Source organism: Microbacterium sp. Y356 (assembly GCF_059445355.1).
Genome location: NZ_JCAIUE010000003.1, coordinates 57,421 through 112,184, shown reverse-complemented (window position 1 = coordinate 112,184; position 54,764 = coordinate 57,421). Strand labels below are relative to the sequence as shown.

Sequence of the window (54,764 nt, the reverse complement as noted above, 5' to 3'; positions counted from 1 at the left end):
AGCGAGCGGATGCCAGGATGCGACGGATGCGGGAGATCAGAGCCTCCGCACCGTCCTCAAGGTCGTCGGCGCCGACGAGGATCACGCGGTACCCGGCATCCTCAAGCAACTGCACCCGCGTGAGGTCCTGCAACCATCTGCGTCGTGAAGTTCGATGCTCATCGCCCTGGTACTCGATGATCAGTCGAGCGTCGCGGTATCCAAGGTCGCCGTGCCGCATCCCCTGTGCCGTCCGGACCGCGAGCTGCACTTCTGGCTCGGGCAGGCCTCCGGCGACCAGGGCAAGCCGCAGCAGCGACTCGCGCGGAGAGTCCACGGGACTCCGCACCATTCCCAACGCCCACTGCAGCGCCGCCACACCGCGCCGTTTACCATGCCGGGCGATGGCCTCGGTCAGCTGTTCCATCGTGCACAGTGGCGGGCGGCGCCCAACGTCATCTCTCTCACCGCTGACGAGAAAGTCTCCGACGGCGACAAGCCATTCTCGAGAGATGAGCGTCGACAGCTGACACCAGACATCCGCGGGTGCGCATACATGGATGCTCCGCACGAAGTAGGTGGCTAGGTCGTTCTCCGTCCGCTCCCAGCCGACCACGCCGGGCCTGCGGATACGGCCGCGCTTCCCCAGCGCCATGACATGCAGAACGTCGTCATCATGGTCGTCATCATCCGATAGCGGCATCCGCCAGAGTTCGGCTGCCGTCCGATGGCTGAATACGTGGTGGGGCTTGAGCGTCTTACTGAGCGCCGCGCAGCGGTCCGAGAGGTTCTCGGACGTTTCAGCGGCACGCACGCCGTGAAACGGTCGCTGGAGGTCGTGTCCTCGCATCCGCTTTTCGCCCAGCCCGCGCGCGGCGCCGGACTGCACCTGAAACGCAGTGGCCTTGAGTGGACGAGGCAGTGGGATCCGAGGACGCATGTCCACGATCCTGCCGCGCACCCGGCGATTCCCGCTCGCGTTGTCCACAGCCCCGGTCGAGAACGCACAAACCGTCCTTCCCAGCGATCGGGAAGGACGGTTTGTGTGTTCTCGACGCTTGGGGAAGAACGGGAGCCAGGCTCAGCGCTTCTCGAGCTCCTCGGCCACCAGGAAGGCGAGCTCGAGGCTCTGCATGTGGTTCAGGCGCGGGTCGCACAGGGACTCGTAGCGGGTCGCGAGGGCTGCCTCGTCGATGCGCTCTGAGCCACCGAGGCACTCGGTGACGTCGTCACCGGTGAGCTCGACGTGGATGCCACCCGGGAAGGTCCCCACGGCGCGGTGTGCCTCGAAGAAGCCGCGCACCTCGTCGACCACATCATCGAAGCGACGCGTCTTGTAGCCGGTAGGCGTGGTGATGCCGTTGCCGTGCATCGGATCGGTGACCCACAGCGGGGTCGCACCCGAGTCACGCACCGCTTCCAGCAGTGGTGGCAGAGCATCACGGATCTTGCCCGCACCCATTCGTGTGATGAAGGTCAGACGGCCCGGCTCGCGGTTCGGGTCAAGCTTGTCGATCAGCGCGAGAGCAGTCTCGGGCGTCGTCGTAGGCCCGAGCTTCACACCGATGGGGTTGCGAATCTTGGAGAAGTAGTCGACGTGCGCACCGTCGAGGTCGCGCGTGCGCTCCCCGATCCACAGGAAGTGCGCCGACGTGTTGTACGGAGTGTCGGTGCGCGAGTCGATGCGCGTCATCGGGCTCTCGTAGTCCATCAGCAGGCCTTCGTGACCGGTGAAGAACTCGACGCGCTTGAGCTCGTCGAAGTCGGCTCCTGCGGCCTCCATGAACTTAATGGCGCGGTCAATCTCCACTGCCATGCGCTCATAGCGCTGGTTGGCCGGGTTCGACGCGAAGCCTTTGTTCCACGAGTGCACCTCGCGAAGGTCTGCAAAGCCGCCCTGCGTGAACGCGCGAATCAGATTCAGCGTGGATGCCGCTGTGTGGTATCCCTGCAGCAGGCGACCGGGATCGGGCTGGCGGGACCCCGCGGTGAAGTCGTAGCCGTTGACGATATCGCCACGGTAAGCGGGCAGCGTGACATCGCCACGAGTTTCGTTGTCGCTGGAGCGCGGCTTGGCGAACTGCCCCGCCATACGGCCCATCTTCACGATGGGCATCGAGGCGCCATACGTGAGCACGACAGCCATCTGGAGCACCGTCTTGATCCGGTTGCGGATCTGCTCGGCGGTCGCGCCAGCGAACGTCTCGGCACAGTCACCACCCTGCAGCAGAAACGCCTTTCCGGATGCTGCGCGAGCAAGCCGATCGCGAAGATTGTCCACTTCACCGGCGAATACCAGCGGAGGAAGCGTCGCGATCTGCGCCGACACGTCCGCAACACGGTCGGTGTCCGGCCAGGCTGGCTGCTGCTTGATGGGAAGTGTGCGCCAAGCGTCCAGGGCGTCGTGCTGCTGAGGCATTTCCCCAGCTTACTGGCCGCGGACAGCCGGTCGCGTCGTCAATTACGCCGCGGCATCCGCTCTTTCACGCTCGAGGCGTAGACGTCGTCGTATTGCTGCTCGCCCAGCCGCTGGAGGGCAACCATGATCTCGTCTGTGACCGACCGCAGGATGTATCTGTCGTTCTCCATGCCTGCGTACCGGGAGAAGTCCAGCGGCTCGCCGATCACGATTCCGACGCGCACCACACGCGGCACGCTCTGACCGATCGGCATCGCCGTATCCGTGTCGACCATGACGATCGGGATGACCGGGACCTTCGACTCGAGCGCCATCCGAGCGATGCCGGTGCGCCCGCGATAGAGCTTGCCGTCAGGGCTGCGCGTGCCCTCGGGGTAGATGCCGAGCAGGTCGCCTCTTCCGAGCACCTGCAGGCCCGTATTCAACGATGCTTCGGAGGCCTTGCCGCCGGATCGATCGATCGGGATCTGGCCGGTGGCGTTCATGAAGAACTTCGTCGCCCACCCCTTGATGCCGCGGCCGGTGAAGTAGTCACTCTTCGCGAGGAAAGACATCCGTCGATCGATCAGCAGCGGAAGAAATACCGAATCGGAAACGGAAAGGTGGTTGCTCGCCAGGATCGCCGCGCCGTGCGTGGGCACGTTGCTTCTCCCCACGATCCAAGGGCGGAAGATCGCCTTGACCACGGGGCCGACCACGACGTACTTCATCAGCCAGTAGAACATCGTCACGAAGTCTATCCCTGAGGCTCAACATCGATCATTGCGGCACCCCGATCCGGCATCCGAAATCGCGCAACTGAGTCTCAATAGTTATGCGACTGAATACCAAAGTCGCCCCGTCTCGAAGGCTGTTGTGCCCTAGACTCATCAGAACCCGTGCCCGACCGGTACCGAAGGAGTTGCCGTGGTTCAATTCGAAGTCCCCGCGATCGTCCCTGCTGATCCCGAGGCGAACATCACCGATCTTCTGGTGAAGCGCGTCGAGGCCACGCCCAATCTCGCGCTGTTCTCAGTTCCGGATGGCGAAGGATGGCGCGATATCAGCGCCGCCGACTTCCAAACCGGCGTGATCGCTCTCGCCAAAGGCTTCGTCGCGGCCGGTATCCAGCCCGGCGAAAAGGTCGGATTCCTGGCCCGCACCACCTATGAGTGGACGCTGGTCGATTTCGCACTGTTCTACGCCGGTGCTGTCATGGTGCCGATCTACGAGACCAGCTCCCCGGCACAGATCCAATGGATCATGGAAGACTCCGGCGCCATCGCCCTCATCGTCGAGTCAGCTGATCACTTCGCCAAGGTCGACGAAGTGCGTGGCGATTTGCCACTGATCCGCGAAATTTGGCAGATGCACCTCGGCACCATCGCTTCCCTCACCGCCGCTGGCAGCAGCATCGAGGATGCCGAGATCGAGCGGCGCCGTAATCTCGCTGTGGGATCTGACATGGCGACGCTGATCTACACCTCCGGTTCGACCGGACGCCCCAAGGGGTGCGTACTGACGCACAGCAACTTTGTTGAGCTGACACGCAACTCGGCGAAGGCTCTCAACAAGGTCGTATCGATGCCGGATGCCTCGACGCTGCTGTTCATCACCACGGCGCACATCTTTGCCCGGTTCATTTCGCACCTCAACATCCATGCAGGCGTGCGCACCGGGCACCAGCCCGACACGAAGCAGCTCCTGCCGGCGCTAGGGTCGTTCAAGCCGACCTTCCTTCTCGCAGTGCCGCGCGTGTTCGAGAAGGTCTACAACTCCGCTGAGCAGAAGGCAGAGGCGGGCGGCAAGGGCAAGATCTTCCGCGCCGCCGCTGCCACCGCGGTCGAGCATTCTCGACTGCTCGAAGAGGGCAAGAAGATCCCGTTCGGGATGAAGATCAAGTTCGCGCTGTTCGACAAGCTGGTCTACAGCAAGCTGCGCACCGCCATGGGCGGCAATATTGTCTATGCGGTCTCCGGCTCCGCGCCACTTGGTCCTCGCCTTGGCCATTTCTTCCACAGCCTCGGCGTCGTGATTCTCGAGGGTTACGGCCTGACCGAGACCACTGCCCCCGCGACGGTGAACCTCGCGGACAAGTCCAAGATCGGCTCCGTGGGGCCTGCGTTGCCCGGCGTCGGCGTCCGCCTCGCGGATGACGGCGAGATCGAGGTGCGCGGCATCAACGTCTTCAAGGAGTACTGGAACAACCCGCAGGCGACCGCCGAGTCCTTCCACGACGGCTGGTTCCGCACCGGTGACATCGGCAGCTTCGATTCGGAGGGCTTCCTCACGGTGACGGGCCGCAAGAAGGAGATCATCGTCACGGCGGGCGGCAAGAACGTCGCCCCCGCGGCGCTCGAGGATCCGATTCGCGCGAACCCGATCATCGGCCAGGTCGTCGTGGTTGGTGACCAGAAGCCGTTCATCTCGGCTCTGATCACACTCGACCCTGAGATGCTGCCGACGTGGCTCGGCAACAACGGCCTCTCCGCAGACATGACTCTTGCGGAGGCATCCAAGAACGAAACCGTTCGAGCCGAGGTTCAGCGTGCCGTTGACGTCGCGAACAGCAACGTCTCGCGAGCCGAGTCGATCCGGAAGTTCACGATCCTCGATTGCGAGTGGACTGAAGCGAGTGGTCACCTGACCCCGAAGATGTCGATCAAGCGCAACGTGATCATGTCGGACTTCGCCGACGAGGTCTCCGCGATCTACGACGAGCCGGTCAACACCACGAACGTGGCGATCGGCGGCTGACAGCGCCGAGCCGCTGACCGCGTCGCTGAGCGCGTCGACGCCCCGTCCTACCGCCGAGACCCGGTCCTACTGACGTCAGTAGGACCGGGTCTCGGCGTGAAAGCGGGGCCTCGGCGGACCGGTGTGGCGGATGAGGCGAAGGGTCAGAACCAGTCGCTCTCGCGCACCTCGCGCATCGCGGTCTTACGATCCTCCGGCGTGAGTCGCGTGAGGTAGAGCTTGCCATCGAGGTGGTCTGTCTCGTGCTGAAGCGCCTGCGCGAGCAGCCCCTCCCCCTCGAGGACCACAGGATTTCCATCGAGATCGACACCTTCAACGCGTGCCCATGGATGCCGCAGCGCGTCGTGCCAGAGCCCTGGCACCGACAGGCATCCCTCGCCGGTAGGCACCGCCTCGCCCCGTACCTCGGTCAGCACAGGGTTGAGCACATAGCCGATGTCACCATCGATGTTGTAGCTGAATGCACGCACGGCGAAACCGATCTGGGGCGCAGCGACGCCAGCGCGGCCTGGGAGCTCGACCGTGTCGACGAGGTCTGCGACCAGTGATCGCACGCCCTCATCGACCTCTTCTATCGGCGCACACACCGTACGAAGCACCGGGTCTCCGAAGACCCGGATCTCACGAACAGACATCAGGCCGCACTCGTGCGCAGGCCCTCGACCAGGAGCGCTGCCAGTTCGCGAGCCGCCTGGCGAGTCTCGGGCTGCAGATTGGAGAAGACGATCGTGCCGCCGCCGGCGATCTGAGTGTCATACGGCATGCGCACAACGCTTCGCGCACGCGTGCCGAAGTGCGACTCCAACTCGTTCAGACGCACGAGCGGGCTGCCAGGAGTCGACTGGTTGAGCACGATGATCGCGTTTCGCGCCTGATCCTCGTACCCGTTGGTCTCGAGCCAGGTCAGTGTCTCGGATGCCAGGCGCGCCTCGTCGACGCTGAGCCCCGAGACGACGATGAGCTGATCAGCCAGATCCAACGTCGCGCCCATGACCGAGTGCACGATACCGGTTCCGGTGTCGGTGAGCACGAGCGAGTAGTAGTGTGCAGCGACGTTTGCGACGTCACGGTAGTCGTCATCGTTGAACGCCTCGGCGATGCGCGGGTCAGTGTCGGATGCGAGCACGTCGAGTCGCGTGGTGTCACGCGCGACGATCGCAGAGATGTCGTGGTAGCCCTTGACCTCTTCGTGGATGCGAACGAGGTCACGCACCGATTTTCCGTTCGTACGCACGATGCGGTCGGCCAACGTCCCGCGGTCGGGGTTGGCGTCTACTGCGATGACACGGTCATCACGGGCGTCCGCCAAAGCCATACCGAGAAGTGCCGTGATCGTGGTCTTGCCCACGCCACCCTTGCGAGACAGCACCGGCACGAATCGGGCACCGCCGGTGAGCGGAGCGGCGATTCGCGCGCTCAGAGCCTTACGAGCGCGGGCCCGCTTACCGTCGCCGATGTTGATGCGCCGTCCGGAGATCGCGTACAGGAAGTGGCTCCACGCACCTTCCGGTTCTGGCTTGGTCAGCTGGTGCGGGTCGAGCAGACGATCGGCGGTCAGTAGATCGGCGGATTCGCGATTCGATTGGCCAAGCTGGTCTCCTAGACGCTTGGATGTCAGCGCGACCTCGGGTCGGCTGACGGCCGGTCGCTGCGCGATCGCCGTCTCGGTGGGCTTCGGGTCTTCCTGGGAAGTGGTCACGGTCTCGCTCTTCGTCTTCTCCACGGACAGGGTCTCTGTCGACGCGTTCTTCGGCGACACGGATGCCGCAGGTGTCGGCTCCGGCATTGTGGATGTCGTCGCATCCAACTTCATCGCCGCGGCGATCCACGCTGATGTGGCGCTTTCGCTGCGAGGTGCGGCGGCTGGCACAGTCTCTGCCACCGGGTGCGCTGCAACCTTGGCAGGCTCAGCCTTCGTCGCGGCCAGCTTTTCGACAGGCGTCGGCTCGGCTAGCGTCGGCTCGGCCGGCTTCTCCGCTGGCGTCGGCACTGCCTGCGTCGGCTCAACAAGCTTCTCCGCCTGCTTCGGCTCGGCAGACTTCGTCTCCGCAGGCTTCGTTTCAGCCGGCGTGGTCTCCGCAGGATTCGACTCCGCCACCGACTTCGACTTGGCCTTCGCCGAGCCCTTCTTCGCCTTCGACTCCACCGGGGCGGGCGCAGCTGCAACCTCAACAACTGGTTCCACAATGACCTCGGCTGTCACCGCATCATCAGGCGCTGCATCAGGCGCTGCGTTGGCCGTGGCATCCGCGCCCTTCGGCGCATCCGACTCTGGATCGACGATCGCCTCGACGACCTCGACCGGCTCCTCGACCTCCACCGGCGCCTCGAGGGGAAGTTCGATGACGATGCCGGTGCGATCCTCTTGGATGCGCCCTACCTGCACATCGTCCCTCTCCGCTGCCACGTTCCCGACCGGCGTCTCGTTCTTCTCGAGTTCCTCGTCTACGACGAGCTCCGAAAGGATCTCGCCGTCGAGTACGGAGTCGTCGACGAGGTCATCGTCTTCGTCACGCGGAAGCGCGACGTTGACCTGCGCGGTCAGCCCGATGATTCCCAGGGCGGTCGTGTCCAACGAGGCTGCCTCGTCGAGAACGCCGTGGGAATCATTCTCCGGAGAGTCGGGTGTGTTCTTCGGTGTCACTGTGTCACTCCAAGCTTGTGCGAGCGTGTCGCCCGCACAAGATTACTTGGCTGGACTGATTACAACCAAAAGGTCACCTGCGTCAACCTGTTGGGTGGCGCCAATTGCGAGCCGCTCAATCACGCCGTCGACGGGTGCGGTGATGGCCGCTTCCATCTTCATCGCCTCGATGGATGCGACCGGTTCGCCTGCGCGAACGGAGGCTCCGACCTCGACCTTCAGCGAGACCACACCGGAGAACGGCGCTGCCACCTGACCGGGTTTGGACGTGTCTGCCTTCTCGACCTCGTGTGCATCGACGGCAACTGAGCGATCCCTTACGAACACTGGGCGCAGCTGACCGTTCAGCGTGGTCATGACGGTGCGCATTCCGCGATCATCTGCCTCGCCGATCGCCTCAAGGCCGACGTAGAGCTGCACACCACGGTCGATTTCCACCAGGTGTTCCTGACCCTGCACGAGCCCGTACAGGTAGTCGCTGGTGTCGAGCACTGACAGGTCGCCGAACAGTTCGCGCTGCTGGGCGAATTCGCGCGTCGGAGCCGGGAAAAGCAATGTGTTCAGACGCTCGCGACGCTCCTGGCTGGTACCGGCCAGCGCCTTCTCGTCTTCTGCCGAGATCTCCGTCTCGCCAAGACGCACCTCGCGGCCTGCGAGAACCTTGGTGCGGAAGGGCTCGGGCCAGCCACCTGGCAGATCACCCAACTCGCCAGCCATGAACCTGACGACGGAGTCCGGCACATCGTACTTCTCGGGGTTGGCCTCGAAGTCTGCAGGATCAGCGCGCACGGCCGCAAGGTGCAAGGCAAGGTCGCCGACCACCTTCGACGAAGGCGTCACCTTCGGCACACGCCCGAGAATCCGATCGGCTGCGGCATACATGTCCTCGATGAGCTCGAAGTCATCCGCAAGTCCCAGCGCCTTGGCCTGTTGTCGCAGGTTCGACAGCTGACCACCGGGGATCTCGTGGTGATAGACGCGTCCGGTGGGTCCGGGCAGCCCCGATTCGAACGGCGCGTACAGGTTGCGAACGGCCTCCCAGTAGGGCTCGAGATCTGAGACGCCATCCAGGTCGATGCCGCTGTCGCGGTCAGTATGGGCGAGGGAGGCCACAAGCGATGAGAGCGACGGCTGGCTGGTGGTGCCTGACAGCGGAGCGGATGCCGCATCCACCGCGTCAACGCCGGCATTGCTCGCTGCCAGCAGGGTCGCGAGCTGCCCACCAGGGGTGTCGTGGGTGTGCAGGTGCACTGGCAGGTCAAAGCGCTCACGCAGCGCGGTGACGAGCTTCGCAGCCGCGGCAGGGCGCAGGAGCCCCGCCATGTCCTTGATGGCGAGGATATGCGCCCCGGCATCCACGATCTGCTCGGCAAGGCCGAGGTAATAGTCGAGCGTGTACAGGTCCTCGGCAGGGTTCAGTAGATCACCTGTGTAGCAAAGAGCCACCTCGGCGATCGACGTGCCGGTGGCGCGCACCGCGTCGATGGCCGGGCGCATCTGGGAGACGTCGTTGAGAGCGTCAAAGATGCGGAAGATGTCAACGCCGCTGGCGGATGCCTCGGCCACGAATGCTTCGGTCACGGCCGTCGGGTAGGGCGTGTAGCCGACGGTGTTGCGGCCGCGCAGCAGCATCTGGATGTTGATGTTCGGCAGCGCGGTGCGCAGCTTGTCCAGACGTTCCCACGGGTCCTCGCTCAGGAAACGGAGAGCGACATCGTAGGTCGCGCCTCCCCAGGCTTCGACCGAGAGCAGCTCAGGTGTGAGACGGGCGAGATACGGCGCCGCGGCGACGAGGTCTTTGGTGCGCACGCGAGTGGCGAGCAACGACTGGTGGGCATCGCGGAATGTCGTGTCTGTGATCGCCAGGGCGGTCTGTGCACGCAGACTCTGCGCGAATCCCTCCGGGCCAAGCTCCAGAAGACGCTGGCGTGAACCGGGCACCGGCTCCGTGGTGAGGTCGACTTTCGGTAGCTTCGACACCGGGTCTGCCGCGCCGGGGTGCGCACCGTTGGGCTTGTTGACGGTGACATCGACGAGCCAGTTCAGCACTTTGGTGCCGCGGTCCTTCGAGACGCGGCCCTGGAGCAGGTCAGGGCGCTCGTCGATGAACGACGTGCTGACGTCGCCGGCGACGAATGCGTCATCAGCGAGCAGTGCCTGCAGGAACGGGATGTTCGTGGAAACTCCACGGATACGGAACTCCGCCAGCGCGCGACGGGCGCGTCCGACGGCGGCTTCAAAGTCACGACCGCGACAGGTGAGCTTGGAGAGCATCGAGTCGAAGTGCGGGCTGATCTGCGCGCCCTGATGCACTGTGCCGCCATCGAGACGGATGCCTGCACCGCCGGGAGAGCGGTAGGTCGTGATCTTGCCCGTGTCTGGGCGGAAACCTTGCGTGGGGTCTTCAGTGGTGATGCGGCATTGCAGTGCCGCGCCACGCAGATGAATGTCGCCCTGCTGTAGGCCGAGTTCAGCAAGTGTGGCACCTGCCGCGATGCGCATCTGCGTCTGCACGAGATCGACGTCGGTGACTTCCTCGGTGACGGTGTGCTCGACCTGGATACGCGGGTTCATCTCGATGAAGACGACCTCACCGGTGCGCTCCCCCGCCGTCTCCAGCAGGAACTCGACGGTGCCGGCGTTCTCGTAGCCGATCGAGCGCGCGAAAGCGATGGCGTAGGCATGCAGGGATGTGCGGATGCTGTCATCCAGGTTCGGTGCCGGAGCGATCTCGACAACCTTCTGGTGGCGGCGCTGCACCGAGCAGTCACGCTCGAACAGATGCACGGTCTCACCAGTCTTGTCGGCGACGATCTGCACTTCGATGTGACGAGGCCGCAGAACCGCCTGCTCCAGGAACATCCGCGCGTCACCGAAGGCGCTCTCTGCCTCGCGCATCGCCTCGGCAAGCGCTGGTGCGAGCTCGCCCATGCTCGCAACGCGGCGCATGCCGCGGCCGCCACCACCTGCCACGGCCTTAGCGAACAGCGGGAATCCGATCCCATCGGCCTGCGCAACGAGCTCATCCACATCGGAGGATGCTTCTGTGGAGCGGAGTACGGGAACACCAGCCTCGATCGCGTGGCGTTTCGCCTCGACCTTGTTGCCCGCCATCTCGAGCACCTTCGAGGGCGGCCCGATGAAGACGATGCCGTTCGCGGCTGCCTTCTCGGCGAGCTCGGGGTTCTCAGAGAGGAATCCGTAGCCGGGGTAGATCGCGTCAGCACCCGATTCGAGGGCAACGCGGATGATCTCGTCGACATCGAGATAGGCGCGCACTGGATGCCCGCGCTCTCCGATCCCGTAGGCCTCATCAGCCTTCAGCCTGTGCTGGGAACCGCGGTCCTCATAAGGGAAGACCGCGACAGTGCGCGCTCCCACTTCGAAGGCTGCTCGGAAAGCACGGATGGCGATCTCGCCACGGTTGGCCACAAGAATCTTCTGGAACATGCACACCTCTGATGGCTCGACGTGCGGCATATTCGTCGCACACGGGGCGGGGCTGAGTGTCGTCTCAGCCTAGGGGAAGGTAACGTGGTCATTGTGCACGTACTCAGCGTCAGCTCTCTCAAGGGAGGCGTCGGCAAGACGACCGTGACTCTCGGGTTGGCCTCAGCGGCCTTCGCCCGAGGCGTCCGGACCCTCGTCGTCGACCTCGATCCGCAGTCCGATGTGTCTACCGGAATGGATATCCAGGTCGCCGGCAGACTCAACATCGCCGATGTTCTGGCGAACCCGAAGGAAAAGGTCGTCCGGCAGGCGATCACCTCCAGCGGCTGGGCGAAGGTGCACCCTGGCACGATCGATGTGCTCATCGGCAGCCCGTCCGCCATCAACTTCGATGGACCGCACCCAAGCGTGCGCGACGTGTGGAAGCTGGAAGAGGCCCTGGCCTCCGTCGAAAGCGACTACGACCTCGTCCTCGTTGACTGCGCTCCCTCGCTGAATGCGCTCACCCGCACTGCCTGGGCCGCGAGCGACCGCGTGATGGTTGTCACTGAGCCCGGTCTGTTCTCCGTGGCAGCGGCCGACCGAGCGCTCCGCGCCATTGAAGAGATCCGTCGTGGTCTCTCTCCCCGCCTTCAGCCGCTCGGCATCGTCGTGAACCGCGTGCGGCCACAGTCGATCGAGCACCAGTTCCGCATCAAGGAACTGCGCGATATGTTCGGCCCGCTCGTACTCTCGCCCCAGCTGCCGGAGCGCACGTCACTGCAGCAGGCGCAGGGTGCGGCGAAGCCGCTGCACATCTGGCCCGGCGACTCCGCTCAGGAGCTCGCAGCCGACTTCGACCTGCTGTTGGACCGCATCGTCCGCACCGGCCGCGTTCCGGTTCCGGAATCGGGCCCGCAGGCCTGATCCCCACGCTCACTGCATACGAAAAACGCGCCCAGCATCTCGCCGGGCGCGTTTTAGTGTCTTAGGTCAGGCGCTGTGTCTTAGGTCAGGCGCTGTGTCTTAGCTCAGGCGCTGCGCTTGGCGCGACGTGCGGTGAGCTCGTCAACCTGGTCGGAAGCCGGCAGAGTAACAGCAGCCGGGTCGAACTCGACGAGAGTCGATTCAACCTCGCGAAGGACCTTGCCGACGGCGATACCAAACACACCCTGGCCGCGGCTGACGAGATCGATGACCTCATCGTTCGACGTGCACAGGTAGACGGATGCACCATCGCTCATGAGCGTGGTGCCAGCGAGATCGCGGATGCCTGCGGCGCGAAGCTGCTCGACGGCGATGCGAATCTGCTGCAGCGAGATCCCGGTGTCGAGCAATCGCTTGACGAGCTTGAGCACGAGGATGTCACGGAAGCCGTACATACGCTGCGAACCAGAGCCGCTGGCGCCGCGCACGGTAGGAACGACCAGTTCGGTGCGTGCCCAGTAGTCCAACTGACGGTAGGTAATGCCAGCCGCACGAGCAGCTACCGCACCGCGGTAGCCGACTTCGTCATCCATGGCCGGCAGACCGTCCGTGAAGAGAACTTCGGGCACGAACCGCGGGTCGCCTTCAAGCTCATCCGCATTCATTTGAAATCCTCTCTGGAACGGTTATCTCCACGCTAGAGCAGTGCCCCGGCGCGGGCAATGACATCCGCCCGTGGGCGAAGGTGTGTCGCAACCTGTTCGTTACGAAAGCACTCGCGTGAGTGCTTCTTTGACGAAGAGCGAGCGCACTTCATCGATTTTGGTCGCCAGCTCCGGAGCCATTTCGCGCGCTTTGCCGCGGGATGTGGCATCCGTTCGGCGAAGGAGTGATGACATCGCCGATTCGATCAGCGACACCTCCCGCTCCGCACTCTGGCGCAGGGTGCGCAGGTGTCGCGGCTCGATCCCGTGGCGGTCGAGCGCGACAAGGCCGCGCAGCAGCGTGACGGTCGATTCCGGATATGTCTCAGCCGCAACGATGATGCCCGTGCTGATGGCGTCGTTCAGGATCTGCGGACCGGCGCCGGCAGCCGACAGCAGCTCATCGCGGCGGTAGCGACGCGGCACGGGCGCGATCGACGGCGGAGGGGTGAGCGTTGACGTTGCCTCGCCGCCTGCCTCGGCCTCGTCGAGCTGCTCGCGGATGACGCTCAGCGGAAGATAGTGATCGCGCTGCAGAGTGAGCCCGAGCCGCAGACGGTCAATGTCCGCCTGCGAAAACTTGCGGTAGCCGGAGTCAGTGCGCGAGGGGCTGACAATGCCCTGAACCTCGAGGAAACGCAGCTTGCTGGAGGTGAGATCGGGAAATTCCGGAGTGAGCCTCGCGAGCACCTGACCGATACTCAGAAGACCCGCGGACGCTGAGCGATCGCGGGCGTGAAGTGCCGCCATCAGTTATTCGCCGCCGCAAGATCTGCGGGTGAGGCGAAGAAGTTCAGGCGGAACTTGCCGACGCGCAGCTCGTAGCCGTTCGCCAGGGCACTGCGATCGACGCGTTCCCCATTGACGTAGGTGCCGTTGAGCGAGCGCTGATCGATGATCTCGAACGTGCCAGCAGACCGGGTGATCTCGGCGTGCCGACGCGAGACGGTGACATCGTCGAAGAAGATGTCAGCCTCTGGATGCCGGCCGATCGTGGTGACGTCGGTGTCTAGCAGGTAACGTGCACCAGCGAGCGCGCCGGAACGAACCAGCAGGAGCGCAGAGCCAGACGGGAGCGCGGCGATCGCCGACTGCTCTACGTCGGTGAGATCGGCTCCGAATGGCACAAACGACAGATCGGACTCGTGCCCGAACGTCTGTGTGGCGTCGTGCCGCTGCTCGCCGTCGCGGTGAATCGCCGCGTTCTGTGCTGATCGGCTTTCGTAATCTGTCACGTTGGCCCTCCTCACCACCCAGACTAACTGATCGGATGCCGCTGCCGGGAGTGTCTGGATGACTCAGCCACCGCATATCGACTTTTCCTATGGTGGAGATGTGCACACACTTCAACTTCGACGCTCTTTTGCCCCAGTCGCGCTGGCTGCAACGCTGCTCGCGACATTCGTCGTGCTGTTCGCGTGGCCACAGCCTGCTGCAGCGCATGACGCCCTTGTCGATTCCACCCCTGCGGCCGATTCGACGGTAGAGACGCTTCCCGCCGAATTGACGTTGACATTCAGCGCGGCGCTAATCAGCGGAGAAGGCACCACCGCAATCGAGGTGCTGAATGCCGAAGGAGAATCTGTCACCGATGGCGAGCCGACCGTAGACGGAGCGATGGTGATTCAGCCTCTCGTCGCTGAGGCCATGGCAGGCGAATACACCGTGCTCTGGAAGGTGCTTTCCAGCGACGGCCATCCGACAAGCGAAGAGTTCGCCTTCACCGTGACGACGAGCACACTTACCGAGACGGCAGAGCCCACAACGGAACCTTCGGCCGAGCCATCGGCCGCGCCGAGCGCCGAGGCGACGATGAATCCCACCGACGACGCGTCCACGAATCCCACTGGCGAAGTCACCGCGGCCCCCGACACCGTCGACGCGAACTCCGCCAACGGATGGATCTGGGCAGGCATCGCCGCCGTCATCCTCGTCATCGCTGGATTCATCGCCTGGCTGGTCGCGCGTGCGCGACGCAAGCCCGCAGACTCCGATTCCGACACCCCCACAGAGCGATAGGCTGGAACCATGCCACATTACGATGTCGTCATCCTCGGTGCGGGCCCTGGCGGCTACGTCGCCGCAGTCCGCAGTGCACAGCTTGGTCTGAGCACAGCAATCATCGAAGAGAAGTATTGGGGTGGAATCTGCCTGAACGTAGGCTGCATCCCCTCCAAGGCTCTTCTGAAGAATGCCGAGCTCGCGCACACCCTGAATCACAAGGCCGAGTTCTTCGGCATCTCAGGTGAGTTCACTATCGACTTCGGCAAGGCGTTCGACCGCAGCCGCGACGTCGCGAACGGCCGCGTCAAGGGCATCCACTTCTTGATGAAGAAGAACAAGGTGACCGAGTACGACGGTCGCGGAACCTTCACCGGCCCGAAGGCGATCTCGGTTGCGAAGGCTGATGGCACGACCGAAGAGGTCACGTTCGACAACGTGATCATCGCCACCGGCTCCAAGGTGCGCCTGCTGCCTGGCGTGCAGCTCAGCGAGAACGTCGTCACCTTCGAAGAGCAGATCCTCACCCGCGAGCTCCCCGAGTCGATCGTCATCGTCGGCGCCGGCGCCATCGGCATGGAGTTTGCCTACGTTCTCACGAACTACGGCGTGAAGGTCACCATCATCGAGTTCCTCGATCGCGCGCTTCCTAATGAGGATGCCGATGTGTCGAAGGAGATCACCAAGCAGTACAAGAACTACGGTGTCGACATCCTCACCTCCACCAAGGTCGAGACGATCGTCGACAACGGTTCTTCCGTCACGGTCACCTACACCGGCAAGGACGGCAACCAGGCATCGATCGACGCCGCCAAGGTGCTCATGTCGGTCGGGTTCGCCCCGAACGTCGAGGGCTTCGGTCTCGACAAGACCGGCGTGAAGCTCACCGAGCGCGGCGCCATTGACATCGACGACTACATGAAGACGAACGTCGACGGCATCTACGCGATCGGCGACGTCACTGCCAAGCTGCAGCTCGCTCACGTCGCGGAGGCACAGGCCGTCGTCGCAGCCGAGACCATCGGTGGCGCAGAAACGCAGACGCTGGGCGACTACCGGATGATGCCGCGTGCGGTGTTCTGCTCGCCGCAAATCGCGTCGTTCGGCCTCACCGAGCAGCAGGCCAAGGATGAGGGACGCGACATCAAGGTCGTGTCGTTCCCGTTCATGGCCAACGGCAAGGCGCATGGCCTCGGCGAGCCGGTCGGCTTCGTCAAGCTGATCGCGGATGCCGAGCACCTCGAGCTCATCGGCGCCCACATGATCGGCCCCGATGTCTCCGAGCTGCTGCCCGAGCTGACGCTGGCCCAGAAGTGGGACCTCACAGCTCTAGAGCTGGCCCGCAACGTGCACACGCACCCGACGCTGTCGGAGGCACTCCAGGAGGGCTTCCACGGCCTCGCAGGACACATGATCAACTTCTGATCCATCAGCATCCAGCCGCGCCCGAAATCAGGACGATCCCCCGAGGACAGGACAATTCTGCAGATTCCTCCTGAACTCGGGCGGAGCTCCTGATTTCGGCGACGCGGTGCGCGTCAGATGCCCCGCATTGTGATCAGATCAGCAGCGCGCCGGCGCATAGGCGCCGTACCGAGCGTTCGGATCAGGGCGTTGCGCGCGTTCAACGTAAGCCCGGCCGCTGGCTTTCCCATCGCCATGTAGAAGGATGCACGGCGCTGCGCGCGCGCCGCAGAACGCCGCGTCCTGCGCTCGTAGTCGCTGAAATCAGCCGTGCCGTCCCGCAGCGCCAACTCGATGGCTGATGCCAGAATCCGGGCTCCCACCCAGCCGAGGTTCATCCCCTGCCCGCCGATCGGGCTGGTCTCGTGCGCGGCATCGCCGACGAGTACCGTCCTGCCGACGGCGAGCCTCGCCGCACGATGCTGCTGCGCTCGGAAGGGAGTCGGTGAAGAGGCATCCGACATATCAAGACGGATGCCGGTGCGCTCAGCGATTGCTTCGGCGAAGGCGGTCGCATTCCGCATCCGGCCCTGCGGATCCGCTGCGACCCATCGCCTGCGCCCCTGCGGGAGCGGAAAGGACTCGACCAGTCCGCTCGGCTCGCAGCGCAACTGCACTCGCGGGCTGAGCTGATCGTCGGCGATATCCGCCATCACGTAGGATCCGCTGCCTGGCCGTTCACACCATTCAATTCCGAGCAGTCCGCGAATCCCGCTGCCCACGCCGTCTGCTGCAACGACGATCGACGCGGTGGCCTCATGGGGCGTGCCGTTCCTGTCGAGGCTCAGCCTCACGTGGTCGCCGTCGTCTCGAAGACCGAGAACGGTGTGGCCGAGCTGCAGTGCTCCCGGCCGCAGGTGGGCGAGACGCTCGCGAAGAAGCTCATGAGTGCGGTGTTGCGGGAGGATCAACACGCGCTGCCGCGCCGTGAAGGCGAGCGCTGCCAGTATCTGCCCACCGCAGAGCACCTCTCCCCCGTCAAGGCTCAGCGCCTCGCGGCGAACGACTGACCCCAGACCCGCGGCATCCAGTGCAGCGTGACCGGGCGGATGGATCCCGATCGCGCGGGAGCGATCATCAGCGTCCGCACGCTGCTCGTACACAACGACCGCAGTCCCGGTCTGCGCCAGCAGACAGGCGAGGAGAAGACCGACGGGACCTGCGCCGACGATCGCGACCTCATGATCTGGCACGATCCGCCTCCCATCGCAGCTCGAGCCTGGCCGGGAACGCTCTGCGCACCCGCCATCCGCGCGGGGCGACGGCCGAGAGTTCTGCCACGGTATACGCGCGCCGGATGCTGGTGAGCCCATCCGGTCGAATGAAGGAACCTGCGAACAGGTTCTTCGCGAACGGCAGGGTTCCCGCGAAAAATGCCCGGTAGGCGAGCCTGCTGCGCTCTATGTCACGGTGGACGACGAGCCCCTCATTGCGCACGAGTCGGGTCGAATCGACGAGCATCTCCTGCAGCTCCTCATCGCTCAGATGATGCAGCAGATGATTGGAGATCACGATGTCGAAAACCTCGCCGGCGTCGGCCAGTTCTCTCGTGTGCGCACAGCGATACTCCACTCCGCCGCCGCGGGTCTTCGCCCACCCAATCGCCCTGTCATCGGCATCCAGCGCCGTCACCCTCACGGTCAGTCCATCACGCCGCGACCAGGCCGCGATCGCACGCGACACATCTCCACCTCCGGCGCCGACGTCGAGGAGGCGGATGGACCGCGCTTTCGCCCGTGGCCGGATGTCGTGTCGATACACCGCGCGCCAGCGCGAGACCACGGCGTTGATCAGAGCGAATCGTTCGTAGGTGTGCTCCAGCATCCGCAGATCCGCATGCGGATCATCCATCAGCTCGCGCGTGGTGACGTCGCGAACCGAGAGGTTACCCCGCACGGCGTCCAGGAGCGACGACGGTCATGAGCGCTGTCTCCGCGGTGAGCCCTGGGCCGAAAGCCATCGCAGCGACGCGGTCTCCGTCACGCGTGTCTTGCTCCTCCAGAATTCTCTGCAACACGAACAACACCGTCGCGCTGGACATGTTGCCGTACTGCCGCAGAATCTCGCGAGCTGGCACAAGCTGATGCTCCGCGAGCCCCAGTTGCTCCTCCACACGATCCAGGATGCTGCGCCCACCCGGGTGGATCGCCCAGTGCGTGATGTGCTCGCTGATCGAGCCATCGTCGAATGCGGCAGCGAGCGAAGACTCTCCGGCGTACAGCGGCCGAAGCGCATCGTGGATGTGCGTCCCGATGAGCTGCGGAACCTTCGTCGACAAGACCATCTCGAAACCGTGGTCCCCGATCGTCCACGCCATGTCTTTCTTCCCCTCGGGGATGATGCCGGTGTGGAATCGGTCGAGCGCGAGGCCGCGTACATCGGAGTCGAATGTGCGCGCGGTGACGATTCCGGCGGCAGCTCCATCGGCGAAGAGCGAGGTGGCGACGATCATGTCTGGATCATCCGAGGAGCGCAGGTGCAACGTGCACAGCTCGACGCTGACCACCAGCACCACGGCATCCGGATCTCCGGCGCAGAACTCGCTCGCCGCCCGAAGCGCAGGCATGGAGGCGTAGCACCCCATGAACCCCAGGTGATAGCGGCGAGTGCTGTCGCGCAGTCCGAGAGCGCGGACGATCTCGTAGTCAGGACCTGGGGCGTAGAAGCCTGTGCAAGAGACAGTGATGACGTGAGTGATGTCGGCGGCGGTGATGTCGGCGTCGGCATCCAGAGTGCGTCTGGCCGCCTCGACGTAAAGCCGGCCCGCTTCACGCATGTACACCTCGTTGCGTGCTTTCGTACCCGGCTCGAGGAGTATGCCGGTGGCTCGATCGAAGAACTGCGGCGATTCGACCTCGGCAGTAAACGACAGCTCTTCAAGCACCGTGTACCGTGTGTCGATGCCGGAGCCGTTGAATGATGCGGAAACGATCCGCTTCGCCAACCGCCCAATTTCAGGCTGGGCCGCGAAGACATCGCGGACTTCGTCCTGCACGAGCGGTGTATCAGGAACGATCGTCTGCAGCGATCGGAGCACGGCCGGCAGGGTCATATCGTCACTCAAGCACGACAGAGGGCGTCAGGGAAGGGGCTTGCGCACCTTTTCTGCGGCCTGCAGGGCCGCTGAAATCAGGATGATGTCCCCAGATCAGGACAATTCTGCCGATTCGTCCTGATCTCGGTCGATGCTCCTGATTTCGGCGACGCGGTGCGGCGTCAGATGCCGAGAGCGCGGGCGAGTTTGGATCCGGATGCCGAGTGCCGCCCGCCGGCTGTGAAGATCGCTGTCTCGACCGCGATGAAGAACGCCTCGCGACCTGCGGCATCTGCGGGTGCGGCTGGCCCCAACTCCATCTCCCATTCACGCCACTCGCGCACTGCTCCTGCTCGAAGATCGGTGGCACGGACATGGTCATCGACGAACTCCGCGATGACGCCGGCCGGCCCGGTGAGCAGATAGGCCATCCGGTCGTTCTGGATGCGTGCCAGCGGCTTGAGTGGCTCAGTCGTCCATCGTGCGATGACAGTGCCGACAGCATCCGGCAGCGTCTCATCATCGCCCAGGGGCCAGCCGAGCTCAAGACGTCCGTCTCCCTCGCGGGGCCCCTTGATATGCCAGCCCTCATCTGGTCCTCCGGTGCGCCGGCGCAACGCGACCCCCGCTCGCGACAGTGCCGCATCTGCGGTGTCGAAGTAGCACGCGTCGAGCTCACGCAGCTCGCCGGAGGTCACGGCATCAACACTGGGGATCGCTCCCCAGACCGGCAGAGGCGTGAGAACTTCGACGTCATACTTGCGCTCGACCTCGACAGTGCTGGACGGCTCTGTGTGGGACGGACCAGTGTGGGACGAACCGGTGCTGGGCGGCTCAGTCGTCACTGAGCGTGAGATCGTCGCTGGCTTCGACGAACCAGAATTCCACCTCGGTCGGCCCGTCGGACGTGCCGGTATTCTGCGGCGCGCCTTGGCGACTGTAAATCACCTGCGTCTCGCTGTAGGGGACGATCAGTTTGTCGTCGACGTCGTCGCCGAGCGGAAGAATCTGCCCGTCGAGCGGGCCGCCGTGGAGCCGTGCGATTGCCATGTGGACACCATAGCGCTCAGTGACCCGCATCGTCCTATGCCACGGCGATACCGAGCGCCGCGCCGATGATCATCCATGGGCCGAAGGCGATCCTGGTAGAGCGATTCGCGCGACGAAGCGCCATGAGAGCGAGCGCGTAGAACGCTCCGAGCACGAAGGCGGAGGCCGCCCCGACGGCGAGCGCCTGCCAGCCATGCCACCCGAGCATCAGGCCGATGACAGCGGCGAGCTTGACATCACCGCCACCGATTCCACCTCGACTGGTGGCGCGCAGCACGGCGTAGAAACCACCGAGAATGAGCATCCCGATGAGCGCGCTGATCAATGGAGCACTGCCCTGCATTACAAGCGCATCGATGCCAACCAGCGCGAGCAGAGCGAGGAGAGTCGGCAACACGATTCGATTCGGCAGTCGGTGCGTTCGTGCGTCGATCACGAGCAGCCAGACGCCGACTCCGGCGAGCGCGATGTGCGCGAGCACGACGATGACATCACGCACCACAGCGACAGAAGGCATGCCGGAAGGCTACGAGAAGATCGGATGCCGCGTGCGAGCCCTGTGGATAACTCAGCGCTGAATAGCTCAGAGATCGATGATGTCGAGGTCGACGGTGATCACGTCACCCTCTTCGATGCCCTGCGCGTCACGGATCGCCTTCTTCAACGGGAGCACGAAGGCACCGTCGGAGAAGAAGATCGAGGTGCGCCAACTCGAGGCTCCGATCCTCGCCTGCACACGCAGGGAGCCGAAACCTCGCTGGGGTGCAGGCAGTTCACGCAGCTCCAGTGAGAGTTCCTCCGGCATCGTCGCGAAGTACCATGCCTCCACTCGCTTGTCCCAGAGGGTGACAGGGCTCTCGAACTCGATCTGCATTCATTAAAGGTAACGCGAAAACGAATGTCCGATGTGCGAATTAGCATCGTTGTGTTACTTGATTTATTCGTAGATATATTCGAGGATGGATGCATGGGCACCGCACTCTCCGCCCCCTCGGCTCTCCCCCGCGAGAGCATCGCCTCCCGCGCGCAGGAGGTGCACCGCCTGCGCAGTGAGATCTCTCGTATGCAGCGGCGGCGCAGCGACGTGCCCTTCCTCCCTCTCGATCCTGCCTTGGAGGGGCTTCTGCCTGACCCCGGTCTGAGAGTCGGCTCCTCCTACTCCCTCTCGCCTTCACCGAGCCTGCTGGGCGCGTTGCTCGCCGCCCCATCGCAGAAGGGCTCATGGTGCGCGATCATCGGCATGCCTACGATCGGCGTCGAGGCGATGAGTGGCTTCGGAGTCGAGTTGGAGCGCCTCATCTTGGTACCCGACCCAGGCCCTCGCTGGCTGACCGTCGCCACGGCGCTCTCCGAGGTGATTCCACTCATCGCGGTGCATCCACGCAGCAGGGTCTCAGATGCTGACATCGCCCGATTGAATGCACGGCTGCGTGATCGCGGCTGCACGCTGCTGGTCACGGCACCCTGGCCGCAGAGCGAGGCGACGATCCGTGTGGAAGAGACCGAATGGCATGGCCTGGGTTCCGGCTGGGGGCTCCTCGCTGAGCGCACCGTGACATTGAGCGCCTCGGGTCGACGGCACGAGTCCCCACGTCGAGTTCGAGTGCAGATGCCCACCTCTCTCGGCCGGGTGGATGCAGCGCCCGCTCCCCTGCGTCCGGTGGCTCCGCTGCTGCTATCTACCCCCTCTGCACCATCCGTCACGAATACGGATTCCGATCGTTGGGCGGCGGCAGGATGAGCACTCCTCCACGTCATCTCGTGCTGTGGCTGCCGGACTGGCCGGTACGGGCGGCACTCGGTGCACCGCCCGCAGACGACCCCGTCGCCGTAATACAGGCGAACATCGTCATAGCCTGCTCCGCATCCGCCCGCGCGCAGGGGGTTCGGCGTGGTCAGCGTCGTCGGCTCGCGCAGACCCGCGCCCCGGCACTGCGTATCCTTCCTGCCGATCCCCTCCGCGACCAGCGGATGTTCCTCCCTGTGCTCCGACTGCTCGAAGAGCTGGTGCCTGGCGTGCAGCCGCTGCGTCCAGGGCTCGCTGCCCTCCGAGCCAGAGGAGCTGCGCGCTACTACGGAGGCGAGGAGCAGTCCGCCCTGCATCTCATCGACGCCCTCGCCGCGCACGGTCACCCCGGCGCGCGTGCAGGCATTGCTGACGGCCTCTTCACCGCCGAGCAGGCAGCGCGTACCGCCGACCCAGCGTGCGTTGTGGATCAGGGCGAGTCTCGACGCTTCCTCGCTCCACTTCCCGTTCATGTCCTGGGTAATGACGAGGTCACCGGGCTGCTCACGAATCTCGGCGTGCGCACACTGGCGGATTTCGCGGCGCTAGAGGTGAAAGATGTCCATGATCGACTCGGAGACAGAGGCACCCGCCTGCACGATCTGGCTTCCGGAGCTGATTCCCGCCCGCTGACCCCGCAGACTCCCGAGCCTGAACTCGCACGCGAGATCGTGTTCGAGAGTCCGCTGGAGCAGGCCGATCAGGTGGCATTCGCAGTACGGCAGACCGTAGATACCGTCACTGCCGGCCTCGCCGCACTGTCACAGGTGTGCACCGAGGTGCGGATCGATCTGACCGACGATGCCGGAGCCGTCTCGTCTCGGGTCTGGATGCACCCGACCTCTTTCGAAGCAAGCGACCTGGTCGACAGGGTGCGCTGGCAGCTGGAGGGAATAATGGCTGCCGGGGCGTCCGCAGGCTCCGGCGGTGCTGGCAACGTCGGTGCAGGCAACGTCAGTGCCGGCAACGTCGGTGCCGGCAACGTCAGTGCCGGCAACGTCGGTGCCGGCAACGTCAGTGCCGGCATCGTCGAGGTGCGGATCACGCCGACACGTGTCGATGACAGTGCACATCACCAGCCTGGATTATTCGGACAGGGGCCGGAGCAGCGGCTGCACCATGCCGTCTCGCGCGTTCAAGCGATGCTCGGACATCGCGGGGTCGTCACCCCTGTTCTCACGGGCGGTCGCCGACTCGCAGAGCGCCAACTGCTCCAGCCGTGGGGAGATCGAACACCGCCAGAGCGGGATGCGACGCTGCCCTGGCCGGGGAGTCTTCCGCCACCGCATCCGTCAGAGGTTTTCGCCCCGCCGCTGCCTGCGCGAGTGACGGCCGCAGACGGCACTGCCCCGATCGTCGATGAGCGTGGCACGTTGTCCGCGCCTCCGACTCAAATCGAAGAGGTCGCTGTGCAGGGGTGGGCCGGCCCCTGGCCGCTGCGAGAGCGGGCGTGGGATGCGGATCACGCCCGCTCGGCCCAACGCTTCCAGATCGTGGATGAGTCTCAGCGCGCCTGGCTCGTGCTCTGGGAAGACGGCGCCTGGTGGATCGAGGGGAGGTATCGCTGATGGGCTGGCATAACCCGAACATGAGCTGGAGAGAGCTCGAACAGACCCTCAGCGGCCGCGCAGCACCAGAGGGCAAAGCATCGCCAGACGGCAAAGCACCGCCAGATGAGGAAAAACCGCAGCCTCGACCGGACCCTGGACCGATCAGCCGTCGCAGAGCATCGACGCCACCACCGACGATCGTTCCCCCCGAAGATGCCGTCCCATACGCCGAGTTGCACGCACACACCTCGTATTCCTTCCTCGACGGTGCCTCCTCTCCGGAGGATCTGCTCGCCGAGGCGCAGCGGCTCGGCCTCACCGCACTGGCGATCACCGATCACGATGGCTTCTATGGTGCCGCACGATTCGCGGAGACCGCCGATCTGATGATGAAGGCCGAGTCGCAGAACAACGCGCGGGCCAAAGCACAGACCAAGGCACCAACCAAGGCACCGACCACCGTGCAGACCATCTTCGGGGCAGAGTTGTCGCTGGGACTCCCCGCTCCGCAGCGCGGTGTTGCTGATCCCGTCGGCGAGCACCTGCTCGTCCTGGCCCGTGGCATCCAGGGGTACCACCAACTCTCCGGCGCGATCACCAGGGCACAGCTGCGTGGTGGTGAGAAAGGACGGCCGATCTACGATCTCGATGACCTCGCGGCGAGCGCGGACGGGCAGTGGACGATCCTCACCGGATGCCGCAAGGGCGGCGTTCGCCAAGGACTCGCGGGCGGAGATGCTGCCACTCCGCTACGTCGGCTGGTCGACCTGTTCGGCCGAGACAATGTCGCTGTCGAACTCTTCGACCACGGCGATCCACAGGACACACGTCGAAATGACGCTCTCGCCGACCTCGCTACTGCGCACCGACTCCCTGTGGTGGCGACGAACAACGTGCACTATGCGGCGCCGACTCGCGCCCGGCTCGCCGAAGCGGTGTCGGCGGTGCGCGCAGTGCGCAGCATGGACGATCTGGACGGATGGCTTCCCTCCCATGGCGCAGCGCACCTGCGCAGCGGTGCGGAGATGACCGCCCGATTTCGGCGCTACCCCGGGGCAATCTCCCACGGGCTGCTCATCGCAGAAGAATCCGCCTTCTCGCTGCGCAGAGCACGCCCGGATCTGCCGACGCAAAAGGTGCCGGCAGGACACACCCCCATGAGCTGGCTGCGCACGCTGGTGTGGGATGCCGTTCCCCACCGCTATCCCTGTCTCGACGATGCAGGGCGAGCGCGGATCGAGCGTGAACTCACCGTGATCGAGGAGAAGGACTTCCCCGGGTACTTCCTCATCGTGCACGGCATCGTCACCGAGGCGCGGCGTCGCGGCATCCTCTGCCAGGGTCGAGGCTCTGCTGCGGCGAGCGCCGTCTGCTACCTGCTCGGCATCACGGCGGTGGATCCGATCCTCTACGGACTGCCGTTCGAGCGCTTCCTCGCCACCACCAGGGAGGAAGAGCCAGACATCGACGTGGATTTCGACTCCGGCAGACGTGAGGAGATCATCCAGTGGGTCTATGACGAGTACGGCCGCGAGTGTGCCGCCCAGGTGGCGAACGTCATCCAGTACCGACCGAAGAATGCCGTCCGCGACATGGCGCGAGCGTTGGGTTATTCACCGGGTCAGCAGGATGCCTGGTCACGGCAGGTCGACGGCTGGGGCACAGACCTGATGCCCGCGGACGGGCACGACATCCCCGAGACGGTGCTGGAGTACGCCGGTGAGATGTTGAAAGCCCCACGGCACCTCGGCATCCACTCCGGCGGAATGGTGCTCACCGCGCGCCCTGTGGGAGAAGTCGTGCCGGTCGAACATGCCCGTATGGAGAAGCGCACCGTCATCCAGTGGGACAAGGACGACGCCGCCTGGATGGGGCTGGTGAAGTTCGATCTGCTTGGCCTCGGAATGCTCGCAGCCCTGCAGAATTGCTTCGACCTGATCGCCGCCGCCACCGGAGAGAGATGGACTCTGGAGACGATCCCGAAGGAAGAACCCGCGGTTTATGACATGCTCTGCCGAGCAGACTCCATCGGAGTGTTCCAGGTAGAGTCCCGTGCGCAGATAGGGCTGCTCCCCCGGTTGCAGCCGCGATGCTTCTACGATCTCGCCATCCAGATCGCCCTCATCCGCCCGGGTCCCATCCAGGGCGGCGCCGTGCACCCTTTCGTGCGACGCAAGATGGAGAAGGATCGGGTCGATGAAGAGAACCTGCAGCGGGCGATCAGGGGTGAGCCTCCTGTCACGCTGGAGTTCCCCTACCCGCATCCGATACTGAAGCCGGTCCTGGAGCGCACTCTCGGCATCCCCATCTTCCAGGAGCAGCTCATCCAGATGGCGACGACGATCGGTGACTGCACCGCGGATGAGGCAGATACCCTCAGGCGCGCTATGGGCTCCAAGCGTGGGCTGGAGCGGATCGACAGCATCCGCCGACAGCTCTACACGGGCATGACGCGCCATGGCCTTTCCCCTGAGCAGTCAGATCGCATCTACGAACAGATCCAGGCGTTTTCGAACTTCGGCTTCGCCGAGTCGCACTCGCTGTCATTCGCGCTGCTGGTCTATGCCAGTTCCTGGCTGAAACTGCACTACCCCGCGGCCTTCCTCGCTGGGCTCCTGCACGCACAGCCCATGGGTTTCTACTCCGCAGCAACGCTCTCCGCCGATGCCAGGCGGCACGGTGTCGAAGTCCGACGCCCCAACCTGCACGCCTCCTCTGCCAAGGAGTCTCTGGAGCCACTGGAGCCACTGGAGCCAATGGAGCCACTGACGGATTCACCGGTGCCAACGGGGCGGGAATCCTGTCGCGCGTATGAGCAGCCGACCCCGCCCCGCTTCGATCGGAACGCGCCGGACGAGTCGGCAGCGCATCGTCGTGACGGTGTCTTCGCTGTGCGCCTCGGACTCAGCGGTATCCGCGGCATCGGCCTGCCGACGGCGGAGCGCATCGTCGCCGAAAGGGAAGCGAACGGCCCCTACCTCGACCTGCCTGATCTGGTGCGGCGAACGGATGCCACGGCCGCACAGTTGGAGTCGCTGGCGACCGCCGGCGCATTTGATTGCCTCGGTCTGACCCGCCGAGAGGCGATCTGGCTCGCAGGTGCCGCTGCCGAAGACCGCGCGCGTTATCTTCCTGGCACCACCGTGTCTGTGCAACCGCCACTGTTCGCCGATCAGACCAGCTACGAACAGCTGTCCGCCGATCTCTCTTCCACCGGTGTATCCACAGATGACCATCCGATGGCGCACTTTCGCACAGTGCTCGACGAGCGAGGAGTGCTCACCGCGGCGCAGCTGCGCGAGCACGAGGTCGGTCGACGCATCGAGGTCGCCGGCCTCGTCACCCACCGCCAGCGTCCGGCGACGGCAGCCGGTGTCACGTTCCTCAACCTCGAAGATGAACATGGGCTCGTCAACGTGATCTGTTCGACCGGGGTATGGAGTCGCTACCGCCAAGTGGCGAGGGATTCACCCGCGCTCATCGTGCGCGGCATGCTGGAGCGCTCCCCCGAGGGTGTGATCAACGTGCTCGCGGACGCCTTCCAGGATCTGCGCACCGGCATTGAGCATCGATCACGTGACTTCCGCTGAGGTCCACGTCACGCATCGTTGCCCGTGCTGCCACCAGCAGCGTGCTGCCACCAGAAGCGTGCTGTCACCAGAAGCGTGGCGGCTCCGGCTCAGGTGTCCGGTCAACGCCACCCCAACGCAGGGCTTCTTCTCTGGCCGCTTCTGCCGCGGCATCCGCCCCGCGCAGCGCGATATCCGATTCCGCCGCACCGGGGCCGATCGGATCCACAAGAAGCGTCGTGCTGAATCCTTGCCTCGTCGGCGCGATCGTGCATTCCAACACGCGTCCGGCCCACGTCGACGCTGCGGAGGACGTCTGGCTGCTGTGGCGGTAGTGAACTCGAGTCTCCAAGTCGATCAACATGACCACGGAGCGCTCGCCCATGTCATCCACACTCTCGGTCACCTGAACGCGATGCCCGTATGGGATCGCCGCTGGCACCGCGATAACGATCGTCCTGTCCATGGCTCCAGCCTATGAAGTCCTGCCCCCAGTGCAAGAGCCGCGCCCTGATCGGTGCCGGACGCGCTACCCGCCGGCACCACTTGCCGGCACCACCCGCAGGCGCCACTTGCGCCGGATGCGGGAAAATAACCCGGCTCCGGATGCCGGCTCTGGAGCCGGGTTTTTCTTCCGCCATCAGCTGGGACGAGCTCCACAGCACAAGATGAACATCGGGTGGCTTTGCGGAGATCCTCAGCCGTCCTCTCATACGCTGGGAGCCATGGATGCCGGAGCCGAGAACCTCAACGCGATCGCTGCCTGGGCTGTCTCACTCATGGAGACTCTTGGCGGGGCCGGCGCAGGACTCGCCGTCGCTCTGGAGAATCTGTTCCCGCCGCTTCCAAGCGAGATCATCCTTCCGCTTGCCGGTTTCGCGGCAGCGCAGGGCACACTCGGGCTGATCGAGGTTCTGATCTGGACCACCGTGGGATCAGTCGTCGGCGCACTCGCGCTATACGGCATCGGTGCCTGGCTGGGCCGACGCCGCATGTACGCGATCGTCGAGCGGATGCCGCTGATCAAAAAGGAAGACGTCGAACGCACAGAAGCGTGGTTCGACAGGCACGGCTCGAAGGCAGTGTTCTTCGGGCGCATGATCCCCATTTTCCGCAGCCTGATCTCGATTCCTGCGGGCATTGAGCGGATGCCACTGCTCCGATTCACCCTGCTCACCCTCGCCGGTAGCGCCATCTGGAACACGATCTTCGTGCTCGCCGGGTACTTCCTCGGAGCCAACTGGCACGTCGTCGAAGAATACGCTGGAGTCTTCCAGAAGGTCGTCATCGTCGCCGTGGTAGTAGCTGTTGCGGCATGGATCGTGATGCGCGTACGGCAGGTGCGGCGAAACCGGATCGCCGTCGACTGACGCTAGATGGTGCGCACACACCCCTTCGGTCGCTAGTCTCAGAAGTCAGATCGCGCGGGAGGCGAGCGAATGACACTGGATCTAGCGATCGTGCTCATACTGCTGGTCACGGCGATTGTGATGTTCGCGATCGGCAAGCCCCGCATGGACGTGGTGGCCGTCGTCATGATCGTGGCGCTGCCAGTCACCGGCATCCTGAGCATTGACGAGGCTCTCGCCGGCTTCGCCGATCCGAACGTCGTCCTCATCGCGGCACTGTTTGTCGTCGGCGAAGGGCTCTCGCGCACGGGAATCACGTACCGTATGGGCGACTGGCTCGCCCGCACGGCCGGCACGAACCAGTCGCGGCTCATCGTGCTACTGATGTTGTCCGTCGCGCTGCTGGGAGCCATCATGAGCTCCACTGGCGTGGTGGCGATTTTCATCCCAGTCGCGCTCAGCATCGCGACGCGCACCGGCATCTCACCGCGGCAACTCATGATGCCCATCAGTTTCGCGGGGCTCATCAGCGGCATGCTCACGCTCATCGCGACGACCCCGAACCTGATCGTGGACGCCGAACTGCAGCGCAGCGGGTTCGATGGGCTCGGGTTCTTCAGCTTCACGCCTATCGGTCTGGTGGTGCTCGCACTGGGCATCGGCTACATGCTGTTCGCCCGGCGGCTGCTCGGAGATGGTGGCGCAACGCGCACTCAGCGACGCACCTTCGACTCGCTGCTGGTCGATTATGACGTCGACGTGCGCACCCATCGCTTCGAGGTCGGCCGACGGTCGCCGCTCTCAGGAACGAAAATCGCCGACATCGACATGGGCAGCTGGCGCGCCCGCGTACTGATGATCGCCCGCAACCGGCTGTTCCGACCGACCGTCCGCACATCCGCCGACGATACTCAGGTCAAACGGGGCGATGTGCTGTACATCGACTCCGCGATCCCCGACGAGAAGCTTGAGAAGTTCGACCTCACCCGTCTGCCGCTGACCGAGGAGTTCTTCGACACCCACTCACGGCAGCTCGGTCTCGCCGAAATCCTCATCGGCCCCGACTCGATCTCCGCAGGCAAGACGCTGCGCGAGATGAAATTCCACGCGGAGTACGACCTGGTCGTGCTCGGCATGCGGCACGCGGGGCGCAACGTCAAAGGCGAGTACGTGACCACACCGCTCGCCATCGGCGATACTCTTCTCGTCTCCGGCGCATGGGATGCGGTCGAACGCCTGCGGGCGCGCGATCACGGGTTCATCGTGCTCGACCTGCCCGCAGAGGTCGACGAAGTCGCGCCCGCCGCGAACCAGGCCCCGTTCGCTCTCGCGAGCGTCGCAGTCATGGTCGTACTCATGGTCACCGGCATCGTGCCCAACGTGATCGCGGCACTCATCGCCTGCCTGCTGCTCGGGATCTTCCGGTGTGTCGACATGCCCAGCGCCTACCGCGCCATCCACTGGCCGACGATCCTGCTCATCGTCGGGATGCTGCCGTTCGCGACGGCGCTGCAGAGGACCGGCGGCATCGATCTGATCGTCGATGGGCTGTTCGCTGTGCTCGGCGGCGCCGGCCCCTATGTGATGCTCGGCGGCATCTTCGTGATCACCGCCGTCATCGGGCTGTTCGTGTCGAACACTGCGACTGCTGTACTCATGGCGCCGATCGCGATCAGCACCGCCGTGCAACTTGAGATGTCACCGCTCCCGTTCGTGATGATGGTGCTTCTCGCCGCCTCGGCGGCCTTCATGACCCCGGTCTCATCGCCGGTGAACACGCTGGTGGTCGAGCCCGGTCGCTACAGTTTTGGCGACTTCGTCAAGGTCGGCGTGCCGTTCACCGTCGTCGTGCTGATCGTGAGCTTGTTGTTCGTGCCGATGCTGTTCCCGCTGTAGCGCGCAGTACCCATAAACGCATCGCGCGTCATACGCTGACCCTGTGAAGAGCGAAGCGAGCACAATCCGAACCCTCGGCATCCTTGGTGCAGGCAGACTCGGCACCGTGCTCGCCCGATTCGCGGCATCCGCCGGTTATCGCGTTCTCGTGGCCGCGTCAGGAAACCCTGCTCTCATCGCCCCGCTGATGAACGCTATCGGCGCGACGGCCACCACCACGGAAACGGTCATTGCCGAATCGGATGCCGTCATACTGGCGATGCCGCTCGGCAGATACCGGACACTGCCTGCCGAATCACTGCGCGGGGTTCTGGTGATCGACGCGATGAACTACTGGTGGGCATCTGATGGCGTCCGCGATGATCTGAGCGACCCGCGCACCTCGACCAGTGAACTCGTACAAGCGCACCTCACCGGAGCGCGCGTCGTGAAGGCGCTGGGCCACATGGGCTACCAGGATCTCGAGGATGAGGCGCGTCCTCAAGGACGCCCCGAACGCAAGGCGATCGCGATCGCTGGCGACGATGCGGATGATGTTGCGATCGTCGCAGCGCTCGTGAACAACCTCGGGTTCGATCCGGTAGTCGCTGGCCCGCTTGCCGCGGGAATCATGCTGGAATCCGGCGCCGAGGCGTTCGGAGCGGATGTCGACGCCGCTCAACTGCGAGAGATGCTCGACCATTTCCCGACGTCGCAGCGGGGAATCGTCGTGGCGCGAGCACGCGGTGAGACGCCTCGCTAGCTAGGGGGCACGTTGATGCCGAGGATGCGTGCACGTCCCGGCCAGCTCGATTCACCCCGGTACGGAAAATCGAGCTCAAGAAGTGCCGAGTTGTCGAACGCCGGGAAGATGTCGCGGTACCAGTCGGGGTCAAGCCCGACGAGCTCGCACAGCATGAGTCGCATCAGAGTCGCATGTCCGACCACGAGTACTCGGCCATCGGGGAACTCGTCCGCGAGTTCATCCAGCACCGGCATGGCCCGGGCGATACCGTCGCGTCCTGCTTCTCCGCCAGGCAGCGGGTGCTGCGCAGGCTGCCGCCCGAACTCCGCCCACTCATCCGGAAACGCCGTCGCGAGCTCCGCTGGCGACAGCCCCTCGCCGCGCCCAAAATCGATCTCCACGAGACGCGGATCGATTCGAAGCGTCAGGCCCGCAGCCTCTGCAGCGGGTTCGGCTGTGAGCCACGCACGGCTCAGGGGCGAGGCGACGATCGCCGAGAGTCCCGCCGTCCCTGCCCACTCCGCGAGATTCGCAGCCTGAGAGATCGCGTCCGGTACGAGGGCCACGTCGGACGAACCCGCGTAGCGATGCTCGGCATGCCACTCGGTTTCGCCATGTCGGGCAAAGTAGAGCGTCGTCATATACTCTCCGATCGATTCCTCTGATCGTAGGTGCACAGCGTGACGTACACCGGATGCCGCGGCCCTACGAGTTCTCCGTTCACCCGCATGTCACTCAGGCGAAGTAAGTTGTCCCCTCGTGCATAAGTTTCAGTTCCGGGCAGTCGGGTTCGGACTCTCTGTCCACCTGGCGCGCTTCGCCATCATCTGGGTCACGCTTGCGCTCGCGCCGCTGGTGGGCATCACCGGTTGGTATCTGGGCCTGGCCGCGAACATTGCTTGTGTCATCTTCGCCGCAGCGTTGGTAACGGCGCGTGGATTGTGGAAAACCTCCGGGATCCTGGTCGCCTGGCGTGGACCAAAAGCCGTCATCCTGCTGATCCCTCTTGTCATCGAAGTGCTTCTCTGGGCCGTACCAGCGGGGTTAATCGAGCAGCCTCCGGGCTTCGGGCTCTGGAGCATCACCCTTCTGCTCGCTGCCGCGAACGAGGAACTAACGAGCCGGGTGATCGTGCTGGAGCGGATGCGTTCGGCATTCCGCCCACACGCGGCTGTTGCCATCACCGCAGCCCTCTTCGGGCTCCAGCATCTCTCCGCCTTCGCGACGACGAGCCGTTCCGTCGACGACATCCTCCTCAATGTGCTCGTCTCCGCGTGCTACGGATTCGCGCTGGCATCGTTCCAGTTCCGCTTCCACTGGGTGTGGCCACTGATCCTGCTTCACGCGTGCGCGAATTTCACGTCGATCTTCTCCGCACACCCGCTTCCGGATGCCGTGATCGCGATCACCCTCGTGATGTTCATCGCGCTCGGGTTGCTGATATTGCGTCCTCTTAAGTCACTTCCGCCTCTTAAGTCACTCCCGCGCTCAAAGTCACTTCGACGCTGAGAATGCTGCCCCCATGCGTATGACCGCTTCGCGGAGGATCGGCCGAGGCATGGCGAAGATGAAGCGGGCACTGCCCACGCCCGCGGAACCGCACGCGCTGCCATCGGTGAGCCCGACGCCCGCATGCTCACGGAAGTAGTCTCCCGGCTGCTCGATTCCCAGTTCGCGGAAGTCCAGCCATCCGACATATGTGCCCTCCGGCGCGGAGATGCGCACGCCGGGAAGATGCTGCGACACCAGCGACACAAGTTCGCGGCGGTTGCCATCGAGGTAGTCGACAACTTCGTCGAGCCAGGGCTGACCGTCACGGTAGGCGACGGTGTTCGCGATCGCGCCGAGGTTGGACGTGCCGTGGCCGATCCATCCTCCGATCTCATCGAGCTTTTCCTGATCCGCGTCATTGCTGACGACGAGCTGCGCGCACTTGAGCCCAGGAAGATTCCACGCCTTCGAGGCGGAGACTGCCGTGATCGTGTGCCCCGCCGTCACATCCGAGATCGTCGCATACGACACCATCGCCGTCTCGCCGTAAACGATCGGCGCCCAGATTTCGTCCGAGAACACGCGTCCGCCGTTTCGATCGACGAGTTCGCTCACGGCAACGAGCTCTTCGCGCGTGAAGACACGACCGAGCGGGTTGTACGGGTTGCAGAGGATGAGAACCTCGCCGCCCTCGTCGAATGCGCGCTGGATGCCGTCGAGGTCGAGGTTCCACACACCGTCCACCCGCGACATCGGGACCTCAATCACTTCGCGCCCCATGGTGGGTGGAACGAAGAGGAACGGCATGTACGAAGGTGTCGGCACGATCACCTTCGAACCGGGCGCGGAGAAGTGCTCGATCGTCACTTCCAATGCCTTGATCACATCGGGGATCGGAAACACCTGCTTGGCCTCAATCGTCCAGCCCTGTCGGTCGCGGAGCCGATCGGCTGTCGCCTGCTTGAGATCATCGCTCATCGCGGCCGGCATGTATCCGAAGACGCCCGCATCCACGGCGTCGTGAAGAGCTGCGCGGATGACGGGAGCAACGCCGAAGTCCATCTCGGCGACGAACGCGCCGATGGGCACCTGCGGATCCGTCCACTTCATCCCACCCTTTGCGCGGAGCATTTCAAGGGAGGTCGCGTCGATCTCGTCGGCAAAAGTCATTCTGGTCTCCTCTGGCACGGCTGTGGTTAACCCTATCCAGTGGCGGATGCACCGGCGCCGGTGCAGGGTGGATGTGGGAAACGTCATCCACGGTGTCGAGTGACACCTTGCTCACGAGTGGTTTCTGAAAGCGGCGCCCTAAGCGCTTGCCACCGGAGCATCCACCAGCTGAGCCACAGTCACGATCGAAGCGAAACCACGGGCTCCGAGAACGCTCTCAGTTCGTCGCATGATGTCCTCGCCGGCTACAGCGGCGTACCCGTCGCCTGCCGAGATTCCGGAGGTCGTGGTGGCCTCCGTGACGAAATCGACCGTGAAGCCGAGGTCGCTCGCCACCCTGGCAGTTGTTTCGCAGCACTGCTCAGTACGGATGCCGCAGATCACCAGACGACGGATGCCGCGCCGCATCAACTGCTGCTGCAGATTCGTCGTGGTGAAGGCGTTGATCGAAGTCTTCGTGATGTGGATGTCCTCGTCGGCAGGCTCGAAGTCCGATACGACCCGAACAAGACCAAGCGCAGGATCGAACACCCCACCCGATCCTGGTTCAGCATGGGTGATCCATACGATCACGTCGTCGACTGACCGCGAATGATCCACCAGCCGCGCGATGTTGTCGAGCACCTGAGGATTCGCCGTCGCCGCCCAGTCGTCGGTCCGGTGACGGAAAGACTCCTGCGCATCGATAACAAGCAAAGCGGTGTCGGTTCCAGTTGTCATGCATCCATCCTGGTTCCGCATCCTGCGGCGAGGCAAGACATCGCACTGCCAACATGCGAAATAATCCAGCCACGCTACGTCGTCGGTGCCCCACTATTAGGCTGAACCCATGGATGCGCTCGCACGCCTGCTCGACGCTCCTCGCGGTCGCGACGCCTACCTGTTGCGCGCGAGCCTGACGCCACCCTGGTCGGTACGGCTCGCTGACGAGTCGCCGTTGGGTTTGATAGCGATTGTGCGCGGTTCAGCCTGGGTCGAAGGAGGCGAAGGCGCCCCGCTGGAGCTGCGCACGGGTGATGTCGCAGTCGCGCGCGGACCCGCTGCTGTCACCGTTTCGTATGAGCCCGGCTTCAGTGCGGACGTCGTAATCCTGCCCGGCATGCGCGTCGAAAGTCCCGACGGCCGCGACGTCGAGGACGAGTGGTCACTTGGCTTGCGAGCATGGGGCAACGATCGCGACGGCGAGACGGTCATGCTCATGGGCTGCTACCAAGTGCGCGGTGAAGTCACGCAGCGACTGTTGAGTGCACTTCCGCCCGTCATTCACGTGCGGGCGCCCGAGTTCGATACGCCGTTCATCAGAATCCTGGCAGATGAGATCATGCGGGATGCGCCCGGTCAGTCAGCCGTGCTCGATCGTCTTTTCGACGTGCTGCTGGTCGCGGTACTGCGCGCGTGGGTCACTCACGCGGAACCGGAACGCGCCGGGCTCTACGGCGCGCAGAGCGACCAGATCATCGGCCACGCCCTGCAACTGCTGCACGACGACCCTGCGTACCCGTGGACGATCGCGGAGCTCGCGGCCCGTGTGCGCGTCTCGCGGGCGGCGCTCGCCCTACGCTTTTCGAAGCTGGTCGGAGAGCCGCCCATGACTTACCTGACTGGGTGGCGCCTCGCACTTGCGGCCGATCGTCTCTTGCAACCGAACGTGACGATTGAAGCGGTCGCCCGCGAGGTCGGATACAGCACGGGCTTTGCGCTCAGTACCGCGTTCAAGCGCGAGCGCGGCATGAGCCCGAAGGAGCACCGGGCACGATCGCTCGCGTCATAGCCGCTCGACCGAGGAACGCAGCCCGGTGAGTCGTTCGCTTTCGCGCCAGAGGTTCGCTGCGATCGTCACGTCGCGGGAGGTGCGGCTTGTGGACACCTCAGTCGGGAAGCCGTTGCGTTGAAACCGACCGTCAGGGCCGATGCAGGTTCCGCCCGTGATGTTCGGCGCGGTCGCAGCGAAAAGGATGGGCAGCGCACCCATCGCTGGGCTCGGCCGCCCGCGAGGATCTTGCCCTGCAGAGAGGTGTCGCGGCGTTGCCCCTTGGTTGCAGCGACGCCCGGGTGCGCAGCGATCGAGACGATGTCGCGATTCTCGGCCGCGAGCCGTCGTTGCAGCTCGTAGGCGAAGAGCGCGTTGGCTAGCTTCGACTGCGCATAGGCGAACCACCGCTGATATCGGCGATGCTCCCAGTTGAGGTCGGGCGAGATCGTGCCGAGCACATGCAGACCGCTCGTGACCGTCACGACGCGGGCGGAAAGCCGGTCTAGCAGCAGGTTTGTGAGGAGGAACGGCCCGAGGTGGTTCGTGCCGATGTGCCGTTCAAAACCGTCGGCCGTGCGGCCCTTCGAAACGCCCATGACGCCGGCGTTGTTGATGAGCACATCAACGACAGTGTCGATGCCGTCCGCGAAGGCCCGCACCGAGGCCAGATCGGCGAGGTCGAGGTGGCGCACCTCGACCTCGCCGAGAACAGTGCGGGCGAACGCAGAGGCCCGATCGATGTCGCGACATGCCGCGACGACTCGTGCACCCGCACCCGCGAGCACACGCGTCATCTCGGCACCGAGTCCGCTGTTTGCACCTGTGATGATGACGGTGCGTCCACGCTCATCTCCCACGTCGTCCGCGACCCACTTCGCCACAGCGATCACCTCACGCGTATGCCAACGCCGGGGTCTTCCCCAGCCAGACGTCATCGGTGAGTTGCGAGACGACGAAGTCAGCGACATCGGCGCGAGTGATCTTGAGCGATGACTCCGCCTCTCGAGGCCCGAATCCGAGCAGGTACTGCCCCGTACGCGGTCCGTCGACGAATGCCGCTGGCCGCGCGATTGTCCAGTCCAGGCCGCTGTCGCGCGTCACTCGCTCCTGCTCGACGTGGTCGGCGTAGGCCTTGCGCAGCAGGAAGCCGAACATCACGCGCTTCCACATGAAGTTGAGGTTCTCCCAACTGTCCCCCACTCCCAGCGTCGACTGCACGATGAGTCGGCGCACACCAACCTGCTGCATTGCCGCGACAATAGTCGCAGTGCCTCTCGATCGCACTTCACCCTTCGCTCCGTTGCCGAGCGTGACGATGACCGCGTCATGTCCCTCGATCGCGGACGCGACGTCGCCGATCTCGAATACACTGCCCTCGACAACGGCGAGTCGCGTATGCATCTTGGCAACGGATGTTTCACTTCGCGTGAACACCGTCACTTCGTGCCCATGCTCAAGCGCCTGCCCGACGACGAGGGTTCCGATGCTGCCGGTGCCTCCGAATACGATGACCTTCATGACGACCTCCCTAGGTGTGTTGTGTCACTTCCTAGTTCAGCCGCTCAATCATGGTTGAGCCATGGTCTCTCGTCCTGAATTCATACGCAGTCGTCCACACTCTGGACCTGCACGCTGTGTCCGTTCAAGCCGCGTCGAATGAGCGCAGCAGAATTCGTTCGTCTTGCACGTTGACCTCCCAGAGCGGCTGGGGCACGCTAGCGGGCCCCCGTTCGACAGCGCCGTCTTCGAGGCGGAATCGACTGCCGTGCCACGGGCAGGTAATGCAGCCGTCCGGATCAAGTGTTCCTTCATCCAGCGGACCACCCGCGTGCGTGCACACCGCCGAGATCGCGCGAAGTTGACCGCCTTGGCGCGTCAACAGCACGGGCACGTCGTTCACGCTGACGCGAACGAGCGAGCCGTCGAGGATCTCGCTATCGGCGGCGACGTCAGTCCACGATCGCGCCTGCTTCTGGAACGCCGTCCGGTTGACGCCGATGCCGCGCACGAAAGACAGATGTCCACCGAGGTACGCCGAGGCGAGCGTGATGCTGAGACCGAGGGCGCTGAGGGCGATGCCCGTACGGCGGTGACCGCTGCGACGGGCGAGCCACGACCCGGCCTGCATCGTCGTGGCGACCGCGTTCGAGAGCCCATGGACGAGCCCGACACGCTTGTCAGCGCCTCTTGTGCTCGACCAGTCAGATGCGCCCGACATCGCGGTCGGCGCGGAAGCGAGGATGCCGAGACCGACGAGCCGTCGTGCAGCCGCTGCGCTCTCCTCTCCAGCTGTGAAGTCGAGCGCGACGGCCGCGCCCCACGCACCGATCGGCAGATCACTCAGCACCGGGTGCAGCTGATGTCCGAGCCAGGATCCTGACAGAGCGTTTTTGAGCCAGGTGGGATGTGTCACGGCATCCACCCAGCCGCTGACCGTCTTCGCCGCACCATCCAGCGCCTTCGCTCGCTCGATGCTGTCAATGACTTTGCTCGGCATACTTGTCGAATCGTTCATTTGTGCCACTCCTCACGACGGTGATGGGGCCTTGCATGTCCGTTCTGTCTACTCTGACGATGCCCCCGGGTCAACGGTCTGGAGTCGTGCGCTGGGAAGGTGTGAGATCGGGGGCACACGGGGTGGGTATACGGTTGAGCACATCAGTACCCCACCGGGGTATTCACGCAAACAAAGCAGCACTGTTGCGCTCGCCGCTGAGCCGCCTCGCACGCCGCGATCATTCCGAAGAGGAAACCCCCATGAGTAACTCGCACAACGGCGACGTTGAACACTTGGCCGGGCGCCACCCATCCCCCAGTCACGTCCAGCACACGGCCAGCGGCGCCCACGGAGAGGGAGCAGAGAGTCACACGGGGCACGCCCTCCACGACGGGCACGGCGACCACGTCGGACAGTTCCGGCGTCTCTTCTGGATCATGCTCATCTTGGCCGTCCCCACCGTTGCGCTGTCAGGCATGTTCTCCGTGATCCTCGGCTACTCCCTCCCGGACTTCCCTGGCCTCGCCTGGGTATCCCCGGTGATCGGAAGCGTGATGTACGTCTGGGGCGGCAGGCCATTCCTTGTCGGTGCGGTCAGCGAGATTCGCTCCCGCAAGCCGGGAATGATGCTCCTCATCGGTCTCGCCATCACTGTCGCCTTCCTCGCTTCGTGGGGCGCAAGCCTGGGGCTGTTGCATCATGAGCTCGATTTCTGGTGGGAGTTGGCGCTCCTCATCGTGATCATGCTGCTCGGCCATTGGGTCGAGATGCGCTCCCTCGCTCAGACGACCTCCGCCCTCGATTCGTTGGCCGCGCTTCTGCCGGATGAGGCCGAACGCGTCGTCGATGGCCAGGTCGTCGTCGTCTCACCAGCCGATCTCGTCGTTGGCGACATCGTCGTCGTCCGCCCGGGTGGCAGCATCCCGTCAGACGGACGCATTGTCGACGGACGTGCGTCCATTGACGAATCCATGGTCACTGGTGAATCCCGCACCGTCACCCGTGGCACCGGCGACTCGGTCACAGCGGGCACCGTGGCCACCGACTCCGGGCTGCGCATCGAGATCACCGCGACTGGTGACGACACGACTCTCGCAGGCATTCAGCGCTTGGTGACTGAAGCGCAGAGCTCATCGTCTCGCGCCCAGCGCCTCGCCGACACAGCCGCCGGTTGGCTGTTCTGGTTCGCGCTGGGTGCCGCCGTCCTGACCGCGATCGTATGGAGCGCGTGGGGCTTTCCCGACGCCGCGGTCATCCGCACGATCACGGTGCTTGTGATCGCCTGCCCCCATGCACTCGGATTGGCTATTCCGCTCGTGGTGTCCATCGCGACCGAGCGTGCAGCTCGTGGCGGCGTTCTCGTCAAGGATCGTCTCGCGCTGGAGAGCATGCGCACGATTGACACCGTGTTGTTCGACAAGACCGGCACCCTCACGATGGGTGAACCTGTCGTCTCTGAAGTCTCGGTCGTCGACGGCAATGATGCCGACCAGGTGCTCGCCTTCGCTGCGGCCGCGGAAGCCGACAGCGAACACCCGCTCGCGAAGGCGATCGTCCGTGCCGCGGCCGAGAAGAAGCTCACGGTGGCCGAGAGCCGCGAGTTCACTTCCTCTCCCGCCGTCGGAGTCACCGCGACCGTGCAGGGCACCACTGTTCGCGTCGGCGGCCCACACTTGCTGTCGGAAGAGGATCTGGCGGAGCTTCCCATCGCCGAGCAATGGCGCAGTGACGGCGCCATCATCCTCCACGTCATCCAGGATGGCAGCGTTGTCGGCGCGCTGAAACTATCCGACGAGGTACGCGCCGAATCACGCGAAGCAGTTGACGCACTGCACGCCTTGGGGGTGCAGGTCGTCATGATCACGGGAGATGCCGAAGCTGTCGCTCAGACGGTGGCGCAGGATCTGGGAATCGATCGGGTCTTCGCCGGCGTCCGTCCGGCAGACAAGGCGATGAAGGTTCAAGAGCTTCAGAACGAGGGCCGGAGAGTCGCGATGGTCGGCGACGGCGTCAACGACGCTCCTGCCCTCGCCCAAGCTGACGTCGGTCTGGCGATCGGAGCTGGCACCGACGTAGCGATCGCTTCGGCAGGAGTCATCCTCGCCAGCGACGACCCCCGTTCCGTGCTCTCAGTGATCGAACTGTCGCGCGCTGCGTACCGGAAAATGAAGCAGAACCTCTGGTGGGCCGCTGGCTACAATCTCCTCGCGGTGCCGCTTGCGGCTGGTGTCCTCGCACCGGTGGGATTTGTCCTGCCGATGTCGGTCGGCGCAGTTCTCATGTCGCTGTCGACCATCGTCGTCGCGGTCAACGCGCAGCTTCTGCGCCGCCTCGACCTTCAGCCGGCATCCACAACTCGCGCGATCCTCGGCCGATGACCTCAGAGCCGCGCGCTATTGGGCGTCACCACAGTCCCCGGCGACCCCAGGGTGACACGCGCTGCTAGGCGCATCGACCATAGGCGGCGAGGAAGACGTCAAGTCCGCGCGCCACCTGGGTCGCAATGTCCACGCCGGACAGTGCTTCGTCATCCCCGAGCAACATGGCGCGATTGACGGGGTCACCCATGATCAGCCAGTTGAGCTGCGTAGCTGCGAGCACCGGATCAGGCGTTTTGAGAGCATCCGCCGCATCCAATCGCGTAAGCACCTCGGCGAGGGAGTTGATCGCACGCTGTGGACCGTGCGCATGCAGAGCGCGTGCGAGATCAGGAAACTGCGGCAAGAGTCCGATCACGAGGCGTCGGAGTGCGAGCAGCCCCGGAGCCAACACTGTGGAGAGCTGCTGTTCGAGGATCGGCGCGAGCACGGAACGAGCGTCGGCGTTGTCCGAGATCACCGGAGGCGAGCTGAGGACGCGTTCACTCGCGGCGCGAGTCTGCGAGCCGACAAGCTCGAGAAACAGTCCCTCCTTGCCGCCGAAGTGACTATAGAGCGTCTGCTTGGCGACACCGGACGCCCGTGCGATCGATTCCATGGTGACACCCTCGTACCCGTTGGCGAGGAACTGCTCCTGCGCAGCCGCCAGCATGGACTCGCGTTTGCGCGCGGAACTCGGGCGGAGATCTGCGGCACCGCTTGATAATTTCATACTGATCAGTCTAGTTTAGAGAAATCAGACTGTTTGGTCTTAAAATTGGAGATGATGATGAGCACAAAGACCGCTCTTGAGTTCGAAGCAGTACTCATTCACCCCGATGAAGCTGCATCATGGACCGTGTTCGAGGTACCGGGCTCGATTGAGTACTTCGGCACGGGAAACCCCGTGCGCGTGACGGGAACGATCGACGAGACGCCGGTGGAGCTCACGCTCATGCCCACTGGACGGGGGCTCCATTTCGGTCCAGTGAAAGCAGCGACGAGGAAGCTGCTCAGCAAGACAGCCGGCGACCGTGTGCGAGTGCGGATCGAGGCTGCGACTTGAGTGCACTCACCACCACGCGCGGCGATCGCATCGTCTACGACGACCTGGGCTCAACTGGAGCGACGACCGCGATCTTCATTTCCGGAGCGGGCCCCACTCGCGCTGAGGACCCTGCGACTCTCGCGACAGGTGAGGCGTTCGCTGCACGTGGCGGGCGGGCCTTCATTCCCGATCGCCTGGGGCGTGGCGATTCGATAGCGGCGGGCCCGATTGACCTCGACGCGCAACTCGACGCGATCGATGCGCTTTCACGTGAGGCAGGAGCCCCGGTCATCCTGATCGGACACTCCTCCGGCTGCGCGATCGCGATACTCGCCGCCGCCCGCACCACAAACCTCGCCGGGACGGTGTTGTGGGAGGCGCCACTCGGACTATTCGAAGGCGGAGCACCTTCGTGGTGGGCCGGCGTCCGCGCTGCGATCGACGCCGACGACCTCGACGACGCGGTCGCCCGGTACATGGTCGGGATGCCGCCAGAATGGCTTGAGGACCTCAAACAGTCCCCTGCCTATCCACAGATCGTGCTCGGCTGGGTTCCAGACGGTGAAGCGCTCAGGACCGTCGAGGAACGCGGCTATCAGGACGTGCTGTCATCCGTAACGGCACCTCTTCTCACTCTGGTCGGCTCCGAGACCTTTCCCGGCATGACGGCGACCGCCGACGAACTTGCAGCCTCGGCATCCGACGGGCTCTCGGAGCAACTGGCCGGCGCGTGGCACTCGTGGGAGCCAGAGGCGATGGCAGAGCGGCTCGCGCGGCTCGCAGGGCTGGCGCGATAGCTCCACACGCACCATATAGGCGCCGTGTTGCGCCAGACCTCCGCGTCGACGCTCGCGCTGACGGCTTCGATCCAGGCGAGGAGGCAAAAGGGGACCATGAGTGCTCGACGCGATCTCAGATCTCAACCTCCCGTCTATGCTGCAGCTCGCGTCATCGGAATATGGGGAATTCCGTCTTCAAAGAAGACCTCACCCGAGCGAGCAAAGCCAAAGCTCTGATACCAGAGTTCAAGGTGCTGCTGCGCATCCAGAACAATCACATCCCCGACACAATCGGCAATCGCGCGGCGCATGAGATCCGCGGCGAGGCCTCGACCGCGAGCGGCCGGCGCAGTGGCGACGCGTCCGATTCGTGAACCAGCAGACTCTGCCAGAACCCTCAGCGTCGCGAGAACAGCTCCCTCTTCCTCTGCCCAATGGAGGCGAGCGGCCGGTTCGATATCTCTGCCATCGAGATCGTCATATGCTGCAGCCTGCTCGACAACAAACACATCGACTCGGAGCTTCAGAACCGAGTACAAACGGATGGGATCCATCTCGGCGGCGCTGGCCGAGTGCAAGGTCACAGTCACGTTTGTTCCTCTTCCGTCAAGGGTTTCATCTACACAGGCAAAGCAGCGTCAACGAGTGGTCGTACCTCAGTACCGAGAAGCTCAATCGCGTTCATGACGATCGCGTGCGGAACCCCCGACCAATCGAACTGCAGTCCGTAGCGGTCAGCGCCTACCACCCCACCGATGGTGATGAGGCGCTCAGCGATCTCGGCTGGGCTACCGGCCAGGAGCGATCGAGCGCCGGTCGTGTAATGGTCGTAGTCGGCCCGGCTGGGCACAGTCCAACCACGGGCCATGGCGCCGTACTCCATCATCCGATTCCAGTAGGGGTAAAAGCTATCTTTCGCGTCCTGCGAGTTCTGCGCAAGCATCGCGACGCCGGTCATGGTCACGTGCTGCGTCTGCGGATCGTGGCCGCCGGCGACGCTCGCCCGCCGGTAGAGGTCGACAAGCGGTGCGAATCTCTCAGGTGCTCCGCCGATGATCGCATACACGATGGGCAGACCGAGCATGCCGGCGCGAGCGGACGAGTTCGGGTTGCCGCCGGTACCGACCGAGATACGCAGGTGCTCGCCGTAGGGCCTGGGCAGCACGCGCGCCGCGTCGAGCGGGGATCGGAAGCGGCCCGACCAGGTGATCGGGTCAGAACGGTCGAGCGCAAGCAGCAGGTCGAGTTTCTCTGCATAAAGGTCGTCGTAGTCGGCAAGGTCAGCGCCGAACAGCGGAAAGGACTCAGTGAAAGAGCCGCGCCCTGCCAGCAGTTCGGCGCGACCGTGACTGAGCTGATCGAGAGTGGTGAATTGCTGAAACAGGCGCACCGGGTCTTCCGAGCTCAGCACGGTCACCGCGGTGCTGAGGGTGATCGACGACGTCACGGATGCGGCAGCCGCCAGCACGGTGCCGGGACTCGAGATCGCGTAGGTGTCGATGTGGTGTTCACCGAGCCCGTAGAAGCCCAGCCCCACCTGCTCGGCGAGGCGAATACGCTCGAGGGTCTGGTCGAGCACCGTGGCGACCGACAAGGGTGCGCCGTTCTCGTCGCGACCGATGTCGCCAAAACTCAATACGCCGAGTTGCATGGGGTTATCCGTTCTCGTGGACCATTTCCACAGTTTGTTCGACGAGCGTCGCGTGATCAGTCGTCAGGACGCGTCGATCAGTACATAGACGCTGGTGATGCTGTCGCCCCGGATGATGAGGACGTCGCGGCCAGTCACCATGGTGGTTCCACCAGCGGGGCCGAGACTCCAGCTGTATGTGACGAGGTCTTGCGCTGTCTGAATCGGACTGGATCGGGTGATGACGGTACCAGGCAGCTGCACCTGGAGGCTAGCAATCGCCTCGGTCATACCTGCGTGCCCGGTGTAGGCGACCCCGGGCTCGCCGATGGTCACGTCGGGTGAGTAAATCGAGGCGATCGCCTGCTCCCGTTCCGGGCCGGGCACACCATTCCAGGTGCTTAGGTGTGCGTCGATGATCGATTCGTGTGATTCGGACATTGTTATCCCCTTCGGTATCGGTTGTGGTTTCCACGGCGATGCCATGTCAGGTATATGGCGTGCGAGATCGTCAGGGCGAAGCCGAGCGTGCCGACAGGGATGCCGACAAGAGTAAGAGCCCCGGCGCCGATGTTGGCGTCCAACGCCGTCGGGTCTCGAATGAGTGCTGCGGTCGCGAGCATGACGAAACCCAATCCGAGAAGGATCGTCCCTAGATTGCGAATGAGCATTTCAGCCTTTCTCGACAGCGACCTCAGTACCGGCCGAGGCCGTCATCGCCGGTCTTGGTCGTGCTCTCAGGTTGGCACTGACGGATGGGGCTTCGCGTCGGTGGAAGTCACGTAGGTCGACGCGCGGGTACCGATCCCCCGCTGCGCCCGGAACTCACAAGCCTCAACACAGGTAAGGAAATCAGGAACAAGCGCTACAGAGGTGGGGCGAGCAGTTCCGTGAAGAACGCACGCATGTCGGCGCTGAGGATTGCCGGCTGTTCGATGGGCGCGAAGTGACCACCCGCGGGCAGTTTTGTGTAGCGCTGGACGTTGTGGGTACGCTCCGCCCACGCACGCGGTGGTTGTTGCAAGTCGGCCGGGAACAGTGCCAACGCGGTGGGCACCGTCACGTACTCATGCGGGGGAAGCGCCTCGTAATAAGGGCGGAAGGACGTACTGATCGTGTCAGTGAACCAGTAGAGGCTCGCCTGTGTGAGCAGGAAATCATCGGTGAGCGCCAGTGCCGCGCCGGAGCTGCGGTCGCTCCATGCTCGGTACTTCTCGAGTATCCACGCGAGAAGGCCGACCGGTGAATCCGAAAGCCCATATGCCAACGAAAGAGGGCGGGTGCGGTGCTGGTGCATGTACGCGCCTTCATCACGGTTCCACGCGTCGATCCGCTTGAGGTGAGCGCCTTCGTCCTCGGTCAAGGATGACCTGTCCAACTCCTGCGGCATTCCCACTGACATCACATGTGCCCCGAGCACTGATTCCGGATGCGCGGACGCCAGCCGCGACGTGATTCCGTTGCCCAGGTCTCCGCCGTGCGCGAAGTAGCGATCAAATCCCAACCGACTCATGAGTCGATGCCACAACTCATGGGTCGGCACTCGCGGCGGAGACGTGGTTGAAGCATCTGAGAAGGTGAAGCCAGGCAGCGAAGGCACGATCACAGTGAAGGACAGACCCTTCTCCCCGTAGGCGGAAGGAGTGGAGAGCCGTCGTGCGACCTCGACCATCTCGAAGAAAGTGCTCGGCCAGCCGTTGGTCAGCACAACCGCTGGTGCGTCAGTGGTTTCAGCGTCGAAACGGAGAAAGTGAATCTTTTGCCCGTCGACCTCCGCCATATAGGAGGGAAGCGCGTTGATCTCTGCCTCGTGAACGCGCCATTCGTATCCATTGCCCCAGTAGCCGGCCAAGCGTCGCACTTCCTCGACATCGGCCCCGGCTGCCCAGGGCTCGGTCGGCCACGACCGTGGCCACCTCGTCGCGGCGATCCGGCTTCTGAGATCATCCAAGTCCTGCTGAGGGACGGTGATCAGCGGATCGCATCTCACAGCAAAACTCTCTGACTGCTCCGCCATCTGGAACATCCTCTCGAGATAGTGCGATCCAGCGAGTCCGAACTGCTAGGAGAGCTCTTTTATCGCCCAAGAGCGAGCGCTCAACGTCAAGTAAACATCAACTGTCGGCATCCTGCCTTCTCGTTCGGTCACCTTGCCGGGCCGTCGCGGAGGACGCCGCGCGGGCCAGTTATGCAGCGGCGTCAGCCGCAGAAGGGCGAGACCGAGTCCTTGAGCTGATCAATCGCCTCAATCGTCTCGGGTGCTTGCAGATCAGTCATTCCACCGACCTGCTGCGCACCTGAACTGATCAGGTCGCCGAGTTGACCGTCGACATCCGCCGCGAGACCGTCGAGCGTCACGACTAGTTGGTCGCGGGCGGCGTCGATCTGCTCCGCCGAGGCCTCACCCTGATCGAGCAGCGTCTGATACTGCCCGTAGGCGTCGTCGATCGTCGAACAGGTCGCCTCGACGTCGACGCCGAGTGCGTCACCCGCGACTTGCACCACCTGTGAGCACCCCGCGAGGAGTCCTGCGGCAAGAAGAAGGGGAAGGATGACGAAGCGACGCATGCTCCGAGGGTAGCGGCGCGACCTGAGGGAAGGCCCGCTCGGATCCGGCAGGGACGTCGGATATTACTGCCCGGCCAATGCCGCTGTCGGCTGGCTCACACGTCGGTCAGCCTGGGCCGTTCGGATGCGCGATATCGTAGGCGCGGGAGACCTTTTGGGGAACAACCATGCGCCACGCGTCTACGACGAGTTCACGCGCCTCGCTCGGCTCCAAGGATGCGAGATCTGCATGAACCCAGTTGAAGCGCAGATCCAACTCTGATGGCAGCGCTCCCGGCGCAGCGGCGAGCTGGGATCGCATCATCGACGCGCTCGATGCACTGTTGCACAACTGGCCGACCCACTGACTAACGAGAGATGAAGCATTGTCCGTTCCGCATTTGACGACTATCCCGATCACCGCCAGTCTCATCCGCGGCGCGGCGGAACTCGAGCACACCGACCGCGGCATACTGCCGCACCGGCTTCCGGCCTGGGCGCTGAAGCAGTGCGCTGACCCGCAGTTGGCAATGGTGGAGGCGCAGCCGTCTGGTGTGCGGCTCGCCTTCAGCACAAGGGCGACGGTGATCGAACTCGACATTCTGCGCTCCCGCACCGCCTACGCGGGTATGCCGCCGCGACCTGACGGCGTGGTCGACCTCGTCGTCGACGGTGAGGTGGTCGCGCTCTCCCCCACGTCCGGCGGCAACACGATGACGATCGACATGTCGACCGGTGGCGCCGAACAGGTGGCAGGAGCAGTCCACACGGCCCGTTTCGACGGGTTGGCGGATGCGATGAAGTCTGTTGAACTGTGGCTTCCGCATAACGAAAAGGTTGAGCTGGTCGAGCTGCGCGCCGACGCCGTTCTCGAGCCGGGAACGGTTTCGGGCCGACCCACGTGGTTGCACTACGGCAGCTCGATCAGTCACGGGTCGAATGCGGCGCGCCCGACCGGGATCTGGCCGGCGGTGGCGGCACGTGAGTCCGGGCTCGAGTTGGTCAACCTGGGCTTGGGCGGAAGCGCGCTGCTCGACCAATTCGCAGCGCGCACTATGCGCGACACCGAGGCCGACGTGATCAGCCTGAAAGTGGGGATCAACCTGGTGAACACTGACCTGATGCGCCTGCGGGCTTTCGGGCCCGCGATACACGGATTCCTAGACACGATTCGGGACGGGCATCCGTCGACCCCACTGCTGGTGATATCGCCTATCTTCTGCGAAATTCAGGAGAACACCCCCGGGCCGGTTGGGTTCGATCTGGATGCTCTTGCCGACGGGGCGGTGCGTTTCAACGCGACCGGTAACCCCGCGGAGGTTGCGGCCGGGAAGCTGACGTTGATGGTGATCAGGGCAGAGTTGGAGCGCGTCGTCCGGGAACGACAGGAGGCCGATCCGAACCTGTTCTACCTCGACGGCCGACAGTTGTATGGCGCGGATGACGCGGCCCGGTTGCCGTTGCCTGACGCGCTGCATCCGGATGCAGCGACCCACCGCTTGATGGGCGAGCGGTTCGCGAGGGTGGCATTCGCGGAGGCTGGCTTGCTGGCCGGTTAACGTCGAGTCGGACCAGGGCGCGATCACTGGCATTCTCTGCTGGCTGCCCGCTTCAGGAGCGCGGTAAGGTTCTTCTCGTCGGCGGCCTCGAAGCCGAATGCGCCGCGACGGCGCACGGAAGGAACAAGCGATGGAACTGATTTTCGTCCACGGCGCGTTGGTGCGTGACGGGCATTGGTGGTGGCAGCCAACAGCAGACCTGCTGAAGGAACGTACCGGAATCCGAAGCCGCGCCGTTGCATTGCCGTCGTGCGGAGAGACCACGCCTGAGGACGTTGCGGGCGGCCTGGTTGCTGATGCGGCGGCCCTTCGCGCTGAACTCGACGATGTCGATTCCGCGATCGTGGTCGGTCACTCCTACGGCGGCACCGTCATCGCAGAAGCCGGTCAGCATCCCGCGATCGCTCGGCTACTCTACGTGTCATCATATTTGCCCGATATTGGGCAATCGCAGGCCGTGATCATGAGCGGTGAAATCGACCCCGTCGCGATCGGCGACAACGGAGATGGCACGCTGAGCGTGTCCGGCTATGACGCAACCTCGTTCGGAGCGCGGTTCCTGCAGGATGCGGACGGACCGACTCAGCAGCAGGCATGGGAGCGAGTGACAGCGCAGGCTGCAGGCGCGTTCATGACCCCGACCAGTGCTGCTGGGTGGCAGGGGATCGACTCGACGTATATTGTCTGCGGGCAGGATCGCAGCACGTCAGTCGAGTTGCAGCGCTTTCATGCCGCTCGGGCGACACGATCCGTCGAGTTGCCGACTGGGCACCATCCGTTTATCTCCCGTCCCGACTTAGTGGTCGAGCAGGTGAGCATGTGGGTGTGATGCCCGAGAAAGAAGGGCCGGTCTACGATCAGCGCCGCGGGTCGCTATCGGACGCGCGTTTCCTGTCCTTTCCGATCCATCCCATATGGGTGTGTGTGAAGGCATCCGGGAGCTTTAGTCCATATCCGAGAGCCCGATCAACTCCCACGTGGAACGCCCAGGCGAAGGCGACGATGGCGGACCACATCGACAGAATGGGCGCGGAGCCGCTAACTACTAGCGCAACGACACCGAGAGCGGCCGCCCAGGCGTAGGTATGAATGGCGTTGTACCAGCCTGCGCCTGCGGCGGGAGATCGTAGGTATCCGAGTTGGGACAGATCGAACACCAAGAACAGCGCCAGCGGCATCCACCACCAGTCTGGGGCGATGACGATTGTGCCCGCGAGCGAGAAAGCCGTGATCAAGGCACCTTCACTGCGCTGGATGACTGCGGGACCTGTTAGATCACCATTTCTCATTTGTGATCTTCTCCATTTGCTAGGGCCGCCTCAGGGGCGGTCACGCTGGTCCGAGCCGCAAGCCATGGTGCGAACAGGCGCAGCATGAGGGGCATCACGAGGAAGTTCATCAGCGAGACGAGGATGAGCGACACGATGAGGGTCGTTATCCAAAGCGGGTACTCAGTCAAGAGCGGGAGTAACAACCAGAGAGTCAGCGTGATGAGTGGGTACACGGCTAGCCAGTTGATGAGGGCTATTTTGTGGCGAGGAGGTCGCATGGGAAGAGTCCGATCGTTCGAGGTGAATGCGGGATGTGCGAAGCAGCGGCGGCGAAGGATTGTGGTCCCCGCCGGCGCTGCCACGCGGCCAGGCTGAGAGTTAGTCAGCGAATATGGACGATGCCGGTCCGAAGATGGGACGCCAGTTGTGCACGCGCTTGTCCACGACAACGTTGTTAATGACGTAAGGATCGTTGTCGACGATGGTGTCGATGCGGGCGCGGTCCTCGACTTTGTAGATGAGTAGCCCGCCGGGAGCCTCGTTTTGTCCCCACGGCCCGGAAAGCAGGAGCTCACCCTGTTCCACACGCTCTCGCAAGTAGGCCAGGTGAGCGGAAAGGTGCTCGTTCTGGGGTGTGGTGTCGGTCGGGTAGGAGTACTCGACGGTGAAAATTTCAGCCACGATGGGTTCCTTTCTAGGTGGATGTAACTAGCATCACGCCAGCCAGGAGAATGCAGGTAGGACTCCTGGTACCAGTGGCGATTGCGAGGCTTCCTGCACAATGGAGCCATGACCGACCGTGGCGAACTCAGCGAGCTCTTGACCATGTGGCGCGCCCGATTGAAGCCCGCGGCGGTGGGTCTCCCTGCTGTGTCCGCTCGATTGAAGGGCCTTCGTCGAGAGGAAGTGGCGATGCTGGCAGGGCTGTCCGTGGACTATCTCGTTCGACTTGAACAAGGCCGCTCCCTAAACCCGTCGGTGCAGGTCGCAAGGGCGTTGGCGCGCGCGTTACAGCTGTCCGACGAAGAACGCGATCAGCTGTTCCAGGCGGCGGGGCTACCGATCCCGTTGCCGACGAACGTGCCCACCCACATCCCGCGAAGCGTGCAGCGGCTTCTCCTCCGCGCTCCCGATGTTGCTATCGGCGTCTACACGATGCATTGGACCCTGCTCACCGTGAACGCGTCTTGGCAGGCCATGCTCGGGCAACCGCCCCGCGACTACAACCTCATCGAAGCGCAGTTCACCGGAACAGCGCCCAATGTCCTGATGAGTGCGGCGTACATCGAACGTTTCGAGCGCGCCCTAGTGACGGATTTGCGAAACGCGATGCTGCGGTATCCCAAGGACCGCTCCGTTCAGCAGCTTCTGCAGCGATTGCGTCGCATTGACCGTTTCGAAGAGTTGTGGTTGGAGGGCACTTCCGTCCCGCAACGGTCTGAGGAGAAGACCTTCCTGCATCCAATCGTCGGTCCAATCACCGTCGACTGCGACGTGTACACCACGATCGGGACAGATCTGCGGATCATCACCTACACGGTGGAGCCCGGTTCCGACGACGCTTCTAAATATGATCTTGCACGAACTCTCGGCGTCCAACAGCCCTCGCGCTGAGTACTGGCCAATCAATCGAGGCAACGGTCTAAAAATTCGATTCAAGGCGGCGCAAGGCGTACGGCGTCCGTGCAGCTCCTGCCGGCGGGATCTCGTTCGCTTACTGGTTCCTCTTGTGGGTTTCCTCAGCGCTGGCTAGCGTGTGGTCTACTTTCACTCAGCGCGGAGCTCGGAGGAGAAAAGTGCGCAGCATTCGGATTGCCCTTACGCCTAGTTCTGAGGAACTGCAGGCGCTCGAGCGGGCCGCGGCCGCGAGCGGTGAGGACACATGGGGGGTTTCGTTCTCTCACACCGTGGATCGCGTCAAAGAAGCTTTCCCCGACGATTATGGAGCCGCGGAGGTGAACGCGGACCAGAGTTCTGGGTGGATTGCCTTCGCGGGAGCGGTGCCCAACGGCGCGGAGGACGTGGTCAGAGAGCTGCCAGGCATCGAACTGCGCGGAGATCTCGGACTGAGCGAGAAAGAGATTTCTACGACGGTTGATCTACTCTTCCAGTCGATTCTAGAGACGCACGGTGACATTACGGTGACTGTGGGGCCGGTGCCGCGTGACCGTGAGATTGTGGTGGAGTACGCGCCGTCGGTGACCGCGCGCATCTCTGCGGAAGCCATCGAGGAGTCAGTGCGATCGGCGACTCTGGCAACCGACCTCGGAGGATTCTCTGTTCGTGTCGAAGCGATTGTCGACGCCGACGGCTGAACACAACGAAGTGGGCTGTTGGCACACCCTTCTACCGCGCCGATCCCCGGTGGTCTTCACTCAGGACTTTCCTCCGCGCCGTCAGTGTTTTCCTGTCGCCGGCGAGCCGGGACGTGCCGCCACGTGCCGAGGCTCGTGATCGAGGCTTCGATGATGTCGTCGTGGACAGCTCCGTGCTCGATGGTGCTGCGGTAGTAGATCGGGCCTATGGCCTGAGCGGCTGCGGACAGCGGGTCCGAGGCGAGGATGATTTCGCCGCGGGTTTGTGCGTCTGTGAGGGCGGCGGCGAGGCGTTCAGCGAGCGTGTGTGCGAATCGGCTGCGCCGAGCATCCATGCTGTCGTCCCAGAGGGCGGTGCTGGCGAGCGTGGTGGTGACGACGCGCACGTCGTCCTGTTCCAGCTGGCGGGCGATCGCGATGAGTTCCAGGCGAAGCCACTCCCGAGTAGGAGTCGCAGGAGTGTCGAAGAAGGGCATGGGAACGGTCGCCATGGCCTCCGCGAGCATCTCGACGCTGCGCGGCCAGTGTCGGTAGACGGTCGCGCGTCCCATTCCTGCGTGCTCGGCGACCTGAGCGTGGGTCACCGCGGTCGGCCCTCCCGCCATCAGCAGTTCCCGTGCTGCGTTCAGGATCGCCTCCTTGCTCCGCAGGAATCTGGGGTCCGCCTCAGTACTCATGCCTTCATTCTACGAGACATGTTGACTTATAGGTCAACCTCAGCAATGCTAAACGTTATGAAACAGAATGTATCGCAGAGGTTGAAGGTAGCGGTCCTTGGAGCTACCGGCGCAACCGGGCGGCACGTCGTCGCCACGGGACTCGAGCGCGGTCACGAGGTGGTCGCGCTAGTTCGGAGAGCAGACTCGTTCGAGCCAGCTACCAGATTGACGGAGGTGTTGTGGACTGACCTGTCCGATCGCGGCCCACTGACTCAGGCATTCGTTGGCGTGGATGTGGTGATCAGCACCCTCGGTGGAGCCGATACCGGGCCGACCACGGTATGCACGGACGCCATCAGCACGACACGGCAGGCGATGAGCGAGGCAGAAGTGTCGCGTCTAATCGTAGTGAGCGCTCACGGGGTGCTCGAATCTCACGACCGGTCGCTGTATTCGATGGCGGTGTGGGCAGGGGTGAGCGAAAAGTTGAAAGACAAGGAATCGATGGAGTCGCTCATCACGTCATCCGAGCTGGAATGGTCGATCGTTCGTCCGCCAATGCTGAAGGACACCCCCGCGACAGGCAAGTACCAGGTGGGCGAGGAGCTTCCGATCCGTCTTTGGCACACCATCGGCCGCGCCGACCTCGCAGCCTTCCTGGTTCGAGAAGCCGAAGAACCTCAGTTCATCCGCGGATACCCGAGGATCCACCGATGACCGACCGGTACTCGCTCGAGGGGAGGGTCGCAGTGGTTACCGGTGCTACCGGCGGCATGGGGCAGGTCATCGCTCTGGAGCTAGCTCGAGAAGGCGCGCACGTGATCGCCATCGCCAGGGACCCACGTCGAGCAGACGCCCTCGATACGCAAATTGCCGGGCAACCAGGCCCTGGTCGTCTCGAGGTACTCGCTGGCAACTTGTCGCAGCGGGACGGAATCATCCACACCAGCCAAGCCATCCTCGCTCGGCACGAAGCACTACACCTCCTGATCAACAACGCCGGTGCCCACTTCAACGACCACCGCGTCTCCCCAGACGGACTAGAGATGCACATAGCTGTCGACTATCTCGCTGCATACGGATTGACCACACTTCTTCAAAACGCACTGCGCCGGGGGCGAGCGCGGGTGATCAACGTCGCTTCCGACACGCTCCGAGACACCCGACAAGTAAAACTGGTCGGTAGGCCTCGTCCAGCGACTCTGAATACTAGAGACCTCGACGACCTTACGCATCTCAACCCCGAGACGGGGTTCATACCCTTCCACGCATATGCGCGGGCAAAACTACTGACAGTGATGGCCGGCTACCACCTCGCCCGCACCCTCACTGCAGACGGAGTAACAGTGAACGCGGTGCACCCCGGGATCGTTGCAACCGAGATCATCGACAACGTCATTCCCAAGGTCTTGCGCCCGTTCGGTGGTCTCATCCGGCGGTCGATGCTCACTCCAGAACAAGGCGCCGCAGCAACCCTCCGGCTGGCCACCGAGCCCGCGCTCGACAATGTGACCGGCCGATACTTCGTCCGCGACACCGACACCCCCACGCCTTCTGCTTCATACGACACGGTCGCGCAAGCTCAACTGCGAAACACCACCGACAGCTTCCTCAACGCTGGAAAACTTGCAACGGGGGTCTGACGCAGAGCGAACAACGACGCGCGCACTCGAGGAGATCTCTGCCGACTAACTGCGCCATCGATCAAGATTTCACCTCGCGCGGCGCCGGCGGGCGCGAGGTCAGGTGAGGATGCGGGTGATCGCTTCGACCGCGGCGGCCCGCCTCGTGTCGCTGTCGGCGTGCCCGTCGGCCGCCAGGAGCCCGATCGGCGCGAGCTGCCAGGCTTGGGCGACGGCGTAGATGATGACGAGGAGATCGACTGCGCCAATGGCGGGCGACGCTTGCTGCTGCACCGATTCGACCTTCGCCAGATACGTCTCGAGCGGCTCAGAGGCAGCCTCCGGCCGTTCGAGCTGAGCCCAGAGGCAGATGCGCAGCACCTCAGGCCGGCGCTGATGGAAGTCGAACAGCTCGCCGACCCAAACCGGCAGATAGGACGGCTTTGGGGGCACCTCCTCCGCCATCCGCACGATCGCGGCGGATAGCGCCGCGTCGAAAAGGCCGCTCTTGTTGCCGAAATAGGCGTAGATCATGCGCACGTTGCTCTCGGCATCTTTCGCGATGCGGTCGATCCTGCCGCCCGAGTAGCCATGCGCCGCAAACTCCGACACCGCGGCCGAGAGGATACGCGCCCGGGTCGCCTCCGCGTCTCGCTGCCCCATGCTCGCTCCGTTCATTCGATGCCGTCGTTTGACGCGATCCTGATCTCGCGTCTAGTCTATAAGTAAATAGATACTTACTTAGGAGCATGATGGAACCAAGAATCGAACGTGCCTTGGCTATTACCCCGGCGTCACGTGCTCG

At 64.0% G+C, this 54,764-nt stretch carries 58 protein-coding genes (2 of these 58 only partly in view); 22 read left to right on the top strand and 36 right to left on the bottom strand.

Features of this window, described 5'->3' with window-relative positions:
- The 3 genes from AC1C2Q_RS16160 to AC1C2Q_RS16150 form a co-directional block, all read right to left on the bottom strand.
- Positions 1 to 919: the 5' portion of a putative endonuclease domain-containing protein gene (locus tag AC1C2Q_RS16160; RefSeq protein ID WP_495450962.1), read on the bottom strand. The gene continues 2 nt to the left of window position 1, outside the view; only the first 919 of its 921 coding nucleotides appear in the window; its start codon is at positions 917 to 919; the stop codon is cut by the window's left edge — 1 of its three bases falls inside, at position 1.
- A gap of 141 nt (positions 920 to 1,060) precedes the next feature.
- The gene (locus tag AC1C2Q_RS16155) at positions 1,061 to 2,398 is read right to left on the bottom strand and encodes a class II 3-deoxy-7-phosphoheptulonate synthase (protein WP_495428462.1); all 1,338 of its coding nucleotides are present in this window, start codon (positions 2,396 to 2,398) and stop codon (positions 1,061 to 1,063) included.
- A gap of 38 nt (positions 2,399 to 2,436) precedes the next feature.
- On the bottom strand, positions 2,437 to 3,123 hold the full coding sequence (locus AC1C2Q_RS16150) for a lysophospholipid acyltransferase family protein (RefSeq protein WP_495431629.1): 687 nt from the start codon (positions 3,121 to 3,123) through the stop codon (positions 2,437 to 2,439).
- A gap of 181 nt (positions 3,124 to 3,304) precedes the next feature.
- Between AC1C2Q_RS16150 and AC1C2Q_RS16145 the strand changes: the two genes are divergently transcribed.
- A complete protein-coding gene (locus AC1C2Q_RS16145; RefSeq protein WP_495450961.1) occupies positions 3,305 to 5,134 on the top strand; it encodes an AMP-dependent synthetase/ligase in 1,830 nt (609 codons plus the stop codon).
- Positions 5,135 to 5,277: 143 nt separating this feature from the next.
- Here AC1C2Q_RS16145 and def read toward each other — a convergent pair whose 3' ends face one another.
- From def to AC1C2Q_RS16130, 3 genes are read right to left on the bottom strand one after another with little or no spacing between them, the layout of a single operon-like run.
- On the bottom strand, positions 5,278 to 5,769 hold the full coding sequence (gene def, locus AC1C2Q_RS16140; RefSeq protein WP_495428460.1) for a peptide deformylase: 492 nt from the start codon (positions 5,767 to 5,769) through the stop codon (positions 5,278 to 5,280).
- The gene (locus tag AC1C2Q_RS16135) at positions 5,769 to 7,778 is read right to left on the bottom strand and encodes a MinD/ParA family ATP-binding protein (protein ID WP_495450960.1); all 2,010 of its coding nucleotides are present in this window, start codon (positions 7,776 to 7,778) and stop codon (positions 5,769 to 5,771) included. Before AC1C2Q_RS16135 ends, def begins: the two co-directional genes overlap by 1 nt.
- Before the next feature lie 42 nt (positions 7,779 to 7,820).
- Entirely contained in the window at positions 7,821 to 11,228 is a 3,408-nt protein-coding gene (locus AC1C2Q_RS16130) for a pyruvate carboxylase (protein WP_495428458.1), read from the bottom strand.
- Positions 11,229 to 11,321: 93 nt separating this feature from the next.
- On the opposite strand from AC1C2Q_RS16130, the gene AC1C2Q_RS16125 reads away from it, so the two are divergent.
- Positions 11,322 to 12,134 (top strand): ParA family protein, encoded by an 813-nt coding sequence (locus tag AC1C2Q_RS16125; protein WP_439285522.1) that lies wholly within the window; start codon positions 11,322 to 11,324, stop codon positions 12,132 to 12,134.
- A gap of 104 nt (positions 12,135 to 12,238) precedes the next feature.
- Here AC1C2Q_RS16125 and AC1C2Q_RS16120 read toward each other — a convergent pair whose 3' ends face one another.
- The 3 genes from AC1C2Q_RS16120 to AC1C2Q_RS16110 form a co-directional block, all read right to left on the bottom strand.
- Positions 12,239 to 12,799, bottom strand: a complete 561-nt coding sequence (locus tag AC1C2Q_RS16120; RefSeq protein WP_495428457.1) for a MerR family transcriptional regulator — start codon at positions 12,797 to 12,799, stop codon at positions 12,239 to 12,241.
- A gap of 99 nt (positions 12,800 to 12,898) precedes the next feature.
- Positions 12,899 to 13,588: a transcriptional regulator FtsR gene (gene ftsR, locus AC1C2Q_RS16115; RefSeq protein WP_495428456.1), complete on the bottom strand. Its 690-nt coding sequence runs from the start codon at positions 13,586 to 13,588 to the stop codon at positions 12,899 to 12,901.
- Positions 13,588 to 14,073 (bottom strand): FHA domain-containing protein, encoded by a 486-nt coding sequence (locus tag AC1C2Q_RS16110; RefSeq protein WP_495428455.1) that lies wholly within the window; start codon positions 14,071 to 14,073, stop codon positions 13,588 to 13,590. Before AC1C2Q_RS16110 ends, ftsR begins: the two co-directional genes overlap by 1 nt.
- 58 nt (positions 14,074 to 14,131) lie before the next feature.
- Between AC1C2Q_RS16110 and AC1C2Q_RS16105 the strand changes: the two genes are divergently transcribed.
- The gene (locus AC1C2Q_RS16105; protein WP_495450959.1) at positions 14,132 to 14,857 is read left to right on the top strand and encodes a copper resistance CopC family protein; all 726 of its coding nucleotides are present in this window, start codon (positions 14,132 to 14,134) and stop codon (positions 14,855 to 14,857) included.
- A gap of 9 nt (positions 14,858 to 14,866) precedes the next feature.
- A complete protein-coding gene (lpdA, locus tag AC1C2Q_RS16100) occupies positions 14,867 to 16,264 on the top strand; it encodes a dihydrolipoyl dehydrogenase (protein ID WP_495450958.1) in 1,398 nt (465 codons plus the stop codon).
- A gap of 113 nt (positions 16,265 to 16,377) precedes the next feature.
- Here the strand turns inward: lpdA and AC1C2Q_RS16095 are convergent, their stop codons facing one another.
- The 7 genes from AC1C2Q_RS16095 to AC1C2Q_RS16065 all read right to left on the bottom strand — a co-directional run bounded on the left by AC1C2Q_RS16095 (position 16,378) and on the right by AC1C2Q_RS16065 (position 21,261).
- The gene (locus tag AC1C2Q_RS16095) at positions 16,378 to 17,496 is read right to left on the bottom strand and encodes an FAD-dependent oxidoreductase (RefSeq protein WP_495450957.1); all 1,119 of its coding nucleotides are present in this window, start codon (positions 17,494 to 17,496) and stop codon (positions 16,378 to 16,380) included.
- Positions 17,483 to 18,154: a methyltransferase domain-containing protein gene (locus tag AC1C2Q_RS16090; RefSeq protein WP_495450955.1), complete on the bottom strand. Its 672-nt coding sequence runs from the start codon at positions 18,152 to 18,154 to the stop codon at positions 17,483 to 17,485. Before AC1C2Q_RS16090 ends, AC1C2Q_RS16095 begins: the two co-directional genes overlap by 14 nt.
- A 34-nt stretch (positions 18,155 to 18,188) precedes the next feature.
- Positions 18,189 to 19,355: a type III polyketide synthase gene (locus AC1C2Q_RS16085; protein ID WP_495450954.1), complete on the bottom strand. Its 1,167-nt coding sequence runs from the start codon at positions 19,353 to 19,355 to the stop codon at positions 18,189 to 18,191.
- A gap of 164 nt (positions 19,356 to 19,519) precedes the next feature.
- Complete coding sequence (locus tag AC1C2Q_RS16080) at positions 19,520 to 20,182, bottom strand: CYTH domain-containing protein (RefSeq protein ID WP_495428449.1); 663 nt, start codon at positions 20,180 to 20,182, stop codon at positions 19,520 to 19,522.
- Entirely contained in the window at positions 20,172 to 20,387 is a 216-nt protein-coding gene (locus AC1C2Q_RS16075) for a response regulator (RefSeq protein ID WP_495428448.1), read from the bottom strand. The genes AC1C2Q_RS16080 and AC1C2Q_RS16075 overlap by 11 nt, the downstream gene beginning before the upstream one ends.
- A gap of 34 nt (positions 20,388 to 20,421) precedes the next feature.
- Entirely contained in the window at positions 20,422 to 20,904 is a 483-nt protein-coding gene (locus AC1C2Q_RS16070; protein WP_495450953.1) for a prepilin peptidase, read from the bottom strand.
- 66 nt (positions 20,905 to 20,970) lie between these two features.
- The gene (locus AC1C2Q_RS16065; RefSeq protein WP_495428446.1) at positions 20,971 to 21,261 is read right to left on the bottom strand and encodes a DUF1905 domain-containing protein; all 291 of its coding nucleotides are present in this window, start codon (positions 21,259 to 21,261) and stop codon (positions 20,971 to 20,973) included.
- A gap of 93 nt (positions 21,262 to 21,354) precedes the next feature.
- Between AC1C2Q_RS16065 and imuA' the strand changes: the two genes are divergently transcribed.
- From imuA' to AC1C2Q_RS16050, 3 genes are read left to right on the top strand one after another with little or no spacing between them, the layout of a single operon-like run.
- A complete protein-coding gene (gene imuA' / locus AC1C2Q_RS16060) occupies positions 21,355 to 22,128 on the top strand; it encodes a DnaE2-dependent mutagenesis accessory factor ImuA' (protein ID WP_495450952.1) in 774 nt (257 codons plus the stop codon).
- Positions 22,125 to 23,741, top strand: a complete 1,617-nt coding sequence (locus AC1C2Q_RS16055; protein ID WP_495450951.1) for a DNA polymerase Y family protein — start codon at positions 22,125 to 22,127, stop codon at positions 23,739 to 23,741. The genes imuA' and AC1C2Q_RS16055 overlap by 4 nt, the downstream gene beginning before the upstream one ends.
- Positions 23,741 to 27,313 (top strand): error-prone DNA polymerase, encoded by a 3,573-nt coding sequence (locus AC1C2Q_RS16050; RefSeq protein WP_495450950.1) that lies wholly within the window; start codon positions 23,741 to 23,743, stop codon positions 27,311 to 27,313. Before AC1C2Q_RS16055 ends, AC1C2Q_RS16050 begins: the two co-directional genes overlap by 1 nt.
- 64 nt (positions 27,314 to 27,377) lie before the next feature.
- On the opposite strand, the gene AC1C2Q_RS16045 is transcribed toward AC1C2Q_RS16050, so the two are convergent.
- Entirely contained in the window at positions 27,378 to 27,758 is a 381-nt protein-coding gene (locus tag AC1C2Q_RS16045; RefSeq protein ID WP_495450949.1) for a hypothetical protein, read from the bottom strand.
- A gap of 259 nt (positions 27,759 to 28,017) precedes the next feature.
- Here AC1C2Q_RS16045 and AC1C2Q_RS16040 point away from each other — a divergent pair, with 259 nt between their 5' ends.
- The 3 genes from AC1C2Q_RS16040 (at position 28,018) to AC1C2Q_RS16030 (ending at position 31,279) form a co-directional block, all read left to right on the top strand.
- Positions 28,018 to 28,662, top strand: coding sequence for a DedA family protein (locus AC1C2Q_RS16040; protein WP_495450948.1), 645 nt, complete (start codon positions 28,018 to 28,020; stop codon positions 28,660 to 28,662).
- 69 nt (positions 28,663 to 28,731) lie between these two features.
- The gene (locus AC1C2Q_RS16035) at positions 28,732 to 30,537 is read left to right on the top strand and encodes an SLC13 family permease (RefSeq protein ID WP_495450947.1); all 1,806 of its coding nucleotides are present in this window, start codon (positions 28,732 to 28,734) and stop codon (positions 30,535 to 30,537) included.
- Positions 30,538 to 30,580: 43 nt separating this feature from the next.
- Complete coding sequence (locus tag AC1C2Q_RS16030) at positions 30,581 to 31,279, top strand: NADPH-dependent F420 reductase (protein WP_495450946.1); 699 nt, start codon at positions 30,581 to 30,583, stop codon at positions 31,277 to 31,279.
- Here the strand turns inward: AC1C2Q_RS16030 and AC1C2Q_RS16025 are convergent.
- Positions 31,276 to 31,902 (bottom strand): histidine phosphatase family protein, encoded by a 627-nt coding sequence (locus AC1C2Q_RS16025; RefSeq protein ID WP_495450945.1) that lies wholly within the window; start codon positions 31,900 to 31,902, stop codon positions 31,276 to 31,278. The genes AC1C2Q_RS16030 and AC1C2Q_RS16025 overlap by 4 nt on opposite strands.
- Positions 31,903 to 32,020: 118 nt before the next feature.
- On the opposite strand from AC1C2Q_RS16025, the gene AC1C2Q_RS16020 reads away from it, so the two are divergent.
- The gene (locus AC1C2Q_RS16020) at positions 32,021 to 32,770 is read left to right on the top strand and encodes a CPBP family intramembrane glutamic endopeptidase (protein WP_495450944.1); all 750 of its coding nucleotides are present in this window, start codon (positions 32,021 to 32,023) and stop codon (positions 32,768 to 32,770) included.
- On the opposite strand, the gene AC1C2Q_RS16015 is transcribed toward AC1C2Q_RS16020, so the two are convergent.
- Both AC1C2Q_RS16015 and AC1C2Q_RS16010 read right to left on the bottom strand, forming a co-directional pair.
- Positions 32,756 to 33,922, bottom strand: a complete 1,167-nt coding sequence (locus tag AC1C2Q_RS16015) for a MalY/PatB family protein (protein WP_495450943.1) — start codon at positions 33,920 to 33,922, stop codon at positions 32,756 to 32,758. The genes AC1C2Q_RS16020 and AC1C2Q_RS16015 overlap by 15 nt on opposite strands.
- Before the next feature lie 138 nt (positions 33,923 to 34,060).
- A complete protein-coding gene (locus tag AC1C2Q_RS16010; protein WP_495450942.1) occupies positions 34,061 to 34,642 on the bottom strand; it encodes an isochorismatase family protein in 582 nt (193 codons plus the stop codon).
- Positions 34,643 to 34,751: 109 nt separating this feature from the next.
- Here AC1C2Q_RS16010 and AC1C2Q_RS16005 point away from each other — a divergent pair, with 109 nt between their 5' ends.
- A complete protein-coding gene (locus AC1C2Q_RS16005) occupies positions 34,752 to 35,693 on the top strand; it encodes an AraC family transcriptional regulator (RefSeq protein WP_495450941.1) in 942 nt (313 codons plus the stop codon).
- A gap of 65 nt (positions 35,694 to 35,758) precedes the next feature.
- On the opposite strand, the gene AC1C2Q_RS16000 is transcribed toward AC1C2Q_RS16005, so the two are convergent.
- From AC1C2Q_RS16000 to AC1C2Q_RS15990, 3 genes are all read right to left on the bottom strand, one after another.
- On the bottom strand, positions 35,759 to 36,556 hold the full coding sequence (locus tag AC1C2Q_RS16000) for an SDR family NAD(P)-dependent oxidoreductase (protein WP_495450940.1): 798 nt from the start codon (positions 36,554 to 36,556) through the stop codon (positions 35,759 to 35,761).
- A gap of 10 nt (positions 36,557 to 36,566) precedes the next feature.
- Positions 36,567 to 37,193: an NAD(P)-dependent oxidoreductase gene (locus AC1C2Q_RS15995; RefSeq protein WP_495450938.1), complete on the bottom strand. Its 627-nt coding sequence runs from the start codon at positions 37,191 to 37,193 to the stop codon at positions 36,567 to 36,569.
- A 124-nt stretch (positions 37,194 to 37,317) separates the two neighbouring features.
- Positions 37,318 to 38,190 (bottom strand): Rieske (2Fe-2S) protein, encoded by an 873-nt coding sequence (locus tag AC1C2Q_RS15990; RefSeq protein ID WP_495450937.1) that lies wholly within the window; start codon positions 38,188 to 38,190, stop codon positions 37,318 to 37,320.
- 242 nt (positions 38,191 to 38,432) lie between these two features.
- On the opposite strand from AC1C2Q_RS15990, the gene AC1C2Q_RS15985 reads away from it, so the two are divergent.
- Positions 38,433 to 40,550, top strand: coding sequence for a heavy metal translocating P-type ATPase (locus tag AC1C2Q_RS15985; RefSeq protein ID WP_495450936.1), 2,118 nt, complete (start codon positions 38,433 to 38,435; stop codon positions 40,548 to 40,550).
- A 64-nt stretch (positions 40,551 to 40,614) separates the two neighbouring features.
- Here the strand turns inward: AC1C2Q_RS15985 and AC1C2Q_RS15980 are convergent, their stop codons facing one another.
- Positions 40,615 to 41,262, bottom strand: a complete 648-nt coding sequence (locus AC1C2Q_RS15980) for a TetR/AcrR family transcriptional regulator (RefSeq protein ID WP_495450935.1) — start codon at positions 41,260 to 41,262, stop codon at positions 40,615 to 40,617.
- Between the two features lie 57 nt (positions 41,263 to 41,319).
- Between AC1C2Q_RS15980 and AC1C2Q_RS15975 the strand changes: the two genes are divergently transcribed.
- Together AC1C2Q_RS15975 and AC1C2Q_RS15970 are read left to right on the top strand one after the other, a co-directional pair.
- On the top strand, positions 41,320 to 41,595 hold the full coding sequence (locus AC1C2Q_RS15975; RefSeq protein WP_495450934.1) for a DUF1905 domain-containing protein: 276 nt from the start codon (positions 41,320 to 41,322) through the stop codon (positions 41,593 to 41,595).
- Positions 41,592 to 42,374, top strand: a complete 783-nt coding sequence (locus tag AC1C2Q_RS15970) for an alpha/beta hydrolase (RefSeq protein WP_495450933.1) — start codon at positions 41,592 to 41,594, stop codon at positions 42,372 to 42,374. The genes AC1C2Q_RS15975 and AC1C2Q_RS15970 overlap by 4 nt, the downstream gene beginning before the upstream one ends.
- 134 nt (positions 42,375 to 42,508) lie before the next feature.
- Here the strand turns inward: AC1C2Q_RS15970 and AC1C2Q_RS15965 are convergent, their stop codons facing one another.
- The 7 genes from AC1C2Q_RS15965 to AC1C2Q_RS15935 form a co-directional block, all read right to left on the bottom strand.
- Positions 42,509 to 42,946 carry a GNAT family N-acetyltransferase gene (locus AC1C2Q_RS15965; protein WP_495450932.1) on the bottom strand — a complete coding sequence of 146 codons (438 nt, stop codon included), beginning with the start codon at positions 42,944 to 42,946 and terminating at the stop codon, positions 42,509 to 42,511.
- Positions 42,947 to 42,975: 29 nt separating this feature from the next.
- Positions 42,976 to 44,007, bottom strand: coding sequence for an LLM class flavin-dependent oxidoreductase (locus tag AC1C2Q_RS15960; RefSeq protein WP_495450931.1), 1,032 nt, complete (start codon positions 44,005 to 44,007; stop codon positions 42,976 to 42,978).
- Positions 44,008 to 44,070: 63 nt separating this feature from the next.
- A complete protein-coding gene (locus AC1C2Q_RS15955) occupies positions 44,071 to 44,427 on the bottom strand; it encodes a nuclear transport factor 2 family protein (protein WP_495450930.1) in 357 nt (118 codons plus the stop codon).
- A 2-nt stretch (positions 44,428 to 44,429) separates the two neighbouring features.
- Positions 44,430 to 44,657: a hypothetical protein gene (locus AC1C2Q_RS15950; RefSeq protein ID WP_495450929.1), complete on the bottom strand. Its 228-nt coding sequence runs from the start codon at positions 44,655 to 44,657 to the stop codon at positions 44,430 to 44,432.
- Positions 44,658 to 44,851: 194 nt separating this feature from the next.
- Positions 44,852 to 46,003: an epoxide hydrolase family protein gene (locus tag AC1C2Q_RS15945; RefSeq protein ID WP_495450928.1), complete on the bottom strand. Its 1,152-nt coding sequence runs from the start codon at positions 46,001 to 46,003 to the stop codon at positions 44,852 to 44,854.
- A 182-nt stretch (positions 46,004 to 46,185) separates the two neighbouring features.
- Positions 46,186 to 46,554, bottom strand: coding sequence for a hypothetical protein (locus AC1C2Q_RS15940; RefSeq protein WP_495450927.1), 369 nt, complete (start codon positions 46,552 to 46,554; stop codon positions 46,186 to 46,188).
- Between the two features lie 106 nt (positions 46,555 to 46,660).
- Positions 46,661 to 46,858, bottom strand: coding sequence for a hypothetical protein (locus AC1C2Q_RS15935; protein WP_495450926.1), 198 nt, complete (start codon positions 46,856 to 46,858; stop codon positions 46,661 to 46,663).
- A 76-nt stretch (positions 46,859 to 46,934) separates the two neighbouring features.
- On the opposite strand from AC1C2Q_RS15935, the gene AC1C2Q_RS15930 reads away from it, so the two are divergent.
- Together AC1C2Q_RS15930 and AC1C2Q_RS15925 are read left to right on the top strand one after the other, a co-directional pair.
- Entirely contained in the window at positions 46,935 to 48,092 is a 1,158-nt protein-coding gene (locus AC1C2Q_RS15930) for an SGNH/GDSL hydrolase family protein (protein WP_495450925.1), read from the top strand.
- A gap of 130 nt (positions 48,093 to 48,222) precedes the next feature.
- A complete protein-coding gene (locus AC1C2Q_RS15925; RefSeq protein ID WP_495450924.1) occupies positions 48,223 to 48,921 on the top strand; it encodes an alpha/beta hydrolase in 699 nt (232 codons plus the stop codon).
- A gap of 28 nt (positions 48,922 to 48,949) precedes the next feature.
- On the opposite strand, the gene AC1C2Q_RS15920 is transcribed toward AC1C2Q_RS15925, so the two are convergent.
- The 3 genes from AC1C2Q_RS15920 to AC1C2Q_RS15910 form a co-directional block, all read right to left on the bottom strand.
- A complete protein-coding gene (locus tag AC1C2Q_RS15920; RefSeq protein ID WP_495450923.1) occupies positions 48,950 to 49,381 on the bottom strand; it encodes a DUF4260 family protein in 432 nt (143 codons plus the stop codon).
- Positions 49,378 to 49,641 (bottom strand): putative antibiotic biosynthesis monooxygenase, encoded by a 264-nt coding sequence (locus AC1C2Q_RS15915; RefSeq protein WP_495450922.1) that lies wholly within the window; start codon positions 49,639 to 49,641, stop codon positions 49,378 to 49,380. Before AC1C2Q_RS15915 ends, AC1C2Q_RS15920 begins: the two co-directional genes overlap by 4 nt.
- Positions 49,642 to 49,741: 100 nt before the next feature.
- Positions 49,742 to 50,044 carry a YciI family protein gene (locus AC1C2Q_RS15910; RefSeq protein WP_495450921.1) on the bottom strand — a complete coding sequence of 101 codons (303 nt, stop codon included), beginning with the start codon at positions 50,042 to 50,044 and terminating at the stop codon, positions 49,742 to 49,744.
- A 108-nt stretch (positions 50,045 to 50,152) separates the two neighbouring features.
- On the opposite strand from AC1C2Q_RS15910, the gene AC1C2Q_RS15905 reads away from it, so the two are divergent.
- Positions 50,153 to 50,977 carry a helix-turn-helix transcriptional regulator gene (locus AC1C2Q_RS15905; protein ID WP_495450920.1) on the top strand — a complete coding sequence of 275 codons (825 nt, stop codon included), beginning with the start codon at positions 50,153 to 50,155 and terminating at the stop codon, positions 50,975 to 50,977.
- 293 nt (positions 50,978 to 51,270) lie between these two features.
- Positions 51,271 to 51,678: a hypothetical protein gene (locus AC1C2Q_RS15900; RefSeq protein ID WP_495450919.1), complete on the top strand. Its 408-nt coding sequence runs from the start codon at positions 51,271 to 51,273 to the stop codon at positions 51,676 to 51,678.
- Between the two features lie 56 nt (positions 51,679 to 51,734).
- On the opposite strand, the gene AC1C2Q_RS15895 is transcribed toward AC1C2Q_RS15900, so the two are convergent.
- Entirely contained in the window at positions 51,735 to 52,355 is a 621-nt protein-coding gene (locus AC1C2Q_RS15895) for a TetR/AcrR family transcriptional regulator (RefSeq protein ID WP_495450918.1), read from the bottom strand.
- An 18-nt stretch (positions 52,356 to 52,373) separates the two neighbouring features.
- Here AC1C2Q_RS15895 and AC1C2Q_RS15890 point away from each other — a divergent pair, with 18 nt between their 5' ends.
- Both AC1C2Q_RS15890 and AC1C2Q_RS15885 read left to right on the top strand, forming a co-directional pair.
- A complete protein-coding gene (locus AC1C2Q_RS15890; protein ID WP_495450916.1) occupies positions 52,374 to 53,054 on the top strand; it encodes an NAD(P)-dependent oxidoreductase in 681 nt (226 codons plus the stop codon).
- Positions 53,051 to 53,980 (top strand): SDR family NAD(P)-dependent oxidoreductase, encoded by a 930-nt coding sequence (locus AC1C2Q_RS15885; protein ID WP_495450914.1) that lies wholly within the window; start codon positions 53,051 to 53,053, stop codon positions 53,978 to 53,980. Before AC1C2Q_RS15890 ends, AC1C2Q_RS15885 begins: the two co-directional genes overlap by 4 nt.
- Positions 53,981 to 54,079: 99 nt before the next feature.
- On the opposite strand, the gene AC1C2Q_RS15880 is transcribed toward AC1C2Q_RS15885, so the two are convergent.
- Positions 54,080 to 54,622, bottom strand: coding sequence for a TetR/AcrR family transcriptional regulator (locus AC1C2Q_RS15880; protein ID WP_495450912.1), 543 nt, complete (start codon positions 54,620 to 54,622; stop codon positions 54,080 to 54,082).
- Positions 54,623 to 54,708: 86 nt separating this feature from the next.
- Here AC1C2Q_RS15880 and AC1C2Q_RS15875 point away from each other — a divergent pair, with 86 nt between their 5' ends.
- On the top strand, positions 54,709 to 54,764 hold the 5' portion of the coding sequence (locus AC1C2Q_RS15875; RefSeq protein WP_495450910.1) for a nitroreductase/quinone reductase family protein. Its footprint extends 373 nt past the window's final position; the window shows 56 of its 429 coding nt (coding positions 1-56); it begins with the start codon at positions 54,709 to 54,711; its stop codon lies off the right edge, out of view.

Excerpts from the sequence above, each read along its gene's own strand:
- def (WP_495428460.1), bottom strand. The coding sequence starts at position 5,769 with ATGTCTGTTCGTGAGATCCGGGTCTTCGGAGACCCGGTGCTTCGTACG.
- AC1C2Q_RS16050 (WP_495450950.1), top strand. The coding sequence starts at position 23,741 with ATGGGCTGGCATAACCCGAACATGAGCTGGAGAGAGCTCGAACAGACC.
- lpdA (WP_495450958.1), top strand. The coding sequence starts at position 14,867 with ATGCCACATTACGATGTCGTCATCCTCGGTGCGGGCCCTGGCGGCTAC.
- AC1C2Q_RS16070 (WP_495450953.1), bottom strand. The coding sequence starts at position 20,904 with ATGCCTTCTGTCGCTGTGGTGCGTGATGTCATCGTCGTGCTCGCGCAC.
- AC1C2Q_RS16010 (WP_495450942.1), bottom strand. The coding sequence starts at position 34,642 with ATGACAACTGGAACCGACACCGCTTTGCTTGTTATCGATGCGCAGGAG.
- AC1C2Q_RS15915 (WP_495450922.1), bottom strand. The coding sequence starts at position 49,641 with ATGCGACCTCCTCGCCACAAAATAGCCCTCATCAACTGGCTAGCCGTG.
- imuA' (WP_495450952.1), top strand. The coding sequence starts at position 21,355 with ATGGGCACCGCACTCTCCGCCCCCTCGGCTCTCCCCCGCGAGAGCATC.
- AC1C2Q_RS16090 (WP_495450955.1), bottom strand. The coding sequence starts at position 18,154 with ATGGATGATCCGCATGCGGATCTGCGGATGCTGGAGCACACCTACGAA.
- AC1C2Q_RS15885 (WP_495450914.1), top strand. The coding sequence starts at position 53,051 with ATGACCGACCGGTACTCGCTCGAGGGGAGGGTCGCAGTGGTTACCGGT.
- AC1C2Q_RS16055 (WP_495450951.1), top strand. The coding sequence starts at position 22,125 with ATGAGCACTCCTCCACGTCATCTCGTGCTGTGGCTGCCGGACTGGCCG.
- AC1C2Q_RS16040 (WP_495450948.1), top strand. The coding sequence starts at position 28,018 with ATGGATGCCGGAGCCGAGAACCTCAACGCGATCGCTGCCTGGGCTGTC.
- AC1C2Q_RS15995 (WP_495450938.1), bottom strand. The coding sequence starts at position 37,193 with ATGAAGGTCATCGTATTCGGAGGCACCGGCAGCATCGGAACCCTCGTC.
- AC1C2Q_RS16150 (WP_495431629.1), bottom strand. The coding sequence starts at position 3,123 with ATGTTCTACTGGCTGATGAAGTACGTCGTGGTCGGCCCCGTGGTCAAG.
- AC1C2Q_RS15945 (WP_495450928.1), bottom strand. The coding sequence starts at position 46,003 with ATGGCGGAGCAGTCAGAGAGTTTTGCTGTGAGATGCGATCCGCTGATC.
- AC1C2Q_RS15975 (WP_495450934.1), top strand. The coding sequence starts at position 41,320 with ATGAGCACAAAGACCGCTCTTGAGTTCGAAGCAGTACTCATTCACCCC.
- ftsR (WP_495428456.1), bottom strand. The coding sequence starts at position 13,588 with ATGGCGGCACTTCACGCCCGCGATCGCTCAGCGTCCGCGGGTCTTCTG.
- AC1C2Q_RS15940 (WP_495450927.1), bottom strand. The coding sequence starts at position 46,554 with ATGCGTCGCTTCGTCATCCTTCCCCTTCTTCTTGCCGCAGGACTCCTC.
- AC1C2Q_RS15925 (WP_495450924.1), top strand. The coding sequence starts at position 48,223 with ATGGAACTGATTTTCGTCCACGGCGCGTTGGTGCGTGACGGGCATTGG.
- AC1C2Q_RS15880 (WP_495450912.1), bottom strand. The coding sequence starts at position 54,622 with ATGGGGCAGCGAGACGCGGAGGCGACCCGGGCGCGTATCCTCTCGGCC.
- AC1C2Q_RS15920 (WP_495450923.1), bottom strand. The coding sequence starts at position 49,381 with ATGAGAAATGGTGATCTAACAGGTCCCGCAGTCATCCAGCGCAGTGAA.
- AC1C2Q_RS15950 (WP_495450929.1), bottom strand. The coding sequence starts at position 44,657 with ATGCTCATTCGCAATCTAGGGACGATCCTTCTCGGATTGGGTTTCGTC.
- AC1C2Q_RS16025 (WP_495450945.1), bottom strand. The coding sequence starts at position 31,902 with ATGACGACGCTCTACTTTGCCCGACATGGCGAAACCGAGTGGCATGCC.
- AC1C2Q_RS16035 (WP_495450947.1), top strand. The coding sequence starts at position 28,732 with ATGACACTGGATCTAGCGATCGTGCTCATACTGCTGGTCACGGCGATT.
- AC1C2Q_RS16045 (WP_495450949.1), bottom strand. The coding sequence starts at position 27,758 with ATGGACAGGACGATCGTTATCGCGGTGCCAGCGGCGATCCCATACGGG.
- AC1C2Q_RS15960 (WP_495450931.1), bottom strand. The coding sequence starts at position 44,007 with ATGCAACTCGGCGTATTGAGTTTTGGCGACATCGGTCGCGACGAGAAC.
- AC1C2Q_RS16120 (WP_495428457.1), bottom strand. The coding sequence starts at position 12,799 with ATGAATGCGGATGAGCTTGAAGGCGACCCGCGGTTCGTGCCCGAAGTT.
- AC1C2Q_RS16155 (WP_495428462.1), bottom strand. The coding sequence starts at position 2,398 with ATGCCTCAGCAGCACGACGCCCTGGACGCTTGGCGCACACTTCCCATC.
- AC1C2Q_RS15990 (WP_495450937.1), bottom strand. The coding sequence starts at position 38,190 with ATGAACGATTCGACAAGTATGCCGAGCAAAGTCATTGACAGCATCGAG.
- AC1C2Q_RS16105 (WP_495450959.1), top strand. The coding sequence starts at position 14,132 with ATGACTCAGCCACCGCATATCGACTTTTCCTATGGTGGAGATGTGCAC.
- AC1C2Q_RS16085 (WP_495450954.1), bottom strand. The coding sequence starts at position 19,355 with ATGACCCTGCCGGCCGTGCTCCGATCGCTGCAGACGATCGTTCCTGAT.
- AC1C2Q_RS15980 (WP_495450935.1), bottom strand. The coding sequence starts at position 41,262 with ATGAAATTATCAAGCGGTGCCGCAGATCTCCGCCCGAGTTCCGCGCGC.
- AC1C2Q_RS15985 (WP_495450936.1), top strand. The coding sequence starts at position 38,433 with ATGAGTAACTCGCACAACGGCGACGTTGAACACTTGGCCGGGCGCCAC.
- AC1C2Q_RS15890 (WP_495450916.1), top strand. The coding sequence starts at position 52,374 with ATGTTGACTTATAGGTCAACCTCAGCAATGCTAAACGTTATGAAACAG.
- AC1C2Q_RS16065 (WP_495428446.1), bottom strand. The coding sequence starts at position 21,261 with ATGCAGATCGAGTTCGAGAGCCCTGTCACCCTCTGGGACAAGCGAGTG.
- AC1C2Q_RS16130 (WP_495428458.1), bottom strand. The coding sequence starts at position 11,228 with ATGTTCCAGAAGATTCTTGTGGCCAACCGTGGCGAGATCGCCATCCGT.
- AC1C2Q_RS16075 (WP_495428448.1), bottom strand. The coding sequence starts at position 20,387 with ATGGCAATCGCACGGCTCCACGGCGGCCCGCTCGACGGGCAGATTCTT.
- AC1C2Q_RS15935 (WP_495450926.1), bottom strand. The coding sequence starts at position 46,858 with ATGATGCGATCCCAGCTCGCCGCTGCGCCGGGAGCGCTGCCATCAGAG.
- AC1C2Q_RS15905 (WP_495450920.1), top strand. The coding sequence starts at position 50,153 with ATGACCGACCGTGGCGAACTCAGCGAGCTCTTGACCATGTGGCGCGCC.
- AC1C2Q_RS16015 (WP_495450943.1), bottom strand. The coding sequence starts at position 33,922 with ATGACTTTTGCCGACGAGATCGACGCGACCTCCCTTGAAATGCTCCGC.
- AC1C2Q_RS16005 (WP_495450941.1), top strand. The coding sequence starts at position 34,752 with ATGGATGCGCTCGCACGCCTGCTCGACGCTCCTCGCGGTCGCGACGCC.
- AC1C2Q_RS15895 (WP_495450918.1), bottom strand. The coding sequence starts at position 52,355 with ATGAGTACTGAGGCGGACCCCAGATTCCTGCGGAGCAAGGAGGCGATC.
- AC1C2Q_RS15955 (WP_495450930.1), bottom strand. The coding sequence starts at position 44,427 with ATGTCCGAATCACACGAATCGATCATCGACGCACACCTAAGCACCTGG.